The organism is Bradyrhizobium yuanmingense (assembly GCF_900094575.1).
Lineage (GTDB): Bacteria > Pseudomonadota > Alphaproteobacteria > Rhizobiales > Xanthobacteraceae > Bradyrhizobium > Bradyrhizobium yuanmingense.
Genome location: NZ_FMAE01000005.1, coordinates 702,161 through 758,007 on the forward strand (window position 1 = coordinate 702,161; position 55,847 = coordinate 758,007).

Annotated in this window: 52 protein-coding genes (1 of these 52 cut by a window edge); 31 read left to right on the forward strand and 21 right to left on the reverse strand. The window is 64.8% G+C overall.

The window, feature by feature from the left end:
- The 4 genes from GA0061099_RS20765 to GA0061099_RS20785 all read left to right on the forward strand — a co-directional run.
- Positions 1–889, forward strand: the 3' portion of a protein-coding gene (locus GA0061099_RS20765; protein WP_036015092.1) for an aspartate carbamoyltransferase catalytic subunit. The gene continues 59 nt to the left of window position 1, outside the view; 889 of the gene's 948 nt are visible here — the last part of the coding sequence; its start codon lies beyond the left edge, outside the window; it ends in the stop codon at positions 887–889.
- 5 nt (positions 890–894) lie between these two features.
- A complete protein-coding gene (locus GA0061099_RS20770) occupies positions 895–2,196 on the forward strand; it encodes a dihydroorotase (RefSeq protein WP_036015131.1) in 1,302 nt (433 codons plus the stop codon).
- 47 nt (positions 2,197–2,243) lie between these two features.
- On the forward strand, positions 2,244–2,840 hold the full coding sequence (gene plsY / locus GA0061099_RS20775) for a glycerol-3-phosphate 1-O-acyltransferase PlsY (protein ID WP_036015094.1): 597 nt from the start codon (positions 2,244–2,246) through the stop codon (positions 2,838–2,840).
- 310 nt (positions 2,841–3,150) lie between these two features.
- Positions 3,151–4,341 carry a patatin-like phospholipase family protein gene (locus GA0061099_RS20785; RefSeq protein ID WP_036025546.1) on the forward strand — a complete coding sequence of 397 codons (1,191 nt, stop codon included), beginning with the start codon at positions 3,151–3,153 and terminating at the stop codon, positions 4,339–4,341.
- Here GA0061099_RS20785 and GA0061099_RS20790 read toward each other — a convergent pair.
- A complete protein-coding gene (locus GA0061099_RS20790) occupies positions 4,333–5,577 on the reverse strand; it encodes an amidase (protein WP_036025548.1) in 1,245 nt (414 codons plus the stop codon). The two genes, GA0061099_RS20785 and GA0061099_RS20790, sit on opposite strands and share 9 nt — an antisense overlap.
- A 91-nt stretch (positions 5,578–5,668) precedes the next feature.
- Here GA0061099_RS20790 and dprA point away from each other — a divergent pair, with 91 nt between their 5' ends.
- Positions 5,669–6,811: a DNA-processing protein DprA gene (gene dprA / locus GA0061099_RS20795; RefSeq protein ID WP_036025551.1), complete on the forward strand. Its 1,143-nt coding sequence runs from the start codon at positions 5,669–5,671 to the stop codon at positions 6,809–6,811.
- Positions 6,812–6,953: 142 nt separating this feature from the next.
- Here the strand turns inward: dprA and GA0061099_RS20800 are convergent, their stop codons facing one another.
- On the reverse strand, positions 6,954–7,394 hold the full coding sequence (locus GA0061099_RS20800; protein WP_036015102.1) for a winged helix-turn-helix transcriptional regulator: 441 nt from the start codon (positions 7,392–7,394) through the stop codon (positions 6,954–6,956).
- Between the two features lie 83 nt (positions 7,395–7,477).
- Between GA0061099_RS20800 and GA0061099_RS20805 the strand changes: the two genes are divergently transcribed.
- Complete coding sequence (locus tag GA0061099_RS20805; RefSeq protein ID WP_036015105.1) at positions 7,478–8,086, forward strand: FMN-dependent NADH-azoreductase; 609 nt, start codon at positions 7,478–7,480, stop codon at positions 8,084–8,086.
- A 61-nt stretch (positions 8,087–8,147) separates the two neighbouring features.
- On the opposite strand, the gene GA0061099_RS20810 is transcribed toward GA0061099_RS20805, so the two are convergent.
- On the reverse strand, positions 8,148–8,921 hold the full coding sequence (locus GA0061099_RS20810) for a glucose 1-dehydrogenase (protein ID WP_036025570.1): 774 nt from the start codon (positions 8,919–8,921) through the stop codon (positions 8,148–8,150).
- Positions 8,922–9,043: 122 nt separating this feature from the next.
- On the opposite strand from GA0061099_RS20810, the gene GA0061099_RS20815 reads away from it, so the two are divergent.
- Entirely contained in the window at positions 9,044–9,511 is a 468-nt protein-coding gene (locus GA0061099_RS20815; RefSeq protein ID WP_036025552.1) for a winged helix-turn-helix transcriptional regulator, read from the forward strand.
- A gap of 156 nt (positions 9,512–9,667) precedes the next feature.
- Here the strand turns inward: GA0061099_RS20815 and GA0061099_RS20820 are convergent, their stop codons facing one another.
- Positions 9,668–9,907 carry a hypothetical protein gene (locus GA0061099_RS20820; protein WP_036025554.1) on the reverse strand — a complete coding sequence of 80 codons (240 nt, stop codon included), beginning with the start codon at positions 9,905–9,907 and terminating at the stop codon, positions 9,668–9,670.
- A gap of 228 nt (positions 9,908–10,135) precedes the next feature.
- Between GA0061099_RS20820 and topA the strand changes: the two genes are divergently transcribed.
- The 8 genes from topA (at position 10,136) to GA0061099_RS20860 (ending at position 19,100) form a co-directional block, all read left to right on the forward strand.
- A complete protein-coding gene (gene topA / locus GA0061099_RS20825; protein ID WP_036025557.1) occupies positions 10,136–12,880 on the forward strand; it encodes a type I DNA topoisomerase in 2,745 nt (914 codons plus the stop codon).
- 20 nt (positions 12,881–12,900) lie between these two features.
- Positions 12,901–15,249 (forward strand): ribonuclease R, encoded by a 2,349-nt coding sequence (gene rnr, locus GA0061099_RS20830; RefSeq protein ID WP_036025558.1) that lies wholly within the window; start codon positions 12,901–12,903, stop codon positions 15,247–15,249.
- The gene (locus GA0061099_RS20835; protein ID WP_036015117.1) at positions 15,243–15,683 is read left to right on the forward strand and encodes a DUF983 domain-containing protein; all 441 of its coding nucleotides are present in this window, start codon (positions 15,243–15,245) and stop codon (positions 15,681–15,683) included. Before rnr ends, GA0061099_RS20835 begins: the two co-directional genes overlap by 7 nt.
- A gap of 29 nt (positions 15,684–15,712) precedes the next feature.
- Positions 15,713–16,465: an NUDIX hydrolase gene (locus GA0061099_RS20840; protein WP_036025559.1), complete on the forward strand. Its 753-nt coding sequence runs from the start codon at positions 15,713–15,715 to the stop codon at positions 16,463–16,465.
- A gap of 247 nt (positions 16,466–16,712) precedes the next feature.
- Positions 16,713–18,038, forward strand: a complete 1,326-nt coding sequence (locus tag GA0061099_RS20845; RefSeq protein WP_074448007.1) for an LLM class flavin-dependent oxidoreductase — start codon at positions 16,713–16,715, stop codon at positions 18,036–18,038.
- A gap of 125 nt (positions 18,039–18,163) precedes the next feature.
- Positions 18,164–18,331, forward strand: a complete 168-nt coding sequence (rpmG, locus tag GA0061099_RS20850; RefSeq protein WP_007603295.1) for a 50S ribosomal protein L33 — start codon at positions 18,164–18,166, stop codon at positions 18,329–18,331.
- A gap of 278 nt (positions 18,332–18,609) precedes the next feature.
- A complete protein-coding gene (locus GA0061099_RS20855; RefSeq protein ID WP_074448008.1) occupies positions 18,610–18,840 on the forward strand; it encodes a DUF3551 domain-containing protein in 231 nt (76 codons plus the stop codon).
- A gap of 5 nt (positions 18,841–18,845) precedes the next feature.
- Positions 18,846–19,100: a DUF3551 domain-containing protein gene (locus GA0061099_RS20860; protein ID WP_074448031.1), complete on the forward strand. Its 255-nt coding sequence runs from the start codon at positions 18,846–18,848 to the stop codon at positions 19,098–19,100.
- Between the two features lie 96 nt (positions 19,101–19,196).
- On the opposite strand, the gene GA0061099_RS20865 is transcribed toward GA0061099_RS20860, so the two are convergent.
- Positions 19,197–19,925, reverse strand: a complete 729-nt coding sequence (locus GA0061099_RS20865) for a GNAT family N-acetyltransferase (protein ID WP_244429336.1) — start codon at positions 19,923–19,925, stop codon at positions 19,197–19,199.
- A gap of 274 nt (positions 19,926–20,199) precedes the next feature.
- Positions 20,200–21,573: an FAD-binding oxidoreductase gene (locus GA0061099_RS20870; RefSeq protein WP_036025574.1), complete on the reverse strand. Its 1,374-nt coding sequence runs from the start codon at positions 21,571–21,573 to the stop codon at positions 20,200–20,202.
- Positions 21,574–21,680: 107 nt separating this feature from the next.
- On the opposite strand from GA0061099_RS20870, the gene GA0061099_RS20875 reads away from it, so the two are divergent.
- Complete coding sequence (locus GA0061099_RS20875) at positions 21,681–22,589, forward strand: LysR substrate-binding domain-containing protein (RefSeq protein WP_036025575.1); 909 nt, start codon at positions 21,681–21,683, stop codon at positions 22,587–22,589.
- A gap of 240 nt (positions 22,590–22,829) precedes the next feature.
- Here GA0061099_RS20875 and GA0061099_RS20880 read toward each other — a convergent pair whose 3' ends face one another.
- A complete protein-coding gene (locus tag GA0061099_RS20880) occupies positions 22,830–26,267 on the reverse strand; it encodes an adenylate/guanylate cyclase domain-containing protein (RefSeq protein WP_141697653.1) in 3,438 nt (1,145 codons plus the stop codon).
- Positions 26,268–26,655: 388 nt separating this feature from the next.
- Positions 26,656–27,894, reverse strand: a complete 1,239-nt coding sequence (locus GA0061099_RS20885; RefSeq protein WP_036025577.1) for an MFS transporter — start codon at positions 27,892–27,894, stop codon at positions 26,656–26,658.
- A gap of 130 nt (positions 27,895–28,024) precedes the next feature.
- Here GA0061099_RS20885 and GA0061099_RS20890 point away from each other — a divergent pair, with 130 nt between their 5' ends.
- Complete coding sequence (locus GA0061099_RS20890) at positions 28,025–28,633, forward strand: TetR/AcrR family transcriptional regulator (RefSeq protein WP_036025579.1); 609 nt, start codon at positions 28,025–28,027, stop codon at positions 28,631–28,633.
- Positions 28,634–28,979: 346 nt separating this feature from the next.
- On the opposite strand, the gene GA0061099_RS20895 is transcribed toward GA0061099_RS20890, so the two are convergent.
- A complete protein-coding gene (locus GA0061099_RS20895; protein ID WP_036025582.1) occupies positions 28,980–30,353 on the reverse strand; it encodes a PleD family two-component system response regulator in 1,374 nt (457 codons plus the stop codon).
- Positions 30,354–30,367: 14 nt separating this feature from the next.
- Entirely contained in the window at positions 30,368–30,733 is a 366-nt protein-coding gene (locus GA0061099_RS20900; protein WP_008566616.1) for a response regulator, read from the reverse strand.
- Between the two features lie 242 nt (positions 30,734–30,975).
- On the opposite strand from GA0061099_RS20900, the gene GA0061099_RS20905 reads away from it, so the two are divergent.
- Genes GA0061099_RS20905 through GA0061099_RS20915 form a run of 3 tightly spaced genes read left to right on the forward strand, consistent with a single transcriptional unit; the run spans position 30,976 to position 32,989 of the window.
- The gene (locus GA0061099_RS20905) at positions 30,976–31,287 is read left to right on the forward strand and encodes a DUF3572 domain-containing protein (protein WP_036015155.1); all 312 of its coding nucleotides are present in this window, start codon (positions 30,976–30,978) and stop codon (positions 31,285–31,287) included.
- A complete protein-coding gene (locus GA0061099_RS20910; RefSeq protein WP_036025584.1) occupies positions 31,284–32,588 on the forward strand; it encodes a DNA polymerase IV in 1,305 nt (434 codons plus the stop codon). Before GA0061099_RS20905 ends, GA0061099_RS20910 begins: the two co-directional genes overlap by 4 nt.
- Positions 32,588–32,989: an ACT domain-containing protein gene (locus tag GA0061099_RS20915; protein ID WP_036025585.1), complete on the forward strand. Its 402-nt coding sequence runs from the start codon at positions 32,588–32,590 to the stop codon at positions 32,987–32,989. The genes GA0061099_RS20910 and GA0061099_RS20915 overlap by 1 nt, the downstream gene beginning before the upstream one ends.
- A gap of 38 nt (positions 32,990–33,027) precedes the next feature.
- Here the strand turns inward: GA0061099_RS20915 and GA0061099_RS20920 are convergent, their stop codons facing one another.
- Both GA0061099_RS20920 and GA0061099_RS20925 read right to left on the reverse strand, forming a co-directional pair.
- A complete protein-coding gene (locus GA0061099_RS20920) occupies positions 33,028–33,429 on the reverse strand; it encodes a RidA family protein (RefSeq protein ID WP_018646938.1) in 402 nt (133 codons plus the stop codon).
- A 224-nt stretch (positions 33,430–33,653) separates the two neighbouring features.
- Entirely contained in the window at positions 33,654–34,499 is an 846-nt protein-coding gene (locus GA0061099_RS20925) for a cell envelope integrity EipB family protein (protein ID WP_036025587.1), read from the reverse strand.
- Between the two features lie 230 nt (positions 34,500–34,729).
- Here GA0061099_RS20925 and GA0061099_RS20930 point away from each other — a divergent pair, with 230 nt between their 5' ends.
- The 4 genes from GA0061099_RS20930 to GA0061099_RS20945 all read left to right on the forward strand — a co-directional run bounded on the left by GA0061099_RS20930 (position 34,730) and on the right by GA0061099_RS20945 (position 37,872).
- Complete coding sequence (locus GA0061099_RS20930) at positions 34,730–35,197, forward strand: RidA family protein (protein ID WP_036015166.1); 468 nt, start codon at positions 34,730–34,732, stop codon at positions 35,195–35,197.
- 6 nt (positions 35,198–35,203) lie between these two features.
- Positions 35,204–35,950: a glycerophosphodiester phosphodiesterase gene (locus GA0061099_RS20935; protein WP_036025588.1), complete on the forward strand. Its 747-nt coding sequence runs from the start codon at positions 35,204–35,206 to the stop codon at positions 35,948–35,950.
- 198 nt (positions 35,951–36,148) lie between these two features.
- Entirely contained in the window at positions 36,149–37,390 is a 1,242-nt protein-coding gene (locus GA0061099_RS20940) for a GNAT family N-acetyltransferase (protein WP_036015190.1), read from the forward strand.
- Positions 37,391–37,443: 53 nt separating this feature from the next.
- On the forward strand, positions 37,444–37,872 hold the full coding sequence (locus GA0061099_RS20945) for an HIT family protein (RefSeq protein WP_036025591.1): 429 nt from the start codon (positions 37,444–37,446) through the stop codon (positions 37,870–37,872).
- A 122-nt stretch (positions 37,873–37,994) separates the two neighbouring features.
- Here GA0061099_RS20945 and tsaA read toward each other — a convergent pair whose 3' ends face one another.
- The 4 genes from tsaA to GA0061099_RS20965 form a co-directional block, all read right to left on the reverse strand.
- Entirely contained in the window at positions 37,995–38,486 is a 492-nt protein-coding gene (tsaA, locus tag GA0061099_RS20950; RefSeq protein ID WP_036025594.1) for a tRNA (N6-threonylcarbamoyladenosine(37)-N6)-methyltransferase TrmO, read from the reverse strand.
- A gap of 32 nt (positions 38,487–38,518) precedes the next feature.
- Positions 38,519–38,869, reverse strand: a complete 351-nt coding sequence (locus GA0061099_RS20955; protein WP_036015173.1) for an AzlD domain-containing protein — start codon at positions 38,867–38,869, stop codon at positions 38,519–38,521.
- Positions 38,866–39,606: an AzlC family ABC transporter permease gene (locus GA0061099_RS20960; protein WP_074448010.1), complete on the reverse strand. Its 741-nt coding sequence runs from the start codon at positions 39,604–39,606 to the stop codon at positions 38,866–38,868. The genes GA0061099_RS20955 and GA0061099_RS20960 overlap by 4 nt, the downstream gene beginning before the upstream one ends.
- Positions 39,607–39,823: 217 nt before the next feature.
- Positions 39,824–40,777: a lytic transglycosylase domain-containing protein gene (locus GA0061099_RS20965; protein WP_036025599.1), complete on the reverse strand. Its 954-nt coding sequence runs from the start codon at positions 40,775–40,777 to the stop codon at positions 39,824–39,826.
- Positions 40,778–40,865: 88 nt separating this feature from the next.
- Between GA0061099_RS20965 and GA0061099_RS20970 the strand changes: the two genes are divergently transcribed.
- Positions 40,866–41,504 carry an HAD family hydrolase gene (locus tag GA0061099_RS20970; protein WP_036025601.1) on the forward strand — a complete coding sequence of 213 codons (639 nt, stop codon included), beginning with the start codon at positions 40,866–40,868 and terminating at the stop codon, positions 41,502–41,504.
- On the opposite strand, the gene GA0061099_RS20975 is transcribed toward GA0061099_RS20970, so the two are convergent.
- Entirely contained in the window at positions 41,501–42,541 is a 1,041-nt protein-coding gene (locus tag GA0061099_RS20975; RefSeq protein WP_036025605.1) for a phenylacetaldoxime dehydratase family protein, read from the reverse strand. The two genes, GA0061099_RS20970 and GA0061099_RS20975, sit on opposite strands and share 4 nt — an antisense overlap.
- A gap of 28 nt (positions 42,542–42,569) precedes the next feature.
- Positions 42,570–43,586 (reverse strand): carbon-nitrogen hydrolase family protein, encoded by a 1,017-nt coding sequence (locus GA0061099_RS20980; RefSeq protein ID WP_036025655.1) that lies wholly within the window; start codon positions 43,584–43,586, stop codon positions 42,570–42,572.
- A gap of 194 nt (positions 43,587–43,780) precedes the next feature.
- On the opposite strand from GA0061099_RS20980, the gene GA0061099_RS20985 reads away from it, so the two are divergent.
- From GA0061099_RS20985 to GA0061099_RS21000, 4 genes are all read left to right on the forward strand, one after another.
- The gene (locus GA0061099_RS20985; protein ID WP_036025607.1) at positions 43,781–44,737 is read left to right on the forward strand and encodes an AraC-like ligand-binding domain-containing protein; all 957 of its coding nucleotides are present in this window, start codon (positions 43,781–43,783) and stop codon (positions 44,735–44,737) included.
- Between the two features lie 149 nt (positions 44,738–44,886).
- Complete coding sequence (locus GA0061099_RS20990; protein ID WP_036015181.1) at positions 44,887–45,912, forward strand: aldo/keto reductase; 1,026 nt, start codon at positions 44,887–44,889, stop codon at positions 45,910–45,912.
- Between the two features lie 132 nt (positions 45,913–46,044).
- Positions 46,045–47,466, forward strand: a complete 1,422-nt coding sequence (locus GA0061099_RS20995) for an MFS transporter (RefSeq protein WP_036025608.1) — start codon at positions 46,045–46,047, stop codon at positions 47,464–47,466.
- Between the two features lie 123 nt (positions 47,467–47,589).
- A complete protein-coding gene (locus GA0061099_RS21000; RefSeq protein ID WP_036025610.1) occupies positions 47,590–48,039 on the forward strand; it encodes a PEGA domain-containing protein in 450 nt (149 codons plus the stop codon).
- A 77-nt stretch (positions 48,040–48,116) separates the two neighbouring features.
- Here GA0061099_RS21000 and clpA read toward each other — a convergent pair whose 3' ends face one another.
- The gene (gene clpA, locus GA0061099_RS21005) at positions 48,117–50,525 is read right to left on the reverse strand and encodes an ATP-dependent Clp protease ATP-binding subunit ClpA (RefSeq protein ID WP_036015184.1); all 2,409 of its coding nucleotides are present in this window, start codon (positions 50,523–50,525) and stop codon (positions 48,117–48,119) included.
- Positions 50,526–50,798: 273 nt separating this feature from the next.
- Positions 50,799–51,131, reverse strand: coding sequence for an ATP-dependent Clp protease adapter ClpS (gene clpS / locus GA0061099_RS21010; protein WP_036015195.1), 333 nt, complete (start codon positions 51,129–51,131; stop codon positions 50,799–50,801).
- 479 nt (positions 51,132–51,610) lie between these two features.
- Between clpS and GA0061099_RS21015 the strand changes: the two genes are divergently transcribed.
- The gene (locus GA0061099_RS21015; protein ID WP_074448011.1) at positions 51,611–52,972 is read left to right on the forward strand and encodes a vWA domain-containing protein; all 1,362 of its coding nucleotides are present in this window, start codon (positions 51,611–51,613) and stop codon (positions 52,970–52,972) included.
- Between the two features lie 73 nt (positions 52,973–53,045).
- Here GA0061099_RS21015 and GA0061099_RS21020 read toward each other — a convergent pair whose 3' ends face one another.
- Positions 53,046–53,384: a phasin family protein gene (locus tag GA0061099_RS21020; protein WP_028135884.1), complete on the reverse strand. Its 339-nt coding sequence runs from the start codon at positions 53,382–53,384 to the stop codon at positions 53,046–53,048.
- A gap of 387 nt (positions 53,385–53,771) precedes the next feature.
- Between GA0061099_RS21020 and GA0061099_RS21025 the strand changes: the two genes are divergently transcribed.
- The gene (locus GA0061099_RS21025) at positions 53,772–55,622 is read left to right on the forward strand and encodes a D-alanyl-D-alanine carboxypeptidase (protein ID WP_036025614.1); all 1,851 of its coding nucleotides are present in this window, start codon (positions 53,772–53,774) and stop codon (positions 55,620–55,622) included.
- Positions 55,623–55,847 lie beyond the last annotated feature (225 nt).

The following is a 55,847-nucleotide window of genomic DNA, read 5'->3' on the forward strand; positions in this document are numbered from 1 at the left end:
TTCCGCGGCCGACATCAGCGGCCTTCTCGACCTGTCCGAAGAATATGTCGAGCTCAACCGCCAGGTTGACAAGAAGCGCACCGTCCTGCGCGGACGGACGCAGGTGAACCTGTTCTTCGAGGCCTCCACCCGGACCCAATCCTCGTTCGAGCTTGCGGGAAAGCGGCTGGGCGCCGACGTCATGAACATGTCGGTCGCCTCCTCGTCCATCAAGAAGGGCGAGACACTGATCGACACCGCGATGACGCTCAATGCGATGCACCCGGACATCCTGGTGATGCGCCATCACGCCTCCGGCGCCGTGGAACTGCTGGCCCGCAAGGTCGACGGTTCCGTGATCAATGCCGGCGACGGCGCGCACGAGCATCCGACCCAGGCGCTGCTCGACGCGCTCACCATCCGCCGCAACAAGGGTCGGATCGAGGGGCTCGTGGTCGCGATCTGCGGCGACGTGATGCATTCGCGCGTCGCCCGCTCCAACATCATCCTGCTCAACACCATGGGCGCCCGCGTCCGCGTCGTCGGGCCCTCCACGCTGCTGCCGCCGGGCATCGAGCGGATGGGCGTCGAGGTCGCGCGCGACATGCGCGAGGGTCTCAACGGCGCCGACATCGTCATGATGCTGCGGCTGCAGCGCGAGCGCATGAACGGCTCCTTCGTGCCCTCGTCGAGCGAATACTTCCACTATTTCGGGCTCGACCAGAAGAAGCTCGCTTATGCCAAGCCGGACGCGCTCGTGATGCATCCCGGCCCCATGAACCGCGGCGTCGAAATCGACACCGCGGTCGCCGACGGTGCGCAATCCCTGATCCGCGAGCAGGTGGAGATGGGCGTCGCCGTGCGCATGGCGGTGCTGGAAGCGCTCGCCCGTAACCTGCCGAACGCGTGATGCCGATGCTGACCGATCGCCGCCCCATCCTGCTGGCCAATGCCCGCGTCGTCGATCCCTCCAGGGATTTCGACGGGGTAGGCGACGTCCTGATCGCCGACGGCAGCATTCGCGAGACCCGCCGCGGCATCGGCGCTGCCGGCGTCCCCGAGGGCACCGACATCGTCAATTGCTCCGGCAAGATCGTCGCACCCGGCCTGATCGACATGCGCGCCTTCGTCGGCGAACCCGGCTTCAGCCACCGCGAGACCTTTGCCACCGCGAGCCAGGCGGCCGCGACCGGCGGCATCACCACCATCATCTGCCAGCCCGACACCTCGCCGGTGATCGACAATTCGGCAACGGTCGACTTCGTGATGCGCCGCGCCCGCGACACCGCGATCGTCAACATCCAGCCGATGGCCGCCCTCACCAAGGGCATGCACGGCCAGGAGATGACCGAGTTCGGCCTGCTCAAAGCCGCTGGCGCCGTCGCCTTCAGCGATGGCGCCAGAAGCGTGACCAATGCGCAGGTGATGCGCCGCGCGCTGACCTATGCGCGCGATTTCGACGCGCTGATCGTGCATTACACCGAAGACCCCGATCTTGTCGGCGAAGGCGTGATGAATGAGGGCGAGTTTGCCTCGCGGCTCGGCCTGATGGGCATCCCGAATGCCGCCGAAGCCGTGATGCTGGAGCGCGATCTGCGCCTCGTCGCCCTCACCGGCGGCCGCTACCACGCGGCGTCGCTGACCTGCATCGATTCCCTCGACATCCTTCAGCGCGCGCGCGATGCCGGGCTCGCCGTCAGCGCCTCGGTCTCGATCAATCATCTGGCGCTGAACGAGAACGACATCGGTCCTTACCGTTCGTTCCTGAAGCTGTCGCCGCCGCTGCGCACCGAGGACGACCGCCGCGCCCTGGTGGCGGCGATCGGCTCCGGTCTGCTCGATGTCATCATGTCCGACCACAATCCGCAGGACGTCGAGGGCAAGCGCCTGCCGTTCGCGGAAGCCGCGCCCGGCGCCGTCGGGCTCGAGACCATGCTGCCGGCCGGCCTGCGGCTGGTCCACAACGGCGAGATCGAGCTGAAGACGCTGATCCGCGCGATGTCGACCCGCCCGGCCGAGCTGCTCGGCCTGTCGGGCGGAACCCTGCGCGCCGGCAGCCCCGCGGATGTCATCGTGATCGACCCCGACGTGCCCTGGGTGGTCGATCCCGCCGACCTCAAGTCGCCCTGCAAGAACACCCCGTTCGACGAGGCCCGCTTTACAGGCCGGGTGGTGCGCACCATTGTCGGCGGACGAACGGTATATGAGCATGTCTGACGTGCGGCTTCGTTCGACGTGGAGAATGGGCCTTTGGAGATGCCGCCATGGCGCTTGAACCGTTTCTGCCGGTGGCTTTCGTCATCGGCTATCTCCTCGGCTCGATTCCGTTCGGGCTGATCCTGACCAGGCTCGCGGGCACCCAGGATATCCGCTCGATCGGCTCCGGCAGCATCGGCGCCACCAACGTGCTGCGCACCGGACGCAAGAGCCTCGCCGCGGGAACCCTGCTGTTCGACGCGCTCAAGGGCACCGTGGCGGTGGTGATCGCCGGCTACATCGCAGGCCCCTACGCCGCAATGGTAGCCGGGCTCGGCGCTTTCCTCGGCCACCTCTTCCCGGTCTGGCTGAAGTTCAAAGGCGGCAAGGGCGTCGCGGTGTATATCGGCATCCTGCTGGGGCTGTTCTGGCCGGGCGCCGTCGTGTTCTGCCTGCTCTGGCTGGCGACCGCCTTCACCACCCGCTATTCCTCGCTCTCGGCGCTGGTGGCGGCGTTCATCACACCGATGTTCCTCTGGTGGTTCGGTCATCTCGCATTGTCGGCGCTCGCCGCCGTGCTGACCCTGCTGTTGTTCTACGCGCATCGCGAGAACATCAAGCGCCTGCAAGCGGGCAAGGAAAGCCGGATCGGCGAGAAGGCCTAGAGCATGATCCGGAAAAGTGCGTAGCGGTTTTCCGAAAAGATCATGCTCAAACAATAACCTAAAGCGTGATGACGATTCCTAATCGCATCGCGCTTTAGAGCGTTTTCGAGCGAATTGGATTCCGGTTCGCGTCGCGACAACGCCTCAAACAAGAATTTGAAGTCGGAAAAAGTACGGATACCGCCGCACCCCTTCCGCATTATATGCCAAATCCTGTTCGCAATTCTCCTGCGAGTCACGGCAGGCTGTAGCGAACTGGTTCCATGCCTGTCATCCTGATACGGGAAACGGCGTTAGGCGGTTGCTCAGAATGAGCGAGAAGATTGTCGGCGTGAATGACGGGATCGGCTCGCTCGGTGCTTCCGGCACTGCAGCAAGCCGGCTGCTCTCGGCGACCAATATCTGGTCCGACGCGCCGCTGCCCGCGCCCGCTGCACGGCCAGCGCCGCAGCCGGAGCCTGCAGTCAAGCCTGACGCTCCGCTCGATGTCGCCGTCGCCAAGGCTGCACCGGTCGCGCCCGCGCGGGCGCGTTCCGAGCAATGGCCGCCGCGAAAGCTTTCGCTGGCGCTGCAGGGCGGCGGCACCTTTGCGGCCTTCACCTGGGGCGTGCTGGAGCGCCTGCTCGAAGAGACCTCCATCGAGATCGACACCGTCAGCGGCGCCAGCGCCGGCGCCATCAATGCGCTGCTCCTCGCTTGCGGCCTGGCCGAAGGCGGCCGTGAAGGCGCACGCTCCCGGCTGAACCGGTTCTGGGTCCGGCTGATGCACGAGGCCTCGTTCCGCTCACTGATGCTGATCGGCGGCTTTTCGCCGGCGGGAAGCTCGGTCGCGTTCGGCCCGACCCTGCGCTCCGGGCAGTTCGATCCGTTCGATCTCGATCCGCTGCGGCAGGCGGTCTCCCGCGACATCAATTTTTCCGTCCTGCGCCATGCGCGGTGCCCAAAACTGCTGATCGCGGCGACGCGGATCCGCGACGGGCAGCAGCAGATTTTCGGCAACGAGGCCATCACCGCCGAGGTCGCGCTGGCCTCGACCTGCCCTCCGCTGGTCCATTGTGCGGTCGAGATCGATGGCGAGGCCTATTGGGACGGCGGCTTCGGCGGCAATCCGCCGCTGCTGCGCCTGGTGCAGGACACCGCGGCAACGGATCTGCTGCTGGTCCAGGTCACGCCGACGCGCGACAGCTATGTGCCGATCACGCTCGCCGCGATCGACCGCCGGCTCGACCAGATCGCGGCGAACGCCGCGCTCAATGCCGAGATCTCCGCGATCGAATGGGCGCAGTCGCACATGGCCTCTCCGCTGCGGCTCACCAGGATCGCGGCGGAAGACTCCGTTGACGGCCTGGCGCAGCGCTCATCCACCGATCTCGGCCGCGGCTTCATTCGCCTGCTGCACCGGAGCGGTCGCGAGGCCGCGGAACGTTGGCTTGGACAACGTGCAAGAGCCGGCTCAGCGCCCGCTCAGGCCCGTGCTCCCTCCGAACCTGCGCTAGCGTGATTTCGCCAGCGCGTCCTCCAGGAACCAGGCAGAGGTCAGCGCGACAGGATCATTGCCGAAGCGCGCGATCACCTGCACGCCAACAGGCAGGCCGCCAACCTTCAGCACCGGCACATTGACGCAAGGATTGCCCATCAGCGTCCACAGCCGGTTGTAACGGGGCGAGCCGGTCGAGGCGAGCTCCTTGGCTGGCGCTATCCCCGGCGCCGAATAGGTCAGCAACACGTCGAACCCTTCGAACAGCTCGCCGAGCTCGCGGCGGCCGCGGCGGGCGATGCGGCGCGCATCGTCGTATTCCTTCGATGTCAGTCCGACCGTCTCATCGAGGCTGGCGCGCAGCAGCGGCGCGATCTCGTCGTGACGCTCGGAAAACTCCCAGGCCAGCGCGCGATGCGCCTCGAAGTTCTGGATGATGGGATGGATGCGCCAGGCTTCCTTGACCGCCTCGGGCAGATCGATGATCTGCACGCGGGCGCCGGCCTTCTCGGCCGCCTTGATCGCAGCCAGCAAACCCTCCTCTGCCGCCGGCTCCACGGCTTCGGCAAATTCCTGCCTGACCACGCCGATGCGCGGCGCCTTGGCTGGACCGATGCCGTCGAATTCAGTGCGGCCGGTAATCGCCAGCAATCCGCGCGCGAGATCTTCCGCGCGGCTACCGAACAGGCCGACCGTGTCGAGGGCCCACGAATAGCACTTCACGCCGATGGTCGGCAGCATCCGGAACGATGGTTTTATCGCGGCAGCGCCGCAATAGGCCGCCGGCCGGATCACCGAGCCTCCGGTCTGGGTGCCCAGCGCCAGCGGGATCATGCCGGCGCCGACGGCCGCCGCCGAACCCGCGGACGAGCCGCCGGGCGAATGCGCCGTATTGTGCGGATTGAGCGTCGGCGTCGGATCGCTCGAGGCGAACGCGGTCGTGGTGGTCTTGCCGATGATGGTGGCCCCGGCTCGCTTCAGCATCATCACGACCGGCGCATCGGCGCGCGGCTGCCAGCCGCGATAGATCTCCGAGCCCATCTCGGTCGGCATGTCAGCGGTGTCGATGATGTCCTTGATGCCGACGGCAATGCCGCGCAGCGGGCCCGAGGCTTGCGCTCTCGCGGATTTGTCGTGCCGGACGAAAGCCTGAACGTCCTTCTCCTTGGCTTCGATCGCCGCATGCGACTGAGCGATGGCGGCGTCGGGCGAAAGCTCCCCCGCTTCAATGCGGCGCTGGAGGTCGGCGAGTGAGATCATGACAACATCCTTCTTATTGGCATCGCTTTTAGCATCGCAGCGAGGTCGTGCAAGCGCACGTCCCTGTTGCGCAACGCCCTCTGGTTGTTCCATGCTGCCCCTGCAAGGAGACGCCGTGGACGCCATCAATTCAAGCGTGGAGCTGACCGAGGCTGAGCGGATCGACCGGCTGCGGCTGATCCGTTCCGACAATGTCGGGCCGCGCACCTTCCGCTCGCTGGTCGATCATTTCGGCAGCCCGCGCGCCGCGCTGGAGCGGCTGCCCGATCTCGCCCGCCGCGGCGGCGCGGCGCGATCGGCGCGCATCTGCAGCGCGGATGAAGCAAAGGCCGAGCTCGCCGCGAGCCGCAAGTTCGGCATCGCCTGGCGCGCGCCCGGCGAGGACGGCTATCCGAAGCGGCTGGCGATGATCGACGATGCGCCGCCGCTGCTCGCGGTGCGCGGCGACACCAAATCCCTGATGCGGCCGATGATCGCGATCGTCGGCTCACGCAACGCCTCCGGCGCCGGCCTCAAATTTGCCGGCCAGCTCGCGCGCGAGCTCGGCGAAGCCGGCTTCGTGGTCATCTCTGGGCTCGCCCGCGGCGTCGACCAGGCCGCGCATCGCACCAGCGTCGAGAGCGGCACGATCGCGGTGCTCGCCGGCGGCCACGACTGCATCTATCCGCCCGAGCATGGCGACCTGCTCGCCGCGATCCTCGACCACGCCGGCGCTGCGATCTCCGAAATGCCGCTCGGCCATGAGCCGCGCGCCCGCGACTTTCCCCGGCGCAACCGATTGATCTCGGGCGCTTCGCTCGGCGTCGTCGTGGTCGAGGCGGCGCACCGCTCGGGCTCGCTGATCACGGCACGCATGGCGGCCGAACAGGGCCGCGAAGTGTTCGCCGTCCCGGGCTCGCCGCTCGATCCGCGCGCCGCCGGCACCAACGACCTGATCAAGCAGGGCGCAACGCTCGTCACGGAAGCTGCCGACATCGTCAACGCGGTTCAGCCGATCATGGAGCGGCCGCTGATGCATCCCGCGGGCGAGCCCGACAGCGAGCCGTTCGAGAGCGATCCGCAAAGCCATGATCGCGACCAGATCACCGCCCTGCTCGGCCCGGCCCCTGTTACAATCGACGACCTCGTCCGGATGTCTGGCGCCTCGCCTGCGATCGTGCGCACCGTGCTGCTGGAGCTCGAGCTCGCCGGCAAGCTCGAACGCCACGGCGGCGGGATGGTGTCGCTGGTTTAGCCTCCCCAGGTGTCATTCCGGGGCGCGACGAAGTCGCGAGCCCGGAATCCATTCATCCACTTGATCTGTCGCCAAATGGATTCCGGGCTCCCTCGCTTCGCTCAGGCCCCGGAATGACGGGATGAACTATCGAGGCGCAACGCTAGCCGTCGTTACGCTGGTCGAACTTCGTGCGCGCGGCCTCGATCTGATCCAGATGGTCCTTCGCCCATTTGCCGAGCGCCTCGACGGGGCGCGACAGGCCGCGGCCGAGATCGGTCAGCTCATAGTCCACCCGCGGCGGGATGGTCGGAAAGATCGTGCGCGTAACGAGGCCGTCGCGCTCGAGGCCGCGCAGCGTCAGGGTCAACATCCGCTGCGAGATGCCGTTGATCATGCGCTTGAGCTCGTTGAAGCGCTTTGGCCCGTCGCTCAGCATCATGATGACGAACACGCTCCATTTGTCGCCGACGCGGGACAGCACGGAGGCGACCCCACGGCAATCCGCATGGTTGGGATCCGGCATGGGCCTGGTATCCAGTCTCGGATTTGGCCGCAGCATTGCGGGCAATTCGGTGTGCGCAGGTTTCAATGATGTGCCCATGGCTCAAAAAAGTGCGTTCTTGCGGGGATTTCGATAGTCACACATGTAGCGCTGGTTACAAACTTATACCAGGGTGACCCCACATGAAGCTCCTCCATGTCGACTCCAGCGTGCTCGGCCCCCACTCCGTCAGCCGGCAGGTTTCCGCCGCCATCGTCGACCGGCTCCGGCAGGCGGCGCCCTCGCTCCAAGTCGTCTACCGCGACCTGACCCAGACTCCGCTCGCCCACCTCTCCGCCTCGCATCTGGCGGCCGCGCAAGGCGCCCCCGCGCCGGCGGAACTCGGGCCCGACCTTGCCGCAAGCGCGGCGGCGCTGGAGGAGTTCCTGGCCGCCGACATCGTCGTGATCGGCGCGCCCATGTACAATTTCACCATTCCGAGCCAGCTCAAGGCCTGGATCGACCGTATCCTGGTGGCGGGGAAGACTTTTAGGTACGGCGCGGCCGGGCCGGAGGGACTCGCCGGCAGCAAACGCGTGATCGTGGCCATCTCGCGCGGCGGCCACTACGGCGCAGAGACGCCTTACGCAGCCGGCGAGCATCTCGAAACCTACCTGCGCTGGGTGTTCGGCTTCATGGGTATCACCAGCGTCGAATTCATCCCGGCCGACGGTATCCAACTGGGGCCGGAGCACCGCGAGAAGGCGATCGCTGGTGCGCTCCAATCGGCAACAAGCCTGAGCGCAGCCTAGCCGTGGCTAACACTTCGGGCGCAACGCGAATGTTGCGCCCGAGCAGGTTCGCTTGATTTGATCAGCCGCGATAGATCGGCGCGCCGCTCGGCGAGGCCACCGCGCCGCCGTCGACGAAGATTTCCTGGCCCTGCACATGCGCGGAATCGTCGGAGGCGAGGAACAGCACCGTCTTCGCCACGTGATCGGTTTCACCGAGGCGGCCGAGCGGCGTCGACAGCGCGATCCGCTTCTCGAACGCCTTCTCGGCTTCCGGCGTCGCGGTCGCGGGCCCCCAGATCGGGGTGCGGATCGCACCGGGCGCGACGACGTTGACGCGGATGCCGCGCGGCGACAGTTCTGAAGCCATGATCCGCGCCATTGCCCGCACGCCGGCCTTCGCCGCGCCATAGGCCGAGTAGCCGGGAATGCCGAGCACTGAGATCACCGAGCCGTTGAGGATGATCGAGGCGTTGTCGTTGAGATGGGGCAGCGCGGATTGAACGGTGAAGAACACGCCGGTGAGGTTCGTGCTGATCACCTTCTCGAACACCTCTGGTGTCGCCGATCCCAGCGGAGTGCCGCCGGCGATGCCGGCATTGGCGAACACGATGTCGAACCTGCCGAACTTCTCCGCGCCCTGCTTGATTGCAGCTTCCGTCGCCGCGATGTCCGTCGCGTCGGCTGGCACCGCGAGCGCGTTCGGCCCGAGCTCCTTGGCGGCCGCCGCCAGCGTCTCCTTGTTGCGCCCGGTGATCACCACCTTGGCGCCTTCGGCCACGAACAGTTTTGCCGTTGCCAGCCCGATGCCGCTATTGCCGCCGGTGATCAGCGCCGTCTTGTCCTTCAGTCTCACGCTCGCCTCCAGTAGTTGCATGATGAAACTTGATTGCCATCTAGGCCAGCCGGTTTTATAATGCAACCACACAAGCGCGTGATCGGCGCTGGAGCCGTGCGAACGCGATAGGACGAGCGAGAATGGTGAAACGGACGAGCTTTGCCGGCGATGCCTGCCCGATCGCGCGGTCGCTGGAGGCGCTCGGCGACTGGTGGTCGCTCTTGATCATCCGCGAGGCGCTGTTCGGCGTCCGCCGCTTCGGCGAGTTTCAGAACAAGCTCGGCATGGCCAAGAACATCCTGGCGGCGCGGCTACGATCGCTGGTCGACCATGGCATTTTGGAAACCGCCCCCGCCTCCGACGGCAGTGCCTATCAGGAATATGTGCTGACGCCGAAGGGCCGCGGCACTTTCCCGATCCTGGTCGCGCTGCGGCAGTGGAGCGAGGAGTTCGACGACCGTCCCGAGGAGATTGCGACGATGCTGGTCGATCGCGAGAAGGGCCGTCCGGTGAAGAAGCTGGAAATGCGCGCCGAGGATGGCCGCCTGCTCACGCCGGCGGAGACCACGCTGAAGCCACGACCGTCGTCGCGACGTCGGTCGGGGTGATTGTGGCGCACCGCCCCCACGACGTCATTGCGAGGAGCCCTTGCGACGAAGCAATCCAGAATCCCACCGCGGCAAGACTCTGGATTGCTTCGCTTCGCTCGCAATGACGGGGAGAGAGCGGCGCTCAAGTCTCTCACGATCACCGGGGAGCCACTCTCACGACAGCTTGCGCTTGGTCCGTAGCCGCAGGTGCTCGTCGGCCTCGAGCTTGGTCATGCCTAAGAGATAATGCAGCACGTCCAGCTTGTGGCGCTCGGCCAGCTTGCGTAAGGCCCCGGTCTGCTCGGCGATGAAGGCCACGGCCTCGTCGGCACCGCCCTCCCCCGGTTCCTCGTGACGCGTGCCCCCCGGCGCGCCGGATCCGGCGCGCGCCCGTTTTTTTCCTGGCTTGGTCACCAGTACCCCACCCGAATCCATGCCCCGACAGGACATTACGCCCACATCAACCGCAACTCCAAGGTGGTATTCTGCAACTTTTTCGATATGAAACTTTTCCCATTGCGGCGCCTTTCAACACCCCACGATTTGACAGGGGGCCGCTCACCACCCATGTTCGGGTCGAAACGGCCGACCCGAGTCCTTTCGTTTTCGGCCCAAGATTTTCCCGTAAGCCACTGGAACTAAATGAATATCGTCATTGTGGAGTCGCCGGCGAAAGCCAAGACGATCAACAAATATCTGGGCTCGTCCTATGAGGTTCTGGCCTCGTTCGGCCATGTCCGCGATCTCCCGGCGAAGAACGGTTCCGTCGATCCCGACGCCAATTTCAAGATGATCTGGGAGGTCGACCCCAAGGCGGCCGGCCGGCTCAACGATATCGCGAAGTCGCTGAAGGGCGCCGACCGCCTGATTCTCGCCACCGACCCCGATCGCGAGGGCGAAGCCATCTCCTGGCACGTGCTCGAGGTAATGAAGGAGAAGCGCGCGCTGAAGGATCAGAAGATCGAGCGCGTGGTGTTCAACGCCATCACCAAGCAGGCCGTCTCGGAGGCGATGAAGCATCCGCGCGAGATCGACGGCGCTCTGGTCGACGCCTACATGGCGCGCCGCGCACTCGACTATCTGGTCGGCTTCACCCTCTCCCCCGTGCTGTGGCGCAAGCTGCCGGGCGCCCGCTCGGCCGGCCGCGTGCAGTCGGTGGCGCTGCGCCTCGTCTGCGACCGCGAGCTCGAGATCGAGAAGTTCGTAGCCCGCGAATATTGGTCGCTGATCGCGACCCTGCTCACCCCGCGGGGCGATGCCTTCGAGGCCCGCCTCGTCGGCGCCGACGGCAAGAAGATCCAGCGCCTCGACATCGGCACCGGTGCGGAAGCCGAAGACTTCAAGAAGGCGCTGGAACTGGCGACTTACGCGGTCACCGCGGTCGACGCCAAGCCGGCCCGTCGCAATCCGCAGGCGCCCTTCACCACCTCGACGCTGCAGCAGGAAGCCAGCCGCAAATACGGCTTTGCGCCGGCGCATACGATGCGCATCGCCCAGCGTCTTTATGAGGGCATCGACATCGGTGGCGAGACCACCGGACTCATTACTTATATGCGTACCGACGGCGTACAGATCGCCCCCGAGGCGATCACCCAGGCGCGCAAGGTGATCGGCGAGGATTACGGCAACGCCTACGTGCCGGATAGCCCGCGCCAGTACCAGGCCAAGGCCAAGAACGCCCAGGAAGCGCACGAAGCGATCCGCCCGACCGACCTCTCGCGCCGCCCCGACAGCATGAGCCGCAAGCTCGATGCCGATCAGGCCAAGCTGTATGAGCTGATCTGGAAGCGCACCATCGCGAGCCAGATGGAATCCGCCGAGCTCGAGCGGACCACCGTCGACATCACGGCGAAGGCAGGCTCCCGCACATTGGAGCTGCGCGCCACCGGCCAGGTCGTCAAGTTCGACGGCTTCCTCGCGCTCTACCAGGAAGGCCGCGACGACGAGGAGGACGAGGATTCCCGCCGCCTGCCCGCGATGAGCCAGGGCGAGGCCGTGAAGCGACAGAGCCTGTCCGTCACCCAGCATTTCACCGAGCCGCCGCCGCGCTTCTCGGAAGCATCGCTCGTCAAGCGCATGGAAGAGCTCGGCATCGGCCGGCCCTCGACCTATGCCTCGATCCTCCAGGTCCTGAAGGACCGCGGCTACGTCAAGCTGGAGAAGAAGCGTTTGCACGGCGAGGACAAGGGCCGCGTCGTGGTCGCCTTCCTCGAAAGCTTTTTTGCCCGCTATGTCGAGTACGACTTTACGGCGAGCCTCGAAGAGCAACTCGACCGTATCTCCAACAACGAGATCTCCTGGCAGCAGGTTCTGAAGGACTTTTGGACCGGCTTCATCGGCGCCGTCGACGACATCAAGGAGCTGCGCGTCGCCCAGGTGCTCGACGTGCTCGATGACATGCTGGGCCAGCACATCTATCCGCCCCGCGCCGATGGCGGCGATATCAGGCAGTGCCCGAACTGCGGCACCGGCCGGCTGAACCTCAAGGCCGGCAAGTTCGGCGCCTTCGTCGGCTGCTCGAACTATCCGGAATGCCGCTACACCCGTCAGCTCGCCGCCGATGGCGAGGCGACTGCTGACCGTTCGCTCGGCCAGGATCCCGACACGGGTCGCGATGTCTGGGTCAAGGCCGGCCGCTTTGGCCCCTATATCCAGCTCGGCGAGCAGAAGGATTATGAGGAAGGCGAGAAGCCCAAGCGCGCCGGCATTCCGAAGGGCACCTCGCCCAGCGACGTCGATCTCGAGCTTGCGCTGAAGCTGCTGTCGCTGCCGCGCGAGATCGGCAAGCATCCGGAGACCGGCCAGCCGATCACCGCGGGCCTCGGCCGCTTCGGACCGTTCGTGAAGCACGAGAAGACCTATGCGAGCTTAGAGGCCGGCGACGAGGTGTTCGACATCGGCCTCAATCGTGCGGTGACGCTGATCGCGGAGAAGGTTGCCAAGGGTCCGAGCCGCCGCTTCGGCGCCGATCCCGGGAAGGCGCTCGGCGATCATCCGACGCTTGGCACCGTCACCGTGAAGAGCGGCCGTTACGGCGCCTATGTCACCGCGGGCGGCGTCAACGCGACGATCCCGGCCGAGTTCGAGAAGGACACCATCACGCTGCCGCAGGCGATCGCGCTGATCGACGAGCGCGCCGGCAAGGGCGGCGGCAAGGCCAAGAAGGCGGCGAAGCCGGCCAAGGCCAAGAAAGCGTCAGAGAAGGCTGCGGACGGCGAGGACGCCGCACCGAAGCCGAAGAAGCCGGCTGCGAAGAAAGCCGCGGCCAAATCCAAATCCGAATCCACCAGCAAGGCGCGCGCCGCCGTGCCGTCGACCGCAAAGACGTCGCCGACCAAGGCAGCCGCCACCAAGGCTCCGGCCAAGAAGAGTGCCGGCAAGACCTGAGATCAAGAATTAGAGGTTAAGTGAAACCAAAGAAAGACCGTGGCTTTCCCGACAGGCAAGCCATCGTCGCCTTCATCAAGGCAAATCCAGGAAAGGTCGGGACTCGCGACATCGCACGCGAGTTCGGCCTGAAGAACGCCGATCGCGCCGAGCTCAGGCGCATGCTGCGCGAGCTCGCCGACGACGGCATCATCAAGAAAAAGCGCCACAAGGTCTCCGAGCCGGACGCGCTGCCGCCGACGCTGCTCGCCGACATCACCGGCCGCGACTCCGATGGCGAATTGATCGCCTCCCCCGCCGAATGGGACGAGGTCGAGAACGGCGAGCCGCCAAAGATCCTCATCGAGATGCCGCGCCGGCCGAGGCCCGGCACCGCCGCCGGCGTCGGCGACCGCGCGCTGCTGCGCGTCGAACGCAGCGATGACGATGAAGGTCCCGCCTATCGCGGCCGCATCATCAAGGTCATCGACAAGGCCAAGAGCCGCATCCTCGGCGTCTTCCGCAGCCTGCCGGAGGGCGGCGGACGGCTCGTCCCCGTCGACAAGAAGTTCGCCGACCGCGAGCTGAACATCGCGAGGACCGATACGGGCGGCGCTGAGGATGGCGACCTCGTCAGCGTCGACATCGTCCGCACCCGCGGCTTTGGCCTCGCCTCCGGCCGGGTGAAAGAGAAGCTCGGCTCGGTCAAGTCGGAAAAGGCGATCAGCCTGATCGCGATCTACGCCCACGACATCCCCTTGCAATTCTCCTCCGCCGCCGAGCGCGAGGCGGAAGCGGCAGAGCCCGCCAATCTGAAAGGCCGCGAGGACTGGCGCGACGTCCCGCTCGTCACCATCGATCCGCCCGACGCCAAGGATCACGACGACGCGGTGCATGCCGAGCCCGATCCGGATCCCAACAACAAGGGCGGCTTCATCGTCAACGTCGCCATCGCCGATGTCAGCTTCTACGTGCGGCCGGGCACGGCGCTCGACCGCGACGCGCTCGACCGCGGCAACTCGGTCTATTTCCCGGACCGCGTCGTGCCGATGCTGCCCGAGCGCATCTCCAACAATCTCTGCTCGCTGGTGCCCGGCGAGCCGCGCGGCGCGCTGGCGGTGCGCATGGTGCTCGGCCCCGACGGCCGCAAGCGCTCGCACAGTTTTCATCGCATCCTGATGCGGTCGGCCGCCAAGCTCGCTTACGCGCAGGCGCAGGCCGCGATCGACGGCCGGCCTGATGACACCACCGGCCCCCTGCTCGATCCGATCCTGAGGCCGCTCCATGCCGCCTATGCCTGCGCCAAGCGCGCGCGTGACGAGCGTGATCCGCTCAATCTCGATCTGCCCGAGCGCAAGATCCTCCTGAAGAGCGACGGCACCGTGGATCGCGTCGTGGTCCCCGAGCGTCTCGATGCGCACAAGCTGATCGAGGAGTTCATGATCCTCGCCAACGTCGCCGCAGCGGAGACATTGGAGAAGAAATCGCTGCCGCTGATCTACCGCGTGCACGACGAGCCGACCTTGGAGAAGGTTCACGCGCTCGCGGAATTCCTGGAGACACTGGACGTTCCCTTCGCCAAGTCCGGCGCGCTGCGCCCCACCACGTTCAACCGCGTGCTGGCCCAGCTCGAAGGCCACGACTATTACCCGCTGGTGAGCGAGGTCGTGCTGCGCGCGCAGGCGCAGGCCGAATATTCCTCAGAGAATTACGGTCACTTCGGCCTGAACCTGCGCCGCTATGCGCATTTCACCTCGCCGATCCGCCGCTATGCCGACCTCGTCGTGCACCGCGCGCTGGTGCGTGCGCTTGGCCTTGGCGAAGGCGCCCTGCCCGACAGCGAGACGCCGGAAAGCTTGAGCGAAGTCGCCGCGCATATCTCGCTGACCGAGCGGCGCGCCATGAAGGCGGAGCGCGAGACCGTCGACCGCCTGATCGCCCATCACCTCGCCGACCGCATCGGCGCCAGCTTCCAGGGCCGCGTCTCCGGCGTCACCCGCGCCGGCCTGTTCGTGAAGCTCAGCGAGACCGGCGCTGACGGGCTGATCCCGATCCGATCCCTCGGCACGGAATATTTCAACTATGACGAAAGCCGCCATGCCCTCGTCGGCACGCGCAGCGGCACCATGTACCAGCTCGGCGACGTCGTCGACGTCCGTCTGATCGAGGCCGCTCCCATCGCGGGCGCGCTGCGTTTCGAGCTGCTGTCGTTCGAGACCGACAGCGGCCCGCGCCAGCGCAGGCCGCTCCGTCCGCAGCGCAAATCGTCCAAGCCGCAGCCCGGACGCAGCCCGGAGCGAAAACGCAAGCCGGAGAAGAAAAAGTCCGGCAAGGGAAGGAAGGCCAAAGGAAAGAACAAGGGTAAGGGCAAGAAGGGCAAGGCATGGTGACGATGAGCACGGCACCAAAGATCTGGACGCGCGAGAACGGTCTCGTCGAGAAGCGCGACGTCTGGTCGGCAATGAAGCGCGGCTTCCGCGGCCGCTGCCCGCGCTGCGGCGAAGGCAAGCTGTTCCGCGCCTTCCTGAAGACCGCCGACCATTGCGCCAAATGCGGCCTCGACTTCACCCCGCATCGCGCCGACGATCTGCCTGCCTATCTCGTCATCGTCATCGTCGGCCACATCGTGGTGCCGGCCATCCTCTGGATCGAGACCAATTATTCGACGCCGGTCTGGCTCAGCTTCGCGGCCTATCTGCCCTTCACCTTCGTCGCCTCGCTCGCGCTGCTGCAGCCCGTGAAGGGAGCTGTGGTCGGCTTGCAATGGGCTCTGCGCATGCACGGGTTTGACGACAACCCTCCCGATGGTATTCCGCCTGTGTAAACACGTAAAAGAACAGTTCGGGTGAGGACATGACCGATATTTCGCAGGCCGAGGAGAAGACCAGGGTTCACGAGGAGAAGGAAGCCGATCATCATCCTTACTTCCGCCCGAAGGATGCGGCGACGCTGATCCTGGTCGACCGCAGCGGCGCCATTCCGAAAGTGCTGGTCGGCAAGCGCCACGACAAGGTGGTGTTCATGCCGGGAAAATTCGTCTTCCCGGGCGGGCGCGTCGACAAGGCCGATTATCGCGTGCCCTGCGCTGCGCCCATCACCGCCGAACTGGAAGCCAATCTCGCCAAAGGCAGCCCGAAGACGCCGGCCTCGCGCGCGAAATCGCTCGCCGTTGCCGCCATCCGCGAAGCCTGCGAGGAGACCGGCCTCTGCCTCGGCCGCAAGGCCGAAGGCAAAGTGCCGAAGCTCGAAGGTCCCTGGCAGCCGTTCGCGGATGCGGGCCTGCTGCCTGATCCCTCCAGCCTGTTCCTGATCGCGCGCGCGATCACCCCGCCCGGCCGCGTCAAGCGCTTCGACACGCGTTTCTTCACCGCCGATGCCTCCGCGATCACCCACCGCGTCGAAGGCGTGATCCATGCCGATGCGGAGCTGGTCGAATTGGTCTGGGTCGAGCTCGGCTCAAAACCGCTCGCCGATCTGCATCCGATGACGCGCAACGTGCTCAACGAGCTCGACACCCGCCTCGCCACCGGCCCGCTCCGTCACGACGCGCCGGTGCCGTTCTTCCACTTCTACGGCGGAAAGATGCAGAAGGACGTTTTGAGCTAGTTGGCGCGCTGGGGCGTAGTTCGATCAAGTCTATCCTCCGTCATTCCGGGGTGCGCCTCTTGGCGCGAGCCCGGAATCCATACTCCGGATGGTGGTTATGGATTCCGGGCTCGCCGCTCCGCGTCGCCCCGGAATGACGTGCTGAGAGAGCTACGAAAAACAAAAAATTCTTCCCGTCTCCCCCAATGGCGGAGTTCCCACTCATGCCTATGTCTTTGCGAGCGTCACCAAGAACGGACACCGGGCGATGGCACAAAGGCAACTCAAGCTTGGCGCGTTCATGCGCCCGATCAGCATCCACACCGGCGCCTGGCGCTATCCCGGGGCCTGGCCCGACGCCAATTTCAACTTCTCGCACATCAAGACGCTGATCCGAAAGCTCGAGGCCGGCAAGTTCGACGCCTTCTTCATGGCCGATCACCTCGCCGTCCTGAACATGCCGATCAACGCGCTGAAGCGCAGCCACACCGTAACCTCGTTCGAGCCGTTCACGCTGCTGTCGGCTTTGTCAGCCGTGACCGAGCGCATCGGCCTGATCGCGACCGGCTCGACCACGTTCGACGAGCCCTATCACGTCGCGCGCCGCTTCGCCTCGCTCGACCATCTCAGCGGCGGCCGCGCCGGCTGGAACATCGTCACCACCTCGAACCCGGACGCGGCGCTGAATTTCGGCCTCGACGATCACATGGAGCACGCCGAGCGCTACAAGCGCGCCCGCGAGTTCTACGACGTCGTCACCGGCCTCTGGGACTCCTTCGCCGACGATGCCTTCATGCGCCACGTCGAGAGCGGCCTGTTCTTCGATCCCGCCAGGATGCACACCCTCGACCACAAGGGCAAATACTTCAAAGTGCGCGGCCCCCTCAACATCGCCCGCCCGGTGCAAGGCTGGCCCCTGATCGTGCAGGCCGGCGCCTCCGAAGACGGCAAGCAGCTCGCCGCCGAGACCGCGGAAGCGGTGTTCACCGGCGGCGGCAGCCTCGCCGACGGCCAGAAACTCTATGCCGACATCAAGGGCCGCATGGAGAAGATCGGCCGCGACCCCGAGCACCTGAAGATCCTCCCCGGCGCCTTCGTCGTCGTGGGCGACAGCGTCGACGAGGCCAAGGAGAAGCGCGCTTTGCTCGACAGCCGCGTGCATTACGACAGCGCCATTGCCTCGCTCTCCGTCATCCTCGGCACCGATGCCTCCGGCTTCGATCCCGATGGGCCGCTTCCCGAGATTCCCGAGACCAATGCCAGCAAGAGCGGCCGGCAGCGCCTGGTCGATCTCGCCGCCCGCGAGAAGCTCACCGTGCGCCAGCTCGCCCAGCGCGTCGGCGGCTATGGCGGCCTGTCCTTCGTCGGCACCGCCAAGACCATCGCCGACCAGATGGAGGAATGGCTGGTCGGTCGCGGCTCCGACGGCTTCAACATCATGTTCCCGTTCCTGCCTGCCGGTCTCGACGATTTCGTCGACAAGGTGGTCCCGGAGCTGCAGAAGCGCGGGATTTTCCGCAAAGAGTACGAAGGACCCACTTTGAGGGAGAATCTGGGCCTGCCGCGGCCGAAAAACCGGTTCTTTGAGGCCTAATGGGCCCGATTTGAGCGGTTTCCGCCGCCTGAAACCTTGACTTCCCGTCGTTTCTGACTAGGTTGCCGGCCAACGCGGGCCGTTTGGCCGGCTCCAGATTCCCCTGATATTCTGAGGTTCAGAACATGGCCAAAGCGGTCACCATCAAGGTCAAGCTCGTGTCCTCGGCCGACACCGGCTTCTACTACGTTGCCAAGAAGAATTCGCGCACCATGACCGACAAGCTGGTCAAGAAGAAGTACGACCCGGTCGCGCGCAAGCACGTCGAATTCCGCGAAGCCAAGATCAAGTAAGATCGCGGCGTAGCGCGCTAAGGTTTTTTGCGGGGCCCTTGCGGGCCCCGTTGTCGTTTCGGCTCGCATGTCCCTGCTCATGTACCCTGCTACCCAGCGCTGCGCTGCTTAGCGCAGCGAAGCAAATCCGGACCGGCTCTGCGAGATCACACTGGGACACTCCGGCGTGACGAGAGGAACTCGCTTGAGTCGTGGTTGTTGAGCCAGCATCGTCAAGCGGCTATCTTTCGGAGCGAACCTCTTGCGTTGCCGCTCAACTGACTTGATGGGAGAATCGCATGCGCATCGCTCTGCTCATTGTCGTTATGGTCATCGGATTTTCTTCCGCAGCAAACGCTCAGTATGACTATCCCTGGTGCGTTTTTGGCGGAGGGCTCGGCGCTTCCGGAGACTGCATGTATTCGACGCGGGAACAGTGCCTGGCCTCGGCATCCGGGCGATCGAACACCTATTGCGATGTGAACCCGCGCGTGAGGTTCAAGCAGCACGCTCCGCAGCGGCCGCGCTGATCATGATGCGCGCGCTTGCCTGTCTGCTCTTCGTCCTGATCACCATGTCCGCGCCCGGTCCAGCGGCAGCGCAGCGGTTCGGCGGCAATTTTCCGGTATGTCTGCAGGAGTGGGAATGGGGCGGCGGCACCTACATCTCTTGCCAGTATCGTTCATTTGACGAATGCAGAGCCAGCGCGGCGGGCCGTTCGGCGATGTGCCTGGAAAACCCATATGTGCAGCGGCCGTCCCCTCCAGGCCGCAGCGCGCGTCCCCGGTAGGGCTAGAGCATGATCGGCCCGTGACGAGCGCCGATCCAGCCATCATTCCGTGCCTTCCGGCCTGCCCCGCAACGTCGACCTTCTCGGTTGAATCCTCTACATGAAACCCGGATTGCGCGGGAAATAGCTACCCCAATCTCCGAATGGTCGATTTGACATCAGCAGCATCGGGAACGTCAGCCGCATCCCGTGGTCGATTGCCGCCTTGAGCGCCGGCTCGCTCGCGCCCGGCACAAAAGCCGAAATGGCCGGACAATCGCTCTGGGCCGCGAACGACAACGCAGCGGCGAAAGCGGACTCAACCAGATCTGGCCTGTGGACTGCAAGCGGACCAATGTGTCCACCCGAAATGTAGACGTACCCGACGCACTCATTGCCGGCGTGGATGGTGAATCCGCGCGTCGTGCTGTCGCCAAGGAGAAATCGATGATGCTTCTCCCTGGAAACGCCGACTGCGCTGACATCGATCTGCGCCAGCCTGTCGTATGGGATCGCGTCGGCCGTGAGAGATTCAAGACGGAGCCGCGGCGCAGCCAACCGTGGCGCCAGGCGGTCACGAGGGACGCCGACCATGTAGATCGGAAAGCGCGGGAACAGTCCGTGGCGGATGTAGAGGCCTTGAGATACGTTGTTGAACGTGAAGGTGATCAGTGCCTTGATGGGTGCTCCGCGCATTTCTGCATGCGCGAATGCCTTGTTGATGAGTTGATTGCCGATGCCGTCGCTCTGACGATCAGGCGCGACGAACAATTGGGCCAGGAACCAAAGCTCGCCACAGACCCAACTCCACGCGAAGCCGACTATTTCTCCGTCGTCATCGGCCACCCATAAGCCCGGGATCATCCGCGAGCGAGAAGGCCTGAAAATTCGGCGGACGAGAGGATGCCATCTTCCCGAACCCCCGCCGTTCGGTTAGCTCATTGATGCTGGCGACCACGATGTCATCGGCCTGCTTCAAGTCGTCGATGCGAGCGGGCCTGCACACGACCGCCATTCTCTAGTCCCTCCCGGGCGTCAGCTCGCCCCGCCCACGATGCATCGGGTCGCGGCTTAGTTTCTACTCACATCTTGATGAGAGCGAGAAATCGTCAGCCGGCAATCAGGCGAGCGGCCGGATGTTCTGGTTCATCCGGAAGAAGTTCGTAGGGTCGTATTTCGCTTTGATCTGCTGCAGGCGCCTGTAGTTCCGCCCATAAGCAGCGGCAACCGGATCGCCTGTCTCATCGTCGTCGAGATAATTGACATAGCGTCCTGAGGCAAAGAAGGGCCGCATCCTTTCATAGGTTGCGCGTGCCCACGAGATGCTGCGGCTGGTATCGCTGGCCTGCGTCCATTGCGCGAGGATCAGGAAATTGTAGCCCTCCTGCCGATGCACAAATGCCGTATCCCCGGCACCCACGCGGGCCGCGGCACCGTGGATGTGCTCGAGCAGCAGCTGCCCCATCTGAGTCGGGCAGCGGGCGAAGCATTCGATCATCGTCGCGATCGCACCATCGCTCAGCTCCGTGAGGAAGTTCGACTTCCAATAGTTGAACGCGCCTTTCGGATAGTTGGCGTCGAGCATGCGGTTGAGCTCGCAATAGGTCATCGGTCCGACCGCATCCAGAATGGGAGGCCCGAACTGTTTCAGCGGCTGCATCGCTCGTTCGGCCTCGGCGACTGGACCGCAGTGGCTGGTAACCAGGGCCGCGACCTCCCTGCCGGACCCGTCGGGCGCATGGGTCAGGGATGCGAACAGCATGTGCTCGTCCGTGAGCGATCGCGTGCTGGTCCGGAAAAATTCCAGCACGTCGCGGGAACGCTCGATAGGGTGAACGATCGGGCCGCCGGTGATGATGGGCCCTACCGTATGGAGGTCGTATTCAAGACTGGTGGCAATCCCGAAGTTTCCGCCGCCGCCGCGCACGGCCCAAAAAAGATCGGGCTGCTCTTGCTTGCTGGCCCGCACAACCTTGCCATCGGCGGTGACGAGTTCGACAGCCCGCAGATTATCCAACGCGAGGCCGTACTTGCCCATCAACCAGCCCAGTCCTCCGCCGAGCGTCAGGCCCGCGATGCCGGTGGTCGAGACCACGCCGCCGGTCACCGCAAGTCCGTGAAGCTGCGTTTCTCGATTGAGCTCGCCCCAGGTGACCCCGCCCTGCGCCCATACGGTCTTGCCGATCGCGTCGATCCGGACCCCCTTCATGGGTGAGAGGTCGATCATGATCCCGCCGTCGATGGTTGCGCGCCCGGCCACATTGTGGCCACCGCCGCGAACAGCGACCTCGAGGCCGAGCTTGGTCGCAAGTGCCACGGCATCCACGACATCAGCCGCACTGCGACATCTGGCAATCAATGCTGGCCGTTTGTCGACCAGCCCATTGTGAACCTTGCGCGCCTCGTCGTAGCCCTCGTCCGCTGGCTTGAGCAGTTCTCCTCCGAAGGAGGCGCTAAGTTCGGCGGCAGCGCTGGCAACAGATGCGATGGACATGACACGAGCTCCCTAGCTTGGCCCGCCACATCCTCGATCGCGGGCTGTCTCAGAGCAAATCCGAAGAATTCAGGTGACGATGAACTGATTTCACCTACACTCGCCGCATGCACAAGCTGCCGCCCCTGATCGAGTTCCGCGCTTTTGAGGCTGCCGCGCGTCATCTGAGCTTCAAGAAAGCCGCGGCAGAACTCGGCGTCACGCCGACCGCGATCAGCCACCAGATCGGATTGCTCGAGCAGTATTGCGGCCGCGCTCTATTCCGGCGCAGACCACGCCCTCTTTCGTTGACCGATGCCGGCGCGCGGCTGTTTCCCGCCATTCGCGGCGGACTCGAGGCGTTTGCCGCTGCCATTGCGTCCCTCAAGCAGGAAGGTGACGAGCAGCCGCTCCGGGTTACGACGACCAACGCCTTCGCTAGCCGCTGGCTCGTGCCCCGCCTGCCCCTGTGGCGGAAGTTGCATCCTGACGTGCCATTGGAAGTGATCGGCACTGACACGGTGCTCGATCTGCAGGCCGGAGACAGTGACGTTGCCATCCGTTATGCGACCAGCCGCGTACCGCCGACAGACGGAATCGTCGATGAACTCTTTAGCGATACGTTCTGGCCGATCTGCAATCCGGATTTGCTTTCAACCGGACGGCTGAAGAGACCAGTCGACCTCGCAAAGCACGTTCTGATCCACTCCTATTGGTCGCCGGCCGATCGTGAGCCACCGACGTGGCAGAGATGGCTCGGTTTGGCCCAGCGCCGGTGGCGCGAGGTGCCCCAATACAAGGACCTGCAGCACTTGAGTTTCCGGGAAGAACTGCACGCCATCGAGGCGGTGATCAGTGGGCAGGGCGTCGGGATCTTCAGTGATGTGCTCGTGGCACACGACCTCGCCGCCGGCACGCTCGTGAAGGCATTCTCGTTGAACCTACCCGGCTACAGCTTTTATGTGGTCAGCAGGCCAAGCCACCCGCGCGCGCGGACCATTCGGGTCTTTTCGCAGTGGTTGCGGTCGAGTACCTGATCCGGACCGGGTCAGCACAAAGTGCGAAGCCGGGAGAGGTCATGCGAATAACCCGAAGCGCGACCAGCAGCGCGGACCAACTCCAGCTGCGAACCGGAGCGACGGGGCCGACCCGAGAATTGACGGCGCCGAGCAGGTCACCGTTGCCCTTACGTTTCTTTAGGGTGCAGCGGAGTCGCGAAACCCGAGAACGTTACGGAGCTCCAATGGAGCGCGCTTACGACAAGCTCCACGTTACACTCAGAGTTCTTCCAGCAGCGCCTTGCTTTCCTTCAAGTCGCGAACGTCGAAGCCCTCGCTGAACCAACCGTAGACCGGCGCGAGAAGACCGCGTGCTTCATCACCCCTGTCCTGATCACGCCAGAGCCGGGCGAGACTGACGGCGGAGCGAAGTTCCCAGAGTTTCGCCTCCTGCTGGTGAGCAATCGCAATGGCGTGGCGAAACTCGGCCTCCGCATCGGCCTCCGCGCCTGGCCGAGCCCTTAGCATCAACTCGCCTCGGCGCCGATGCAGCTCGGCCTCGAACCACCGCACCCCCGATTTCTGGGTTAGTGCCAAGGCGTCGGAGAGTTGGCCGAGCCCCGTTTCATATCGTGCTCTCTTTGCCTCGGCTGCTGCGAGCTGCGCAAGGTAGAACGGAAGAGTCCATGCTGCGCCGGACGCCTGGAATCCCTCGATGCCGCGCCGCAGTAAGTCCACCCCGGCCTCGGGGTCGCCGGCTTCGGCCAGCGTCCAGCCGCGATATGCCGTCCCCATCGCGAGAAAGAAGGCAAAGCGCTGCTCGGTGGTGAGCGCAACCAGCTCGTCCGCCCGTTGCCCAACCATGCCCGCGTCTTCGAGCACGAAATGCAACCGGCAGGCAACGCTCAGCGCGAATGCGAGGCTGATCGGGTGCGACGAATCGCGGGCCTCTGCCAGAGCGTCACTGCTCTGCACGCGCGCCTGATCGGCGAAGCCAAGAAGGCCACACGTAAGCGAAAGGAACGAAAGCATCGCCACGCGGGCGTTTTCTGCGAACAGGGCCGTCAGAGAGCGCTGCTGCGCCGGATCGTAAAGGGCGAGCCCCCGCTCGAGATGGGTGCGCGCCAAGGCCAATTGTCCGCGATGAAGCCAGCTATCGCCGACTGCCCGATGACCGGCGACAAGAATGGCCGCATCGTTCTGTCGCCCGGCCAAATCGAGCAGATTCTCGGCGATGCGATGCGATCGGTCCGTTTCACCACGGACGTGATAATGCACGAACTCGCCCCAGAGTGCCTTGAGCAGATTCGGCGTGTCGTTGAGTGCCTCGCAGAGGCAACGCGCCCGGGCGTAGGCCCTGCCGGTCTCTTCGGCCGCGTGGCCCTTCGCGGCGATCAGTGCACCGCCGAGCGCGAGTTGAAGTTCAGTTTCGGTGCGCTGGCGCCCGGGAGCATCCGGCAGTTGAGATAGCAAATCAAGCGCCTTTCGCATCTGCGCGATTGCTTCTGTCATTGCCGATCGAGCCTTTGAACGCTCACCAGCCTCCTGCCAATAGGAAATCGCCTTTTCGGCCAAGCCCGCATGTCCGCAGTGGTGGGCGAGGATTTCCGGCTGCTCTTGGATGCCTCTAGCGAGCCTCTCCTCGAGTGCGCCAGCGATCCGAGCGTGCAGCTCGCGGCGTTGGCCGCGCAACATTGTGCCGTATGCCGCATCCTGGACCAGTGCATGTTTGAACAAGAAATTGGCGTCGGGCGGCTCGACACTCCCAAACACGAGGCCGGTGTTGACCAGCCGGTCAAGCGCCGCCCGCAACTCGTTGTCGCACCGCTGTGCGACCGAGGCCAGCAGATCATAGGAGAACTCGCGGCCAATAGCTGCGCCGATTTGTGCCACCTCCTTGGCGATCGGCCCAATCCGGTCGAGCCGCGCCATCAACGAAGCATGTAGCGTGGCCGGTACGGCAAGTCCGGGCAGCGGCGCGAAGGAGATCGCTCGCGCGATACTCTGGGGGCTTGTTTCGAGCACCGCTTTGGTCAACTCCTCAACGAACAGCGGCACACCATCCGTACGTTCAGCAATTTCATTGACGATTTCGGTCGGCAGCGTCTGGCCACCTGCCACGCTCCGGATGAGCGCAGCGCCCGCATTCTGGTCGAGCCGGTTCAGCACGAGCAAGCTGACATGCGGCTTTCCGGTCCATACTAACTGGAACTCGGGACGGTAGGTGATCAAGACCAAAACCGGCAGGCTTGCTACGCGATCGACGGTTCGGTCCAGCAGCTCGCGCGAGCTTGGATCGATCCATTGCATGTCCTCGAACACGATCATGATTGGACGTCTTTGCGCGAGAGCTTCAAGCTGGCGAACCAGAGCGGCGAAGCTTCTCTCCTTCTTTTGTTGCGGCGTACTCGTAACCGGTAAGTATAGATTATCGTTGGGGATCGACAGAAACTCGGCCAGGATCGCCGCGTCCTCGTTGGGCGACAATGCAGGCGACAGGAGCGCTCGAAGTTTGTCGAGCTTGGTCGTCGGTGTGTCCTCACGATCGAAGCCAGCCGCTCGCTGGAGTTGTGCGATGAAGGGGTAAAGCGCGCTTTCCTGATGATGAGGCGAGCAGAAGTAGCGCAAGCAGGTGTGCGGCTCTCGCTCGATACGCTCCTGAAGAGCCGCAACGAGGCGCGACTTGCCGATCCCCGCCTCGCCGACAAGCAGCATGACTTGACCGGTACCCGCCCGCGCATGGCGCCAGCTCCGCTCCAACCGCGCGAGGTCTTCCTCACGCCCAACCAGCGGGGCGAGGACCGAAGGGTGCAACGCCTCGAACCGGCTCTCCGCTGTTCCCTCACGAAGCACCCGCCAGGCTTGCACCGGTGCGGCGAAGCCCTTCAGCGTCACGGCGCCGAGATTCTCGTAGTCAAAGAGCCCGCCGATGAGCCGCCGCGTGTCCTCAGGGATGACTACCCCATCCGGTTCGGCGAGCGCTTGCAGTCGAGCGGCAAGGTTCGGCGTCTCGCCAAGCACGGCCTGCGCCTCCGCCGCTTCGCTGCCGATAAGGTCACCTACGACGACGAGGCCAGTCGCGAGCCCAAGACGAACCCGCAGCTCGAACTCGGCTGGGGCTCCCGGCGCGTGCCTGGTCGCGGCGATCTCAAGCGCAGCGCGCACTGCGCGTTCGGCATCGTCCTCATGCGCTGAAGGATGACCGAATAGTATGAGCATGCCATCGCCGATGTAACGGCTGACGGTGCCACCGTATTTGCGGACGACCGCCGCTACGCTATCGCGGTACTCAGCAATTATGTCCCGTAGATCTTCCGGATCGAGCTTTGTCGCAAGTGCAGTCGAGCCGACGAGATCGCAGAACATCACTGTGAGCTGACGACGCTCGGCGGAAGAACTTGGTGCGGCCAACAAGCCTGCGCGCTCCGTGACCGGTGGCACGATGGACGTCGCTGCGCCGGCCCCTCTCGTCATTTGCGGCGGTACGGTCGGCGTGAGCGCGGCACCGCAGTCGCCACAGAAGTTCTTGCCTGTCGGATTGTCGCCCCCGCACGCAGGGCAGCGAAAGAACAGCGGCGCGCCGCAATCGCCGCAGACCTTCGTTCCCTCCGGGTTGACTCTGCCGCAATTCGCGCAATCCATGGCCGCACCCGATCGAATTCCGACCGACATGAGTTCGCGTCGGTCTATGGGCGAATCTTGAGCGCGCTCTTTCAAGATTCTCTTCCCTCAGCCGCCTACCAAGCGCCAAGCATGATCAAACTCACAATGACCAGGAAGTAGACACAGGCGATAGTCGCAGGGAAAATGAGCCAGCCGGGCGTCATCGTTGCCTCCCGAGCGGTTGTCTCGAAAGCTTAAGCTGGCCGGCGCGATTAGGATTATGAACTGGCTAACACTCTGCAACTCAAGCCCATTTTCAATCTGAGAAGGCTGACCACAGCCTGACACGACCCAAACGCGAAATTGGCAAGCCCATGAACGACCGCCTGCCGAGTCGACGAAAAGTTCTCTCGCACGTCAGCAACCGAGCGCTTTGAGGCAAATGCAAATTTGTGAGAACGGCAGCGGTGCAAGGCCAAGGAAAACGACCACCCGCCCCGCCCTACGCTGTCCGCAGCACTGGCGTGGGCGGCTGCGACGGCCTGACAAGCGCGAACGCGACCTGCACGATGCCGCCGGCAAGGCCGAGCGCGACACCGATGCGCCAGGCCATGGTGTAGGAGCCGAGCGCGTCGTAGAGCAGCCCGCCTCCGTAAGCGCCGAGGAAGCTGCCGATCTGGTGGCTCATGAAGGCGAGGCCCTGGATCATCGCCTGCCAGCGCAGGCCGAACATCTCGGCGACCGCGCCCGCGACGAGCGGGCCGACGCCCATCCACAGAAAGCCCATGATCGCGCCGAACAGCAGCGTCGAGAACGGGCTTGCCGGCAGCATGAAGTACCAGGCGAGTGCGAGCGAGCGCAGGATGTAGATCCCGCCCAAGAGCGCCAGCTTGTTCCAGCGTTGGCCGGCCCAGCCGAAGAACAGCGAGCCCAGCACGTTGAAGCCGCCGATCATGCCGAGCGTCTGTGCGCTCAACATCGGATCGAGGCCGCAGATCGCGAGATATGACGGCAGGTGCGTGGTGAGGAACACGAGCTGCATGCCGCAGACGAGATAGGCGCAGGTCATCACCACGAAGGAGGCATTGCCGAACGCGGTCCTCGCCGCGGCTGCAGCCGTGGCATCATCGATCTCGTCGGCCGCCGGCTTCGGCAACGGAATCTTGTCGACGCGCCCGGCATACCAGGCCGCAGGGATCATCAGCACCGACATGATGACGAAGCCCGCGAGCCCGACGCGCCAGCCAAAGCCCTCGTTGAGCATCTGTCCGATCGGCGCCGAAAGTAGCGCGCCGAGCGAGCCCGCGCCGGAGACGATGCCGAGCACGGTCGAGCGCACCGTCTCCGGCACCGCACGTGCCGCCACCGACATCGCGATCGCCGCCGCGGTGCAGGCGAGCGAGGTCCCGATCAGCACGCCGGCGCCGATCATGATGCTGAGAAGCCCATTCGCCGTTGCCATCAGCGCGAGGCCCGCGATGTACATCAGCGCGCCCGCGATCATGATCGGTCGGAAGCCGTAGCGCACGGTGAGTGCACCGGCGGGCGGCTGTAGGAAGCCCCAGGCGAGGTTTTGCACGGCCAGTGCAAGCGTGAAATCCGAGATCGAAATGTGGATGTCGCGCGTCAGCGGCTGCATGAAGATACCGAGCGACTGCCGCAGCCCCATGCTCAAGGTCAGCATGATCGAGGCGCCGATCAGGATCGGCAAGGTGGGACGCAGAACCTGCAGCAGGGGCATTTTTCTTCTCCCTTTTGGGCGCGGCACGCGTGCCGTCGTCTGCTTTTGCCGATGTTTTTGGGTACACAGACCTGTGCACTTAGGCTATAGATGGAAGCGGCTGTCAAGCGAACAGGACGCTTAGCTCCGCATGGCTCCCCCGCCTGCCCCACAGACGATGAAAGAGCGGATCCTTCAGACCGCCGACAAGCTGTTCTATCTGCAAGGCATTCGCGCCATCGGCGTCGACACCATCGCGGCCGAGGTCGGCATCAGTAAGCGCACGCTCTACAATCACTTCCCGTCCAAGGACGCGCTGATCGCGGCCTATCTCGAGCGCCGCTTCGTCAGCGCACGCCCCTCCGACAAGCCGCCCGCCGAGCAGATCCTCGCGACGTTCGATTCGCTGGAGCGGCGCTTCGCGGCGAAAGACTTTCGCGGCTGCCCATTCGTCAATGCGGTCGCCGAGCTCGGCCCCGGCGACCGCGCCGTGAAGAAGATCGCGATCGCCTTCAAGGAAAGCCGCCGCCTCTGGTTTCGCGACCGCCTGACCGAGCTCGGCGTTGCCGAAGCGGACGCGCTCGCGACGCAGCTCGTGCTGCTGGTCGACGGCTCCATCGCGCAGGACCTCGTGCGCGATGATCCGGCGATGGCCAGAGCCGCGAAGGAAGCGGCGAAGGTGCTGCTGCGGAATGCGGGGGTGGATGTGGGCGAGGATGCGAACCCGGCGGAGAAACGGAGCGAGTGCGCTCCAGACTAACCGCTGTCGCCTGATCGCTCGCTGTCATCACCCGCGAAAGCGGGTGATCCAGTATTCCAGAGATAGTGAGGCTAGACCCGAGAAGCTGCGGCGTACTGGATTCCCCGCTCCAGCGCGCGACTGCGCACAAGGCGGGGAATGACACCGGAATTTGTGGAGAAAGCGCGGGCGCCTGACTACCCGTCAGGACCATTTCGCGACCCTACCAATATGCTCCTGTTTTGCCCGACGGGTCAAATGACGCTGCCGCCGGCGCAAGCCATCTCGCCACCCGCGTAACCCATTGATCCCGCTCGCACCGGCTACTGTGCATGGGGTTGTTTTCGCAACTTTGCGCGGACGGCCCTCACGCCGCCTGCGAGACCACGCGATTGCGGCCGTCGTGCTTGGCGCGGTAGAGCGCGGTGTCGGCGCGCTTGAGGACGTCGGCCACCGCCTCGCCCTTTCGCTCGAGCGTGGTGAGGCCGATCGAGATCGTGACCTCGATGCGCTTGGCCCCCTTGTGGATCGCGAAGGGCTCACCCGCTATCGAGCGGCGCAGGCGCTCGGCGACCATGCCGGCAACATGGAGATCGGTCTCGGGCATCACGATGACGAATTCCTCGCCGCCGTAGCGGCAGGCGAGATCAATGCCGCGGATCGATTTGCGCACGCGCACCGCGAACTCGCGCAGCACGTCGTCGCCGGCATCGTGGCCGTAATTGTCGTTGATCGACTTGAAATAGTCGATGTCCAGGATCATCAGCGCCAGCGGCTTGCCGCGGGTCGCAGCCTGTTCGGCGAGCGTTGCCAGATGGCTCTCCATGTAGCGGCGATTGTGCAGGCCGGTCAGCGCGTCGGTGATCGCCATCTCGATCGAGTTCTGCACATTGTCGCGCAAATGATCGGTGTAGCGGCGGCGGCGGATCTGGGTGCGGGCGCGCGCCAAGAGCTCGGTCTTGTCAATCGGGCGCAGCAGGTAGTCGTTGACGCCGATCTCGAGGCCGCGCAGCAGCCGTGTCGAGTTCTCGGGGTCGGCGATCGCCAGGATCGGCACATGGCGCGTGCGCTCCAACGAGCGCGCCTGGCTGCACAGGCGCAGGCCGTCGAAATTGTTGAGGTCGAGCGAGACGATCAGGAGGTCGTAATTGCCTTCGGCGGCGTGGAATAGCGCCTCCGTCGGGTTCGGCTCGACGTCGATGGTGTGCTCGGCAGCGAGGATCGTCGCCAGCCGCTCGTAGGAGGACTGGCGGTCGTCGACCAGGAGGATGCGGCCGCCCTTGCCGGTGTCGGCGATCGCACTGCGCTCGGGCGCCTGCATGCCGATCTCGAGCGAGGTGATGGCGCGCATGCGCAGCTCATCCGTCATCATCTTCAGCCGCGTCAGCGAGCGCACCCGCGCGATCAGCACGACGTCGGAGACGGGTTTGGTCAGGAAGTCGTCGGCACCGGCCTCGAGCCCGCGATTGCGGTCGGCGGGGCTGTCGAGCGCGGTGACCATCACGACGGGAATGTGGTGCGTGGCCGGATCGGTCTTGAGGCGGCGGCAGACCTCGAAGCCGTCCATGTCGGGCATCATCACGTCGAGCAGGATGATGTCGCATTCGGCGCGCCTTGAGATCGCGAGCGCCTCGGTGCCGTTCGCGGCGGTCATCACGTCGAAATATTCGGCGGAAAGGCGGGCCTCTAACAGCTTGACGTTGGCGGGGACGTCGTCGACGACCAGGATACGCGCGGACACTGTGAACTCACTTCCTATCCGATAAAACGCCGGACCGTCTCAATGAATTTGCCGACCGAGATCGGCTTGGACAAATAGGCTTCGCAGCCGCCCTCGCGGATGCGCTCTTCGTCGCCCTTCATCGCGAACGCCGTGACCGCGACGACTGGAATGGCGCGCAGCTCCGGATCGTCCTTGATCCAGCGCGTCACCTCGAGGCCGGAGACCTGCGGCAGCTGGATGTCCATCAGCACGAGGTCGGGCCGCATCTTGCGCACGAGGTCGAGCGCCTCGTAGCCGTTGCTGGTGCCGGAGGTCTGGTACCCGTGCGCCTCCAACAGGTCGCGGAAGAGCTTCATGTTGAGCTCGTTGTCTTCCACGATCAGGACGGTCTTAGCCATCCCGCCCTCCTGATTGGTCCGAAGGACCGGTACATGTGACGCCTCAGACGCCGCTTCCCGGCGTTTCGAAAACTGGATTCAAACTAGCCTCAGATTCGCTTGAGTTTCGTTAAACCCGAGGGTCCACTTTCTGCGATGTGGTTTCCAGTTGCTTGTCCGGGGCCGGAAGACTTGAGCACGAGACTCGGGCATGATGATTCCAAATTAGAGACCGAAAGTTAACGGAAAGGCAAACCGTCCCCGTGAAAAAGCCTGTTCACAACCCCCGCGAAGTCGCTGAAATCGTTGCGATTCAGGCCCTGTCCTTCGTCGCGGGCGAGCCTGAGCGGCTGGGCCTGTTCCTGGCCGAGACGGGGGTCGGTCCGGAGACCCTGCGCAACGCCGCCGCGGACCCGAATTTCCTCCTCAGCGTGCTCGATTTCGTGATGCGGGACGATGCCACGGTGAAGGCCTTTGCCAAGGTGGCGGAACTGCACCCGACCAACGTTGCCGCGGCGCGGCAGGTCCTCGGCGATGCGCTCGGTGACCCCTCCTGGGAGCGCGACGTGCCGTGAGCGTCCCAGAGCCGGCCGGGCCCCGCTGCTTCTGCCGGGATTGTCTGGCCGACCTCGACATGGGCGTACAGAACCTGGGCGTGCGGCGCTGCACGGCCTGCGGTTCCCCCCGCCTCGTCCGCCACCGCTCGCTCGCCGGCCTGACGATTGCCCATATCGACTGCGACGCCTTCTACGCGACGGTCGAGAAGCGCGACAACCCTGACATCGCCGACAAGCCCGTCATCATCGGCGGGGGCAAGCGCGGCGTGGTGTCGGCGGCCTGCTACATCGCGCGCACCTATGGCGTTCGCTCGGCGATGCCGATGTTCAAGGCACTGGAAGCCTGCCCGCATGCGACCGTGATCCGCCCGGACATGGCAAAGTACGTCCGGGTCGGCCGCGAGGTCCGCCAGGCCATGCAGGCGCTGACGCCGCTGGTCGAGCCGCTCTCGATCGACGAGGCCTTCCTCGATCTCTCCGGCACCGAGCGGGTGCACGGCATGATCCCCGCCAAGGTGCTGGCGCGCTTTGCCCGCGACGTCGAGCGCGACATCGGCATCACCGTCTCGGTCGGCCTGTCCTGCAACAAGTTCCTGGCCAAGATCGCCTCCGACCTCGACAAGCCCAGAGGCTTTGCCGCGCTCGACCAGGAGGAAGCGCGGTTGATGCTGGCGGAAAAGCCGGTCGGCTTCATCTTCGGCGTCGGTCCCGCGACGCAGGAACGCCTGGTGCAGCGCGGCTTCCGCATCATCGCCGATCTGCAGAAGGCCGACGAGATCGAGATGATGCGGCAGTTTCCGAGCGAGGGCCGCAGGCTGTGGCGGCTCGCACGCGGCATCGACGACCGCCGCGTCGAGCCTGACCGCGGCGCCAAGACCATTTCAAGCGAGACGACGTTCGAGACCGACATCCGCGATTTCGCGACGCTGGAGAAGATCCTGTGGCGACTCTGCGAGAAGACGTCGTCGCGCCTGAAGAGCAGCGAGCTCGCCGGCTCCACCGTGACGCTGAAGTTGAAGACCGCCGATTTCCGCCAGCGCACGCGCTCGCAATCGATCGCCGCCCCGACGCAGCTGGCCGCGAAGATCTTCTCGATCTGCCGCGAGATGCTGGCCAAGGAAATCGACGGCACCGCCTTCCGCCTGATGGGCGCCGGCGTCAGCGCGCTGCGCGAGGGCTCGGCGGTCGATGACACCGACATGCTCGACCGCCGCGCCGCCCACGCCGAACGCGCGGTCGACAGCCTGCGCAAGAAGTTCGGCAGCGCCGCGGTGATCCGCGGCATTGCCTATGAGGGCCCGGAGAAGGCGCAGGAGTGATGACGGGTGAACGCGATCTCAATGCGCTGCTGAGACTGATGAAGCCGGAGCTGCGACCGGGCACCTTCGTATTTTGCACGATCGCGGCAGACGAGACTATTCCCGCAGCAGTCGATCCGCTCCTGATCTTCCGCGAGCCGGAGGGCACAACGGTCGTAGCACCGCTGGAGGATGCCGAACGCGCAGGACTGCGCTACGAATTCGCCTCACGCCTGATCACGCTCACTGTTCACTCCGCGCTCGATGCGGTCGGCTTCCTGGCGGCAATCACGGCGCGCCTCGCCGACGCCGGCATCAGCGTGAATGCCGTGTCGGCGTTCCACCACGACCATCTCTTCGTACCCGTTGACCGTGCGGATGAGGCGATAGCCGTTCTGCGCGAGATATCCGCAGCCAAGTAGGATGGGTAGAGCGCAGCGAAACCCATCCTACGGTCACGTCAATCGGCGACTGCGACCGCCTCGATCTCGATCAGCCATTCCGGCGCAGCGAGCGCGGAGACGCCGACGAGCGTCGAGGCTGGCGGCTCCATGCCTTCGAAGAAGGCCGAGCGGGCCTTGCCGATGATGGGCCGCAGCTCCGGCTTGTAGTTCACCACGAAGGTCGTGATCTTGACGATGTTGGAATAGCTCGCCCCCGCGGCCTTCAGCGCGAGGCCGAGATTCTGCATCACCTGCGTCGTCTGCGCGGCGATATCGCCCTCGCCGACAATCCGCCCCTCCTCGTCGGTCGAGACCTGGCCGGAAATGTAGATCGTGCGCGCACCCGTCGCGGTGACGACGTGGGAATAGGCTGGATTGTGATGTAGGCCGCTGGGGCGGAGATGGTCGAGCTTCGGCATGGGCTGGCTCCCCGAATTTGTGGTTGCGAGGGAGCGTAGCGGGAGAGTGTGACGAGAGCTAGCCCCGTCATTGCGAGGAGCGAAGCGACCAAGAGAGATCTCGTAGGGTGGGCAAAGGCGCACTTGCGCCGTGCCCACCATCTATCAACGATTATCGAGAGAAAGCGTGGGCACGATCCGCTTTGCCCACCCTACGACGCTGCTCGCGACGAGAGACCTAGCCCTCAATTACAGGGCTTGCTGTCCTTCACGTCGAACTTGCCCATGGCGCCGGAGATGACGAAATCGTTGTAGTCGAGCATGAGCTGGCGCGAGACGCCGTTCTCGTAGAGCTCGAACGCCATCGCATAGACCGGCGTCTGCTCGCCCTCCTTCTGCTGGGCGTCGCGGTCGAAATAGCTGACGGTGACTGGCCAGCGCTTGAGCGACTTCATGTGCTCGTCCGCAGTCGACGGATCGGACGAGGTGGCGCGGTCGGCGGGGATCGGCTGACCGATCACGGTCAGCGTGTTGTAGACCTTCTGGCCGTCATCGGAGCCGTCATAGACGGAGAGCTCCAGCAGCGATTTGCCTTCCTTCGCGGCGGCGATGATGCGCTGGATCTGCTCGGTCGGGAACACGATCTTGCCGTCGAGCGTGAACGTCTTCGGCGCCGGCAGCCTGAGCTTGACGTTGATGTGGTCGCCGTCGCGCTCGGCCGAGCCGTCGACGCGGCCGGCATCCGCCTCGTTCATGCGCGTCTCGATCTTGAAACGGTAGCTCTTGCCGGCGGCATCCTCCCAGGAATTGGAGCGGAGGTCGCTGAGCGTGACCTTGCCCTCGCCGCTGTCGAGCTCGGAGACCTGGCGGAATTCCGAGGTATAGCCCTCGCAGGCGTTCCCCGTGAAATTGTAGAGGATCCGGCCGCGGGCGCTATTGACCGAATTGGTGCGCGATTTGACGAGGCGGAGATCATACAGCGCCTGGTGCGCGAGAAACGGACCGTTGGCGGCCTCGGCTACGCCGCCAAGGCCGACACCGGCCGCGGCAAGCGCCATCACACCGAGCGAAGTCCGGAAAAGATGCACCATGTCTGTTCCCTGAGGAAAGCGCAGATTCGACATTTTAATGACCGTTCCATTGCGCCGCAACTGAGGCCGTCCACGTAAATTGCCCCTCCACGTTGAACCTGCTGGCCTGCCTCAACAAAATGCAGCCCCTCCGGTTGCTTGCATGTGGCGGCACGATGGGCGAAACAGGGCGCGCCCGGCCATCCAGGGGACGCGCCGGAGCGAAGGATTTTTGCACAACGAGGTCGGACATGGCGGGCACGGTCGAGCAGAAACTGGCGGAGCAAGGCATCAAGCTGCACGAGGCCCCCTCCCCCGTCGCCAACTACGTGCCCTTTGTGCGCACGGGCAACCTCCTCTTCGTCTCCGGCCAGGTCTGCTTCGACCCCGCCGGCAAGCTGATCGCCAAGGGCAAGCTGGGCGCCGGCGTCTCGATCGAGGACGGCGCCGCAGCCGCGCGCGGCTGCGCCGTCAACCTGTTGGCCCAGGTCAAGGCGGCGCTCGGCGATCTCGATAAGGTCGTACGCGTGGTGCGCCTCGGCGGCTTCATCAACTCGGCCCCGGATTTCCTGGATGGGCCGAAGGTGCTCAACGGCGCCTCCGACCTGATGGTTGCCGCCTTCGGGGACAAGGGCCGCCACGCCCGCACCACCGTCGGCGTCGCCTCGCTGCCCGCGGATGCGGCGGTCGAGGTCGAAGGCGTGTTCGAGGTCGCCTGACGCCAAATGCGCGCTCCGGATTGGCTGACAGCGCGGCCGGTCGCCCATCGCGGCCTGCATGACATTTCGCGCGGCATCGTCGAGAACATGCCGGGCGCGGTGCAGGCTGCGATTGCTGGTAGTTTTGCGATCGAGGTCGATATCCAGCTCTCGGCCGACGGCGAGGCCATGGTCCATCACGACCATGCCCTGGGCCGACTCACCGAGGCCACCGGCGAGGTGATCGCAAAGACCGCGACCGAGCTGAAGGCCGTCAGGTTCAAGGACACCGACGAGCGGATGATGTCGCTCGCCGACCTCTGCGCCATGGTCGCCGGACGTGTGCCCCTGGTAATCGAGGTGAAGAGCCATTTCGGCGGCGATCGCAAGCTGGTGAAGCGGATGGCCGAGGTGTTGGCCTCGTATGACGGCCCCGCCGTCGGCATGTCCTTCGATCCCGACCAGGTGCTGGCGCTACGTGACCTGTTGCCCAATCGTCCGCGCGGCATCGTCGCCCAGCGCAGCTATGAGGACGAGTACTGGGCCAACCTCACCCAAGAGCAGCGTGACAGCATGCTGTACTTGCGCCACGGCTTGCAAACCCGGCCGCATTTCGTCGCCTTCAAGGTCGACCACCTCCCGGCCCCCGCCCCCTGGATTGCCCGCAACCTGTTCGGCTGCGCCCTGCTCGGCTGGACCGTCCGCACCCCGGAGCAGCGGAGCCGGGTCGGGCGGTATGCGGACCAGATGATCTTCGAGGGGTTCGTGCCGTAGCACCTCGCGTGTCCCGGACAAGCTGCAACGCTTCAGCGTTGCGGCGCAGAGCCGGGACCCATCTCTCCACGAGCGCGCTGCCACATGGGCCCCGGCTCTGCAGCGCCCGCTGAAGGAGCGCTGCGCTGCGTCCGGGGCACGAGAGCGAGCTTTCTCCACCCCTTGAAGTCGCTGCTGCAATGCACGATCTTGGGCACGATGCCATCATCCGAAATCACGCTCGAGGCCGTCCCGTCCATCGGCGAAGTCTCGCCCGAGGATTGGGACGCCTGCGCGAATCCGGGCAAAGCTTGTAATGGCCATGGCGCGGGAACCTCATCCGCTCTCCCAGGCGATTCCGCCAGCATCTTAAAACCCGCCTATAACCCGTTCGTCTCCCACGCCTTTCTCTCTGCGGCCGAGAAATCGGGTTCGGCCACGATCCGGACTGGCTGGGGACCCCGGCATCTGGTCGCCCGGCTCGGCGGCCGCGTGGCTGGCGTCGTGCCCTGCTATCTGAAATCGCACAGCCAGGGCGAGTACGTCTTCGATCGCGGCTGGGCGGATGCCTATGAGCGCGCCGGCGGGCGCTACTACCCGAAGCTCCAGGTCTCGGTTCCCTTCACGCCGGCCACGGGGCCGCGGCTGCTGGTGCGTGATGGCGTCGATCGCGAGCGTATCACCGAGGCGCTGGCGAGTGGACTCATAGCGCTGTGCGGCGTCAGCAAGGCCTCCTCCGTCCACGTCACCTTCGCGCGGGAGTCAGAATGGAAGCTGCTCGCCGAGCACGGCTTCCTCCAGCGCACCGACCAGCAGTTCCACTGGCACAATGAGGGCTTTGCGAGCTTCGACGACTTCCTGGCGACGCTGAACTCGCGCCACCGCAAATCGATCAAGCGCGAGCGGCGCGATGCACTCGCCGCCGGCGTCACCATTCACTGGCTCACCGGCAAGGACATCACCGAGGATGCCTGGGATGCCTTCTTCGCATTCTACATGGAGACCGGCTCGCGCAAATGGGGCCGGCCGTACCTGACGCGCGAGTTCTTCTCGCTGATCGGCGAGTCCATGAGCGAGGACGTGCTGCTGGTGATGGCCCGCCGAAACGGCCGCTGGATCGCGGGCGCGATCAACTTCATCGGCTCGGACACGCTGTTCGGCCGCAACTGGGGCGCGGTCGAGCATCACCCGTTCCTGCATTTCGAGGTCTGCTACTACCAGGCGATCGATTTCGCGATCAAACGCGGCCTCAAACACGTCGAGGCCGGCGCGCAGGGCGAGCACAAGATCGCGCGCGGCTACCTGCCCCGCACCACTCATTCCGCCCACTTCATCGCCGATCCCGGCCTGCGCCGCGCCATCGACGATTACCTCAAGCGCGAGCGCGCCTATGTCGCGGAAGCCGGACGAGAGCTCGCCGAGCTCGGCCCGTTCCGCAAAGCGGCCGACGAGGCGCCTTGACGCGTCGCCACGGCTGGTGACAGTAAGCGCAAATCGTTCGAGGAGCCGCCGCCATGACCGCCTACGACACTAACAACATCTTCGCGAAAATCCTGCGCGGCGAGCTGCCCTGCTACAAGGTCTACGAGGATGAGCACGTCTTCGCCTTCCTCGACATCATGCCGCGCGTGCCCGGTCACACGCTGGTGATCCCGAAGGCTCCTGCCCGCAACATCCTCGACATCAAGCCCGACGATTACGCCCATGTCGCCCGAGGCGCGCACAAGATCGCGGCCGCCGCAATGAAGGCGTTCAATGCCGACGGCATCACAGTGCAGCAGTTCAACGAGCCTGCCGGCGGACAGGTGGTGTTTCACCTGCACATGCACGTGATGCCGCGCCACGACGGCGTCGCCATGCTGCCGCCTGCGAGCCGCAAGGAAGACGACAAGGTGCTGCAAGAGCACGCGGCGAAGCTGATGGCGGCGTTGAAGGCAGTGTAACTCTTATCAACTCGTCATTCCGGGGCGCGCCTCTTGGCGCGAACCCGGAATCCATTTCACCACCGTCATTGCTGCCCGATGGATTCCGGGCTCGACGCTTCGCGTCGCCCCGGAGTGACGGATCACTCCGTCTCGAAATCGCCCGTCTGCGGCGCGGCCAGCGGCGTGAACTCGCAGCGGTCGGGCTTGATGTCGATCAGCGGCGTGTTGTCGATGCAATCGAGGCCGCGCACCAGGATGGCATTACCCTCGATGCCGACCAGCTTGACGATCGAGGTGCCGATCGGATTGGGCCGCACCGGCGAGCGCAGCGAAAACGTGCCGCGGGTCTTCTCGTTGTTCTTCGGGCTCTGCAGGACGATGTCGCGGCGCGAGCGGTCGAGCCAATAGAGCACTTCGAGGTTGCTGTAGAAGTCGACGCCCTTGATGGCCGGCACGAACGGCTCGAAGATCTCGAGGCGGCAGATCGGACCGTCGTGACGTCCCTGCCGCGGCGTCTCCAGCCGCGACGACCAGGGCGTGCGGATCCGGCCGATGAAGACGAGGCCGGCATCTTGCGTCGGCGGCAGCTCGATGGCGACCTCGCCCTCGCGGAGCTCCTGTTCGCGAACCATATGTCCTGTTCCCTGGCTGTTCGCTGGCGGTTTTAGCCCAACCACCACTTGCCGGCCAGCATGAAGACTTCGCCCGTGACCACGCCCGCGAAGATCGAACGGCGGGTCAGCAGGAAAACGACGAGCCCGGCACCGACCGCGCCATAGCGCAGGACATCAGGCACGCTGGCCAGCGCGCCCGGTGGCTGGACCACGATCTGGGCGATGACGCCGGCCAGGATCGCGGTGGCGACCGCTCTGACCCAGACCAGCAGCTCCGAGCCCTCGTCGATGCCGCCGCCGAACCACAGGCCCAGCATGCGCCAGATCTGGTTGGGAACGACGCCGGCGACGAACAGGACGGCCAGCGCGTGCCAGTCGCCGATCGCTTGCGCAAAGCTCATGCGCGTACCTCCCGCCACCAGTGCACGCCATAAGCGATCGTCCCGGCGACCACGCCGCTGACGAGGATATCGAGGCCGGAGTTCATCTTCGCCGCCAGCGGATAGAGCACGATGCCCAGCACGAGCGCGACGACGTCGGCGACCTCGCGGCTGTTGCGCGCCGTCGAGAACAGGAACGACAGCGGCGTCAGCAACAGGATCGCCGCACCAAGCGTCTGCGTCAGGTTGGCGGCGAGGAAATAGCCGACGATATTGGCGACAAGGCACACGGAGACGAGCCCGCAGCCGAGCCCGTGGACGAAGGCGATCCGCCGTTCGCGCGGCACCTGCGGCAGGAAGCGGTGGCATTCGACCCACAGCGTCACTGCGGTGAGATGCGCGGCGAAAATCAGCTCGCGCCGCTTGGTCGTGGGTGTGCGCATCAGCGGCAGCACCGAGACCACCATTGGAAACAGGCGGATGGCGCTGACGGTCACCGCGATCGCCGACTGGATGATGGTGGCGCCCGAGCCGAGCGTGGTGATCAGGATGATCTGCGCCGGACCTGCCCAGACGAACAGCGTCGAGCACAATGCCCAGAGCAGGCTGAAATGGGTGTCGTGAGCGAGCGCACCGATGCCGAGATAGGTCACGAACAGCACGATGGTGAGGATCGTCTGCGTGATCGAGCGCAGTCCCCACCCGAAGGCGCGCCAGGGACTATTCCATTGCGGTGAATCGAGCGGAGGAAGCGCCACGGGAGCTTTGGCCGGTAAGGAATCGTGCCCGCATAACGGGCGAGACGGCGCCTCGCGTCAAGGAACCGCGCGGCGGGGCTGGCATGCGCGGCACATCCACCGCCGTCATTCCGGGCGCACCACTTGGCGCGGACCCGGAATCCATCAGGCCACAGAAATCGCTGCACGATGGATTCCGGGTTCGCGACTTCGTCGCGCCCCGGAATGACAGCTCATCCTACCCCGCCACACCCCTGTTCCTCAGCACGAAGCACGCCCCGCCCGCCTTGCGGATGCGGTTGCACAGATCATCAGCCTCGGCGCGCGTATCCGTGCCGATGCGGACCTGATAGAACGCGCGCGTGCCGCGGCTGCGCATCACCGAGGAGAGCAGGCTCGGATCGCGCTCGCCGATCACGGTGCTCAGCTTCGTCACGGCCCGGGAATACATCGTCAGCGCCCTGTTGCGGTCGAAGCCGGCCGCGAGCTGGACGCCCCAGATCTTTGCGGCTGCAAGCTCGACATGCTGCTCGAGCTCGGCGACGAACGGATTGGGAGCACGCTTGAGCAGCGCCATCAGATCACGGCAGCTCGTCGTCGGCGAGCTCGGTGGTCCCTTGCCGGTGCTCCCCGCCTTGGCCCAGGCATCGACGCTGGTGCCGGTGATGGCATAGACGTAATTGCGGGTCTGCTCCGGCATCGGTCCGGTGCCGGCGAGCCATTCCTGCACGCGCCGAGGGCCGGCATTGTAGGCGGCCGCGGCAAGGCCGAGATTGCCGAACTGGTTGCGCAGCTCATTCAGGAATTCGGCCGACTTCGGCAAAGCCTGCACCGGATTGAACGGATCGAGCAGACCGCGCTCGCTGGCAGTGCCCGGCATGAACTGCGCGATCCCCTGCGCATGCTGGCCGCTGCGCGTCATGGGCCCGACCGCATCGGCCTGGAAGCGGCTTTCCTGCCAGATCACGCGCGCGAAGAATTCCAGCGGCAGGCTATTGTCGCGCGCGGCCGCCTCCACGATCAGGCAGATCGACTCCCGCGTGTCGCTCTCGCGCGCGTCGTTCGGTTTCTCCGCCGGCTTCTCGGGTTCCGCGGCCTTCGCAGGCGCATCGGTGGGCGGCGCCTCCTCCGCGAGCGCCGGCGACAGCAGGACGACCTGGCACAACACAGCAATGACCCGAGCAATTCGCATGGCATTGACGCTATCGGACAAATCGGACCTTGACTTGGAACCAGAGCCAACTAGCAACAGACGGCAGTATCAACACCGGTCATGCCCGATGGTGACAATCTTTTTTGATCTCGACGGCACGCTGACAAACCCTAAGCCCGGGATCACCCGCTCGATCCAATATGCGCTGGAACGGCTCGGCGTTCCCGTGCCGAGCGAGGACGAACTGACCTGGTGCATCGGCCCTCCGCTGCTTGCCAGCCTTCGCAAGCTCACCGGAGCCGATGAGCTCGCCGACCGAGCACTGCAGCTCTATCGCGAGCGCTTTAGCGATATCGGCCTGTTCGAGAACGAGGCTTACAGCGGAATTACGGACACGTTATCTTCGCTCGCAGCGACACGTCAGCGCATGTTCGTGGCGACCAGCAAGCCCGCCGTCTACGCCAGCCGCATTGTCGATCATTTCGGCTTGAAGCCGTATTTCGAACGCGTGTTCGGCTCCGAGCTCGACGGCACGCGCGTCGACAAACGCGACTTGCTCCGCTACGCGCTCGACGAGGCCAAGGTCGATGCGACCAGCGCGATCATGATCGGCGACCGCAGCCACGACGTGGTCGGCGCCAGGACCAACGGGATGATCGCCATCGGCGTGCTCTACGGCTACGGCAGCGAGGCCGAGTTGCGGGAGGCCGGCGCGCATCACATCTGCGCGGCACATCCCGAGCTGCTCGGCCATTGTGTCGCTTAGGTGCTGACAGTTTCGACCGCCGCTAGCATGCCTGTCTTCGGGTGACAGTTCAGATATTCGAAGAACTGTTCGTCGGCGGCCGCCACCGTCACTTCGTGATAGAGCCGCAGCTTGGCTGACGGCCCGAGCGTCGACAGATATTTCATGGCCGCGCCGAAGATCCTGACATGGGTCGGATGCGACTCCGCCCAGCGTTCGAGCGCGGCGAGGCTCTTCCACCAGCTCTGCCCGTAGGATTTTTCGCTCGCGCTTCCGTCGGCCGCCAGCACCTGCATGTAGCGGTTGGCATAGCAGCCAATCGCGAGGCCATCATCGCGCAGAAAGTCCATGCCTTCGCGTAGCACCGGTTCGACGTCGTCGAGATAGAGCTTTCGCTCGGATGCTTCCGTATCGCTCCAGTCCTGCCCGGACCGGATCAGGCAGAGATTATCGTGCGCCACGACTCTCAGCCGCGGGCCGTCGCAAATCAGCTCAGGCGCGCCACCAGGCGCCATCGCATCAGTCTGCGACAGCGGGATACGGTCGCGCATCCCGCCCCAATAGGCGTGCTCCTGCACCTCGCCGCTCATGCCCTCCGCAACGACGGCGACACCTTCCGGCCGATCGGGCGAGGAGAACAGCGTCTCGTGACGGGCCACAATAGGACGCAGCACCTCGACGAAGGTACCGATGCCTTCGCGTTGCCGCCCGGTCCACATCTCGCGAGCCTGCGCGAACCAGGCATCAAAGCGTGCGAGATCGTCCCAATAAGCGACCGTGACAACATTCTCGCTGCCGGACTGATCTCTATAGCTTGCCCGGTCCCAATGCGACGGACCGCCATCCATTGCGAACAGTCCTGCGAGTTCTTTCAACGCGTCAATTGCTGCCTCCGGTGCCGCACCGCCATACTGAACACCGAAATAGGCCATCACGACCCGGCTGACCGAAGGCTTGTAGCGCGCCACGAAGGACGGATATGGCGGCTGGTAATCGTCCGGCACGCGCTTGTGGCGCGTGCGTGGCGTTTCGAGATGCGCAGGAATTGCGGATTCCATAGCGATGCCCTCCCCGTGATCGCCGCGTTCAGCTTGCCGCCGCCGCAATGTCCATAGGCTCGACAGTGTCGACCGGCAGCGCGAACTGCTCGACCCGCTGGTACCGCTTCTTGTTGAGCAGCAGCCGTGTGACGTCGGGCCGCGAATAATGTCCGGCGGGATCGGCAGCATTCTTGGCAACGCCAATGGCGGCGAGATCGATCTCGGCGATCAGCAGGCCCTCCTGTTCGGGCGCCAGCTTCTCCCCGATCTGACTGCCGTCGGGGCCGTAGATGGCCGCAAAGCCGCCGCCCGCATGCAGCAGCGCATTCTTGTCCGGCCGATCGCAGAGCTCGTCGATCATGGCCTGCGAGACGGTGGCGCAAGGCGCGAGCACGAAGCAGGAGCCTTCCACCGCATAGACGCGCGAAGCCGCGTTGTTGACCTCGGCCCCTAATGCCGGCGCGAAGGGATCGTAGAGCGAGAAGCTCGGCCAGGCCGCGACATGGACCTGCTCGTTCTGAGCGTACATCGCGTATTTCGACAGCGGCTGCAGATGCTCCCAGCAGCACAGGGCGCCGAGCCGGCCGATGTCGGGCCGCACATGCACGGCGAGGTCGCTGCCGTCGCCTTCGCCATAGACCGTGCGCTCGGCATGGGTCGGCCGCAGCTTGCGGCGCTTTGCAATGGTCTCGCCATCAGGGCCGATCAGCCATTGCGCGAGGTAGAGGCTGCCGCCGTCGCGCTCGGACAGGCCGACAACGGCGGTGAGCCTTGCCTTGCGCACGGCCTCGCGCAGGCGTTCGGCCTGCGAGCTGTCATAGGACAGCGAATTGTCGAAATAGCGCTGCACGAAGCCCCGCCCGATCGCCCAGGCCGGGGAGTCCAGCCAGATGTGCCAGGGGTAGCCGGGGATGAAAGCTTCAGGAAAGGCGATCAGCTTGGCGCCCTTTTCCGCGGCCTCCCCGATCAGCGCGATCGACTTGTCGATCGAGGCGTCGAGATCGAGCCAGGCCGGTGCCGCCTGCACCACCGCAACCTTGTATTTCGGATGTTCGATGCCCATTGCCGCCTCCATTGCCGGTTGATCGCAAGCCACGTCCGATGCAGTCTATTTGGCCAAGCTGGGCGGCCAGGCGCTCGACCACGGCGGAACAAAAACTCGACTGGAAGGGATCGCCCGGTACGGAATTTGCCTCCGGTCAGGCTCGATCTGCGCCAACATGCGGTTTTGCAGGATGTGAAAGGGAGGCTGTCCTGATGCCAATCCAGTTCACGACAGACGGCAGTCCCGGCTACCGGCGGCTCGCGCTCTGGCAGGACATCGTCTGCGACGTCTTCGTCGGGCTCGACTGCAAGTCCGACCTCGGCAGCGCCTTTCATGGCTCGGTCACGCAGGCCTCGCTCGGCAAGGCCGTGTGCTCCGAGGTCTGCTCGGACCGCCAGCACGTCTTCCGCACACCGTCGCGCATCGCGCGCTCGGATCAGGGTTTCGTCCTAGTCGCACTCGGCAATCGCGGCAACGGTGGCGTTGTACAGGACGGCCGCGAGACCGTGATCCACCCCGGCGAGTTCGCGCTCTACGACACGACGCGCCCGTACGAGCTGAAGTTCAACGACAGTTTTACGCAGACCATCTTCAAGGTCCCACGCGAGATGCTGCAGCGGCGGCTCGGCGGCACCGAGACGCTGACAGCAATGTCATTTGGCGCCGACGCACCGCTCGAGCGGCTCGCCTATGATTTCATTGTCCGGCTCTGCCAAAATGCGGATAGCTTGGCTCTGGATACGGCTACGGCGCTGTCGGAGCAGGCAGTTGATCTGCTTGCGATGGCATTGAGCGAGCGGCTCGGCAAGTCATCGCTGCCGTCCTCGACCCACCGCTCGGCCCTGCTCTACCGAGTGAAGGCGCACATCCGCGCGCACCTCGCCGATCCCGATCTCTCGGTCGCTGAAACCGCAGCCGCGTTCGGCATCTCGCCGCGCTATGTCAACGATCTTCTCGCAGACGAGGACACCTCCTTCCAGCGTCATGTCCTTGCCGAACGCCTCGCCCGATGTCGGAGGGATCTCGCCTCGCCTCTGCTCGCCCATCGCCACATCAGCGAGATCGCCTTCGCCTGGGGCTTCAACGACCTCTCGCATTTCGGCCGCGTCTTCCGCGAGCATTTCGGGATGTCGCCGCGCGACTTCCGGCAGAGCCAGTTGCGGCATTGAGGTGCATTCCAGTCGGCTGTCATCTGCACGATCAGGTCATGCCGAGCAGGGCCGGTATGTGAGCAGGTGATAGGACACGGCGCCTGCTTGCAGTATCTTCCGCCGCCAAGGCCGCCACGATCATCAGCGGCCAGCCAAGGAGCAGATCGATGGAATACCGACGCTTGGGCCGGTCCGGCCTTATGGTGCCTGCCTTGAGCCTGGGAACGGGCACGTTCGGCGGCGTCGGCCGCCTTGCGGCATGGGGCACGACGGACGCGACCGAGGCGCGGCGTCTTCTGGACATCTGCCTCGAGGCCGGCGTGTCGATGTTCGACACCGCGAATGTCTATTCGCTCGGCGAGTCCGAGCGGGTGCTCGGTGAGGCCATCAAGGGTCGCCGGGACAAGGTCCTGATCTCGACCAAGGCGACCTTCCGCTTTGGCGACGGTCCCAACGATATCGGCTCGTCGCGTGAGCACCTGCTCAAAGCCATCGACGGTTCGTTGAGCCGGCTCGGCACCGATTATATCGATCTTTTCCAGCTCCACGGCTTCGACGCCTTCACGCCGTCCGAAGAGGTGCTCTCGACTCTCGACGTGCTCGTGCGCGCCGGCAAGATCCGCTATGTCGGCGTCTCGAATTTCTCGGGCTGGCACCTGATGAAGTCGCTCGGCGTCGCCGACAAGCACGGTTTTCCGCGTTACGTCGCCAACCAGACCTACTATTCCCTGATCGGGCGCGACTACGAATGGGAGTTGATGCCGCTCGGCCTCGACCAGGGGTTGGGCGCCGTGGTCTGGTCGCCGCTCGGCTGGGGGCGCCTCACCGGAAAGATCCGCCGCGGTCAGCCGAAACCGGAAGTCAGCCGCCTGCCCAAGACGGCCGAATTCGGACCGCCCGTCTCGGACGAGCACGTCTACCGTGTCGTCGATGCGATCGACGAGATCGCCAAGGAGACCGGCAAGAGCGTCTCGCAGATCGCGCTGAACTGGCTGCTGCAGCGTCCGACGGTCTCGACGCTGATCATCGGCGCACGCAACGAGACCCAGCTGCGCGAAAATCTCGGCGCGGTTGGCTGGTCCTTGACCAAGGACCAGGTCGCAAAGCTCGATGCCGCGAGCACGGTGACGCTGCCCTATCCCTACTGGCACCAGCGCGTGACCTTCAGCGACCGCAATCCACCGGCGGTGTAGGACAGCTGCATCAAGCGCGCTTGGGTAAGCCGGCGCGCTGGCGGCCGGTTCCGGAACTATCGCGGCCCTGCCCTGTTGGCGCAATACTCGGCATTTGGCCGAGTCCGATTCGCCAACGATACGCCGCTCACGATGTCGACAGTCACCATTGAGCATGCCGACGGCCTGCCGCAGCCGCAACGCAATCAGGCGGTGCTGACCATTGCGCTCGGCATCGTCATGGCGGTGGTCGACAGCACCATCGTCAATGTGGCGCTGCCGACGATCGCGGCCGATCTCGATGCGACCCCGGCCTTGTCGATCTGGATCGTCAGCGGCTACCAGCTCGCGATCACGATCTCGCTGCTGCCGCTGGCTTCGCTCGGCGAGATCGTCGGCTATCGCCGCGTCTATCTGGTCGGGTTGGCGCTGTTCACGCTGGCCTCGGCCTTCTGTGCGCTGGCCCACACGCTGCCGCTGCTGACGATCGCGCGCATCCTCCAGGGCTTTGGCGCGGCCGGCATCATGAGCGTCAACGCCGCGCTGGTACGTTTCACCTATCCGCGCAGCCTGCTCGGCCGCGGCATCGGGCTCAACGCGCTCGTCGTCGCCTTCTCGGCCGCGATCGGCCCGACACTCGCCGCCGGCATCCTCGCGGTCGGAAGCTGGCCCTGGTTGTTCGCGATCAACGTGCCGCTCGGCGTGGTGACACTGGTGCTGGGCCTGCGCAGCCTGCCGCACACCAAGCCCGCGAGCCGCTCCTTCGACTGGCAGAGTGCAGGGCTGTCGGCGATCACGTTCGGCGTCGGCATCGCGGCGGTCGACAACGTCGGTCATGGCGAGGCCGCGATCACTTGTCTCGTGCAATTCGTCATCGCGATCGCCGCGGGTGCGCTGCTGATCTATCGCGAGACTCACATGACCTCGCCGCTCTTGCCGATCGACCTGCTGCGCATCCCCGTTTTCGCGCTGTCGATTGCGACCTCGATCGCATCGTTCTGCGGGCAGATGCTGGCCTTCGTCGCGATCCCCTTCTATCTCCAGAGCCGCTTCGGCTATTCGGCCGTGCATATGGGCCTGTTGATCACGCCATGGCCGATCGCATTGGCGTTTGCGGCCCCTCTCGCCGGCCGCCTGGTCGAGCATTATCCGGCCGGCCTGCTCGGCGGTATTGGGCTCACGCTATTCGCCTGCGGCCTTGGCGCGCTCGCCTTCCTGCCGGCGACGCCAACGCCGCTCGACGTGATCTGGCGGATGGCGCTCGCCGGCGCCGGCTTCGGTCTGTTCCAGACCCCCAATAACCGCACCATGATCGCAGCCGCCCCGCGCGAGCGCGCCGGCGGCGCCAGCGGCATGCTGGGGACGGCGCGCCTGCTCGGCCAGACCACTGGAGCGGCGCTGGTGGCGCTGTTGCTCGGACGGTATCCGCTTGAGGGGACCAGGCTGGCGCTCCTTGTCGGCGTTGGATTTGCGCTGTGCGGCGCGATGCTGAGCATGCTGCGGCTTTCCACAGCCGGCGCGCGCGGTGCCGAGCACGTCCGCGTGCAGGACGATCAGCGCCTGCGGGGTGAATAGCCGGACCCGACCCGGTTCGCGCGTAGTCGTGCACAACCTCCGCGTGGCTTAACTATTCGGAGCAATGGCCTATTGCCCTCCCGCGCCGGTTGCGCATAGTGGCGGTGGGACAAGGGGCATTTCATGCGTTCATTTGGAATTGTGGCGCTCAGCGTCATGCTGGGCGGCTGCGCGTCGGTCACGCGCGGTACGACGGAGAATATCAGCATTTCATCGACACCATCAGGCGTGGAAGCCGTCGTCAGCGGAATGGACGTTCCGACCACCTGCACGACCCCTTGCTCCGTGGTCGTCAAGCGGAACGCCGACATCTCGATCACCTTCCAGAAGGAAGGCTATCAGCCGCAAATCGTTCCGCTCAGCCGGGACGTCCAGACGGGCGGAGCCGCGGGTTTTGCGGGCAATCTCCTGTTGGGCGGTATCGTCGGCATGGGCGTCGACGCAGCGACCGGAGCCGCGACCGATCACAAGCCGAATCCGGTCATCGTGACGATGCAGCCGTCGGTCCCGCACGCAGCACCGCGCGCACCGAGAAAGCCGCGGCCGCCGCGCGAACCGCAGGCCGGAACGTAAGGCCTCCTCGCGCAGACATCGGTGCAAACAGAAAGGCCGGCTTTGCAGCCGGCCTTTTCGATTTCATCACGTGCCGATCAAACCTTGACCAGCGGCCCCTTGGAGGTCGGCCCCTTCGAGCCGCCGGGGCCACCCGGCTTGGATTTGCCCGGCGGGCGCTTGCGGGTGCCGGGCAGCTTCTCCTGCTTCGGCGTGACCGGGCCCTCGACGAATTCGAAGCCGATCTTCTCCTTGGTCTCGTCGGCCTCGTCCTTGACAAGGACGACGCGAACGTGGCCGCCACCCTTGAGCTTGCCGAACAGCACCTCGTCGGCCAGCGGCTTCTTGATGTGCTCCTGGATCACGCGCGCCATGGGACGTGCGCCCATCTGCTCGTCGTAGCCGTGCTGGACCAGCCAGGCCTTCGCCGGCTCGGACAGCTCGATGGTCACGTCGCGGTCGCCGAGCTGCGCCTCGAGCTGAAGCACGAACTTCTCGACCACGGTGCCGATCACCTCGACGCTGAGATGGCCGAACGAGACGATGGCATCGAGACGGTTGCGGAATTCCGGCGCGAACTGCCGGTTGATCGCCTCGTGATCGTCGCCTTCCCGCTTCGACCGGGTGAAGCCGAACGCCTGCTTGGCGAGATCCGCCGCGCCGGCATTCGTGGTCATGATCAGGATCACGTTGCGGAAGTTGACCTGCTTGCCGTTGTGGTCGGTGAGCCGGCCGTGGTCCATGATCTGGAGGAGCACGTTGTAGAGGTCGGGATGCGCCTTCTCGATTTCGTCGAGCAGCACCACGCAATGCGGATGCTGGTCGACGCCGTCGGTGAGCAGGCCGCCCTGGTCGAAGCCGACATAGCCGGGAGGCGCGCCGATCAGGCGCGACACGGTGTGCCGCTCCATGTACTCGGACATGTCGAACCGCAGCAGCTCGACGCCGAGCGTCGCCGCGAGTTGCTTGGCGACCTCGGTCTTGCCGACGCCGGTGGGGCCAGAGAACAGATAACAGCCGATCGGCTTCTCCGGCTCGCGCAGGCCGGCACGCGCCAGCTTGATCGAGGCGGCGAGCGATTCGATCGCCTTGTCCTGCCCGAACACGGTGCGCTTCAAGGTCTGCTCGAGATGCTTGAGCACCTCGGCGTCGTCCTTCGACACGCTCTTCGGCGGGATCCGAGCCATCGAGGCGATCGTGGTCTCGATCTCCTTGATGCCGATGGTCTTCTTGCGCTTGTTCTCGGCGACCAGCATCTGCGCCGCGCCGGACTCGTCGATCACGTCGATCGCCTTGTCGGGCAGCTTGCGGTCGTGGATGTAGCGCGATGAGAGCTGCACCGCCGCCTCGATCGCCTCATTGGTGTACTTCAGCCGGTGATAGTCCTCGAAGTACGGCTTGAGGCCCTTGAGGATCGCGATGGCATCCTCGACCGTCGGCTCGTTGATGTCGATCTTCTGGAAGCGCCGCACCAGCGCGCGGTCCTTCTCGAAGTGCTGGCGATATTCCTTGTAGGTGGTCGAGCCCATGCAACGGATCGTGCCCGAGGCCAGCGCCGGCTTGAGCAGGTTCGAGGCGTCCATCGCCCCGCCCGACGTCGCGCCCGCACCGATCACGGTGTGGATCTCGTCGATGAACAGGATGGCGTTGGGATGCGCCTCGAGCTCCTTGAGCACCTGCTTCAGGCGCTCCTCGAAGTCGCCCCGATAGCGCGTGCCGGCAAGCAGCGTGCCCATGTCCAGCGAGAACACGGTGGCCGCCGCCAGCACCTCCGGCACTTCGCTGTCGACGATGCGCTTGGCGAGCCCTTCTGCGATCGCGGTCTTGCCGACGCCGGCTTCACCGACGAACAGCGGGTTGTTCTTCTGCCGGCGGCACAGCACCTGGATCGCGCGGTTGATTTCGGAATTGCGTCCAATCACCGGATCGATCTTGCCGTCGCGCGCCTTCTTGTTGAGGTTGACGCAATAGGTCTCGAGCGCCTCGCCCTTCTTCTTGGCGTCCTCGTTACCCTTGGTCTCGGTCTCCTCGTCGACGCCGCGCACCGGCCGCGCCTCGGAGACGCCCGGCCGCTTGGCAATGCCGTGGCTGATGTAGTTGACAGCGTCGTAACGCGTCATGTCCTGCTCCTGCAGGAAATACGCGGCATGGCTCTCGCGTTCGGCGAAGATCGCGATCAACACGTTGGCGCCTGTCACCTCTTCGCGACCGGACGACTGCACATGGATCACCGCGCGCTGGATCACGCGCTGGAAACCGGCGGTCGGCTTGGCGTCGTCGGCGCCATCCGTCACCAGGTTCTCGAATTCGGTCTCAAGGTAGTTGACGAGGCTCGTACGGAGCTTGTCGAGATCGACGCTACAGGCGCGCATGACGGCGGCTGCATCGGAGTCGTCGATCAAGGAGAGCAAGAGATGCTCGAGCGTCGCGTATTGGTGATGACGCTCATTTGCGATCGCCAGCGCACGATGCAGGGATTGTTCAAGGCTTTGGGAAAAAGTCGGCATTCGCGTCCTCTATGGCCCCCACCATCATGATCGTCATCGCCCGGTCAGGCAACAACAACCTTTGTCACATATAGTTATACAAGACCGCGGCGAAAGACCGGTTCCGCGACTCGGCGGCGACACACTTGCGGCATTTTCGATGCAAAACCCGTTCCGATTTGGGCGGGATCGGCGCCGGCGCAGAATTCCGTAGTTTTGCCGGCTGCAGCCCACTACGCGACAATCACACTGCGGCTTGTACAAGAGCCGGCTTCAAACGCGCCGCAAGCCGTCTTACTTCTTTTCCATCACGCATTGCAGCGGGTGCTGGTGCTTGCGGGCGAAGTCCATCACCTGCGTCACCTTGGTCTCGGCGATCTCATAGGTGAACACGCCGCACTCCCCGATCCCGTGATGATGGACGTGCAGCATGATCTTGGTCGCGGCTTCGATGTCCTTGTTGAAGAACTTCTCCAGCACGTGAACGACGAACTCCATCGGCGTGTAGTCGTCGTTCAGGATCAGCACGCGATACAGGTTCGGCCGCTTGGTCTTGGGCTTGACCTTGGTGATGACCGACGTGCTCGGACCCGAGGGAGTACCCGAACGGTTGTCGTCATTGCTCATGCGAGGCGCGTCGGCAGCGGCTGGCGCGGACAGATCGAGGCTGGAAGTCAATTGCAGCATGGCACAGGCGTTCAAATTCCCCACGGAAGCGAATGGCGGTCACCGCGCGACCCCGCCCTTCGGAGCCTGGCGCAGGCGCGCCGCCTTGGATCGCCGCTCCCGGCAAATGCGGTCGAGGCCGGATCGCTCGCCAGCAATATGGCCCTGCCCCCGGCCCGCCGCAAGCACGCGGGGGTTCAGCCCATGCGGTCGCAGCAGTCCCGATTCCCGGTCCGGGCGATCCTGATCAGGTTAATCAATCCGGAGCGATTTGACAAAAATTTCCGCGCGGCAGGTTTAGAACGTGTTGACCAGGAACCCGGCCGTTAACCCGGCTGCGACGGTTTTCCGCAAAACGCTCCGTTTTTCTACAGTCCAATTTACCTGCCATTCAATGGCATGGCGCGAAATCGGGCAAAACACAGATTTCGGGGATCGTCATGTCTGGTCTGCCCCTCGTCAGCCGCCTTGGTCGACAACTCGCCCGTTTCGCAGCGGCCGAGCAAGGCAATATCGCAGTGATCTTCGCCATTGCGCTCGTTCCAGTGCTGAGCTTCGTCGGCGCTGCGATCGACTATAGCCGCGCGGCCCAGGCGCGCACCGCGATGCAGTCGGCCCTCGATTCCACCGCGCTGATGCTGTCACGGGACCTGTCCGCCGGCACCATCTCGACGTCTCAGATCTCCACCAAGGCCCAATCCTATTTCAACGCCCTGTTCACGGACACCAAGACCCTGCCCTCGGTCAGCGTCGGCGCCACCTACAACGCGAGCACCAGTATCGGCTCGACGATCCAGCTGACCGGAACCGGCACCTACACGACGAGCTTCATGAAGATCGCCGGCTTCCCGACCCTCGACGTCGGCACCTCATCCACCAGCGCCTGGGGCCTGACGCGCATGCGCGTGGCCCTGGTGCTCGACGTCACGGGATCGATGGCGTACGACGACAAGATGCCGGCGATGAAAACGGCCGCGAAGAACCTGGTCGACCAGCTCAGCGCGCTCGCGAAGACCAACGGCGACGTCTACATCTCGATCGTGCCGTTCGCCAAGGACGTCAACGTCGGCAGCAGCAACTACACGAAGAGCTGGATCGACTGGTCCGACTGGGAGGCCGTGAACGGGACCTGTAGCAACACATCCTACACGAGACAGTGGACCTGCGTTAACAACGGCAAGATTTGGACACCGAGGAACCACAACACGTGGAACGGGTGCGTCACCGATCGTGACCAGGACTATGACACCAAGAACACGACTCCAGTGAGCAGCAATTCGGCTACGCTTTTCCCGGCCGAGCAATATTCCTACTGCAACTCCAGCAATTCGGCCTACATCCAGCCGGTCATGCCGCTCAGTTACGATTGGACCTCGCTCAAATCTCTGATCGACAAGCTGGTTCCGACCGGCAACACCAACCAGGGCATCGGCCTTGCCTGGGGCTGGATGACGCTGTCGATGGGCGACCCCATGAATGCCCCGGCCAAGGACACGAACTACACCTACAAGGATGCGATCGTCCTGCTCTCCGACGGTCTCAACACGCAAAACCGCTGGTACAGCGGTGCTTCGCAGATCGACGCTCGCCAGAAGGTCCTCTGCGACAACGCCAAGGCCCAGCCCAACAACATCACGATCTATACGGTGCAGGTGAACACCGGCGGCGATCCGACCTCGAGCGTGCTGCAATATTGCGCCAGCGGCAGCGACAAGTTCTATCTGGTCACTTCGGCGAGCCAGACGGTCTCGGTGTTCAAGGATATCGGCACTTCGCTGTCGAAGCTGCGCGTCGCACGCTGACGGTCGCATCGCTCCCCAACAAAAAGCCCGGCTGGTTCAGCCGGGCTTTTCGATTCCAGGATGTCTCGAGACGTTACTGAGCGGCCGGGGTGAACTTCGACACGATGGTCTCGACCGGCTTGAACGCCTGCTTGGCGAGGTCGCTGTAGAGGCCGGCGATCTTCTGCGATTCCGCGACGAAGGTTTCGTAGGCGGAACGGGCAAAATCGGTCTGCGCTTCCATCGCCTTGTCCAGCGACTTCACGCCGGAAAGCTTCTCGACGAAGGACTTGGTGTCTTCGAACGACTTCTTCGTGTAGTCGCCATAGGCGCTGGCGATCGCCTGGAGGCCGTGCTGCACTGAGGTCGCGGAGGCAACGCACTGCTCGAACTGCTCTTTCCCGTAGCTCTGGAAGTCTTCAACCTTGAACATTTCGGAATCCTTTTCCCTGGCTCGCGTCGGGAAGCCCCGGCTCCCTGACTCCGCCCAAAATTAGTGCAACGCACAACAAAGTCAAGAATCTTGTGCGGCGCACAAATCCGGCGCAAATCACAGAGATTCCCGGGGTTTCCCGCAAGGGTTCCTTAAGCTTTTGGAAACCGGGCCACCCTACTTTGATTCCCTGGACGTGGTCACTTCCGCGAGCGGCCAAAAGCCGTTTGAGAACATCACCTTAGCCAGAACAGCGGCTCGGGTCCAACGTCCCCCGCGGCCAACAACCAGCGGAGGGACAGCCTGAGCAGGTAATGATCCCGGGTCCGTCGGGCACAATTTCGCCTCACGAGCCGGTGATCAAGTCAGAAACGGGGACGGGGTTCCATGCTTCGTAAAAACTTGTCTGCCTCGCGCTGGGCGCGGGTTGGCGTTTTCGGGCTTCTTACGGTCACCACCGCAGTCATCTTCACCGTCGACGCAGCCGAGGCGCGGCGCCATCGTCGACATTATGCGCACCACCGGGTGCAGCACGACGTGTCCGAGAGCTCCAGTTCGAAATTCGCGTCCATCATCATCGACGGCAATTCCGGCGCAGTGCTCCAGGCGACGAGCCCTGACGCGATCCGCCACCCGGCCTCGCTGACCAAGATCATGACGCTCTATCTGCTGTTCGAGCGCCTCGAATCCGGCAAGATGAAGCTCGACACCGAGATGCCGGTGTCCAAGCACGCCGCCGACCAGGATCCGACCAAGCTGAATCTGCGTGCCGGTCAGACTATTCGCGTCGAGGACGCGATCAAGGGCCTCGTCACCCGTTCGGCCAACGACGCAGCCGTGGTAATCGCGGAAGCGATCGCCGGTGACGAGGACGACTTCGCCCGGATGATGACGCGCAAGGCGCGCTCGCTCGGCATGTCCAGGACGGTTTACCGCAATGCCAACGGCCTGCCCAACGACGAGCAGGTCACGACCGCGCGCGACCAGGCCACGCTGGGTCGCGCCATTCAGGAGCGCTTCCCCCGCTACTATCGCTATTTCGCGACCTCGACGTTCAATTGGCGCGGACAGTCGATCCGCAACCACAATCGCCTGCTCGGCAGTGTCGAAGGCGTGGACGGCATCAAGACGGGCTACACCCGCGCCTCCGGCTTCAACCTCGTCAGCTCGATCCGCCGCGGCAACCGCCACCTGATCGGCGTGGTGCTCGGCGGCCGCAGCGGTGGCTCGCGCGACGCCATCATGCGCAACCTGCTCGCGGAGAACCTCGACAAGGGTGCGACCGTCCGCACTGTCGCTGCGGTCACGGAGCGCAACGGCACTGAAGCCAACACCGATGTCGCCGATGCCTCGGATATGCCGGCACGGCCCGCCCTGCCGGTCCAAGCCGCGGCGGCCCCTGCTCCCGAAGCCGCCCCTTCGCGCCTCGCCGCGCGTCTGTCGACGCTGGCCGCAGCGACTGCGGCGATGCCGCCCGCTCACTCCAAACCCGAAGCTCGGCCGACGGAGTCCAAGGTGGAGCCGGCGCCGCTCACCAATGGCGTGATCTCGAGCCAGCCGCTCTCCATCATCCCCGGCTCGTCCGAGCCGATGAAGCCGGTTCGGGTCAAGACCGTTCAGGTCAAGGCCGGCGCCGTGAAGGTCGCCTCCGCGGCTCCGGCCCAGGGTGGTGTCCAGGTCGTTGCGCCACCGGTCACCAGCACCGTCCCGCACCGCTCCGACGTCGCGGAAACCTCCGGTGCCGTCGTCGCCAGGGCAGATCTCATCAACAAGCCCGAGGCGGTGAGCCAGCCCGAAGCGCCGAAGGCCGAGATGGCCCGCACCGAACTGCCGCGGCAGCCGGCGGGCTTCGGTACCGGCAACGGCATCCTTGGCGTGCTGCCGGCCGCAACCCCCGCCGCACCGGCTCCCGCCGCACCCAAGCTCGCCTCGGCCGACCCGGCGCCGCAGCCGATCCAGATGAGCGCCACCACCAAGCCCGCCGTCATCCACAGCGGCTGGATCGTCCAGGTCGGTGCGCTCGAGAGCGAGAACGAAGCTCAGCAGCGCATCGACGCGGCCCGCAACTCGGCCCGCGGCCTGCTCAGCAAGGCGGACCCGTTCACCGAGCCCGTCGTCGCCAAGGATAATCGCAAGCTTTACCGCGCCCGCTTCGCCGGGCTCGAGCGCGATCAGGCCGAAGCCGTCTGCCGCACCTTGAAACGTGCCGAGATCTCCTGCATCACCGTTCGCAACTGATTTTCTTCTCCGCTCCAGACCAAATGCCCGCGCCTTGCGCGGGCATTTTCGTTTTGGTGAGGCGGTGATGCGCAGGCTGTTCCGGACAAGGCTGTTCCACGACAACCTCTCGTCAAGGATTTACGGTTAAAACTTTGCTCAAGGGGATCGACCACGCCGACAAGGGCGGGCGACGGCAGACAGAGCAAACGGAGCTCACGCGGTACGGGCGTTTGTAGCGTTGGT

What these genes read in the sequence shown, in the direction of transcription:
- GA0061099_RS20770 (WP_036015131.1), top strand. Translation starts at nt 895, where the DNA reads ATGCTGACCGATCGCCGCCCCATCCTGCTGGCCAATGCCCGCGTCGTC.
- plsY (WP_036015094.1), top strand. Translation starts at nt 2,244, where the DNA reads ATGGCGCTTGAACCGTTTCTGCCGGTGGCTTTCGTCATCGGCTATCTC.
- GA0061099_RS20785 (WP_036025546.1), top strand. Translation starts at nt 3,151, where the DNA reads ATGAGCGAGAAGATTGTCGGCGTGAATGACGGGATCGGCTCGCTCGGT.
- GA0061099_RS20790 (WP_036025548.1), bottom strand. Translation starts at nt 5,577, where the DNA reads ATGATCTCACTCGCCGACCTCCAGCGCCGCATTGAAGCGGGGGAGCTT.
- dprA (WP_036025551.1), top strand. Translation starts at nt 5,669, where the DNA reads ATGCTGCCCCTGCAAGGAGACGCCGTGGACGCCATCAATTCAAGCGTG.
- GA0061099_RS20800 (WP_036015102.1), bottom strand. Translation starts at nt 7,394, where the DNA reads ATGGGCACATCATTGAAACCTGCGCACACCGAATTGCCCGCAATGCTG.
- GA0061099_RS20805 (WP_036015105.1), top strand. Translation starts at nt 7,478, where the DNA reads ATGAAGCTCCTCCATGTCGACTCCAGCGTGCTCGGCCCCCACTCCGTC.
- GA0061099_RS20815 (WP_036025552.1), top strand. Translation starts at nt 9,044, where the DNA reads ATGGTGAAACGGACGAGCTTTGCCGGCGATGCCTGCCCGATCGCGCGG.
- topA (WP_036025557.1), top strand. Translation starts at nt 10,136, where the DNA reads ATGAATATCGTCATTGTGGAGTCGCCGGCGAAAGCCAAGACGATCAAC.
- GA0061099_RS20835 (WP_036015117.1), top strand. Translation starts at nt 15,243, where the DNA reads ATGGTGACGATGAGCACGGCACCAAAGATCTGGACGCGCGAGAACGGT.
- GA0061099_RS20840 (WP_036025559.1), top strand. Translation starts at nt 15,713, where the DNA reads ATGACCGATATTTCGCAGGCCGAGGAGAAGACCAGGGTTCACGAGGAG.
- GA0061099_RS20845 (WP_074448007.1), top strand. Translation starts at nt 16,713, where the DNA reads ATGGCACAAAGGCAACTCAAGCTTGGCGCGTTCATGCGCCCGATCAGC.
- rpmG (WP_007603295.1), top strand. Translation starts at nt 18,164, where the DNA reads ATGGCCAAAGCGGTCACCATCAAGGTCAAGCTCGTGTCCTCGGCCGAC.
- GA0061099_RS20855 (WP_074448008.1), top strand. Translation starts at nt 18,610, where the DNA reads ATGCGCATCGCTCTGCTCATTGTCGTTATGGTCATCGGATTTTCTTCC.
- GA0061099_RS20860 (WP_074448031.1), top strand. Translation starts at nt 18,846, where the DNA reads ATGCGCGCGCTTGCCTGTCTGCTCTTCGTCCTGATCACCATGTCCGCG.
- GA0061099_RS20870 (WP_036025574.1), bottom strand. Translation starts at nt 21,573, where the DNA reads ATGTCCATCGCATCTGTTGCCAGCGCTGCCGCCGAACTTAGCGCCTCC.
- GA0061099_RS20875 (WP_036025575.1), top strand. Translation starts at nt 21,681, where the DNA reads ATGCACAAGCTGCCGCCCCTGATCGAGTTCCGCGCTTTTGAGGCTGCC.
- GA0061099_RS20885 (WP_036025577.1), bottom strand. Translation starts at nt 27,894, where the DNA reads ATGCCCCTGCTGCAGGTTCTGCGTCCCACCTTGCCGATCCTGATCGGC.
- GA0061099_RS20890 (WP_036025579.1), top strand. Translation starts at nt 28,025, where the DNA reads ATGGCTCCCCCGCCTGCCCCACAGACGATGAAAGAGCGGATCCTTCAG.
- GA0061099_RS20900 (WP_008566616.1), bottom strand. Translation starts at nt 30,733, where the DNA reads ATGGCTAAGACCGTCCTGATCGTGGAAGACAACGAGCTCAACATGAAG.
- GA0061099_RS20915 (WP_036025585.1), top strand. Translation starts at nt 32,588, where the DNA reads ATGACGGGTGAACGCGATCTCAATGCGCTGCTGAGACTGATGAAGCCG.
- GA0061099_RS20920 (WP_018646938.1), bottom strand. Translation starts at nt 33,429, where the DNA reads ATGCCGAAGCTCGACCATCTCCGCCCCAGCGGCCTACATCACAATCCA.
- GA0061099_RS20925 (WP_036025587.1), bottom strand. Translation starts at nt 34,499, where the DNA reads ATGGTGCATCTTTTCCGGACTTCGCTCGGTGTGATGGCGCTTGCCGCG.
- GA0061099_RS20930 (WP_036015166.1), top strand. Translation starts at nt 34,730, where the DNA reads ATGGCGGGCACGGTCGAGCAGAAACTGGCGGAGCAAGGCATCAAGCTG.
- GA0061099_RS20935 (WP_036025588.1), top strand. Translation starts at nt 35,204, where the DNA reads ATGCGCGCTCCGGATTGGCTGACAGCGCGGCCGGTCGCCCATCGCGGC.
- GA0061099_RS20940 (WP_036015190.1), top strand. Translation starts at nt 36,149, where the DNA reads ATGCCATCATCCGAAATCACGCTCGAGGCCGTCCCGTCCATCGGCGAA.
- GA0061099_RS20945 (WP_036025591.1), top strand. Translation starts at nt 37,444, where the DNA reads ATGACCGCCTACGACACTAACAACATCTTCGCGAAAATCCTGCGCGGC.
- tsaA (WP_036025594.1), bottom strand. Translation starts at nt 38,486, where the DNA reads ATGGTTCGCGAACAGGAGCTCCGCGAGGGCGAGGTCGCCATCGAGCTG.
- GA0061099_RS20955 (WP_036015173.1), bottom strand. Translation starts at nt 38,869, where the DNA reads ATGAGCTTTGCGCAAGCGATCGGCGACTGGCACGCGCTGGCCGTCCTG.
- GA0061099_RS20965 (WP_036025599.1), bottom strand. Translation starts at nt 40,777, where the DNA reads ATGCGAATTGCTCGGGTCATTGCTGTGTTGTGCCAGGTCGTCCTGCTG.
- GA0061099_RS20970 (WP_036025601.1), top strand. Translation starts at nt 40,866, where the DNA reads ATGGTGACAATCTTTTTTGATCTCGACGGCACGCTGACAAACCCTAAG.
- GA0061099_RS20975 (WP_036025605.1), bottom strand. Translation starts at nt 42,541, where the DNA reads ATGGAATCCGCAATTCCTGCGCATCTCGAAACGCCACGCACGCGCCAC.
- GA0061099_RS20980 (WP_036025655.1), bottom strand. Translation starts at nt 43,586, where the DNA reads ATGGGCATCGAACATCCGAAATACAAGGTTGCGGTGGTGCAGGCGGCA.
- GA0061099_RS20985 (WP_036025607.1), top strand. Translation starts at nt 43,781, where the DNA reads ATGCCAATCCAGTTCACGACAGACGGCAGTCCCGGCTACCGGCGGCTC.
- GA0061099_RS20990 (WP_036015181.1), top strand. Translation starts at nt 44,887, where the DNA reads ATGGAATACCGACGCTTGGGCCGGTCCGGCCTTATGGTGCCTGCCTTG.
- GA0061099_RS20995 (WP_036025608.1), top strand. Translation starts at nt 46,045, where the DNA reads ATGTCGACAGTCACCATTGAGCATGCCGACGGCCTGCCGCAGCCGCAA.
- GA0061099_RS21000 (WP_036025610.1), top strand. Translation starts at nt 47,590, where the DNA reads ATGCGTTCATTTGGAATTGTGGCGCTCAGCGTCATGCTGGGCGGCTGC.
- clpA (WP_036015184.1), bottom strand. Translation starts at nt 50,525, where the DNA reads ATGCCGACTTTTTCCCAAAGCCTTGAACAATCCCTGCATCGTGCGCTG.
- clpS (WP_036015195.1), bottom strand. Translation starts at nt 51,131, where the DNA reads ATGAGCAATGACGACAACCGTTCGGGTACTCCCTCGGGTCCGAGCACG.
- GA0061099_RS21015 (WP_074448011.1), top strand. Translation starts at nt 51,611, where the DNA reads ATGTCTGGTCTGCCCCTCGTCAGCCGCCTTGGTCGACAACTCGCCCGT.
- GA0061099_RS21020 (WP_028135884.1), bottom strand. Translation starts at nt 53,384, where the DNA reads ATGTTCAAGGTTGAAGACTTCCAGAGCTACGGGAAAGAGCAGTTCGAG.
- GA0061099_RS21025 (WP_036025614.1), top strand. Translation starts at nt 53,772, where the DNA reads ATGCTTCGTAAAAACTTGTCTGCCTCGCGCTGGGCGCGGGTTGGCGTT.